At 56.8% G+C, this 49,499-nt stretch carries 42 protein-coding genes and 3 pseudogenes (1 of these 45 running past the window's edge); 23 read left to right on the top strand and 22 right to left on the bottom strand.

Going from position 1 to position 49,499, the window contains the following annotated elements:
• The first annotated feature begins 13 nt into the window (after window positions 1–13).
• From P353_RS30150 to P353_RS04840, 3 genes are all read left to right on the top strand, one after another.
• A complete protein-coding gene (locus tag P353_RS30150; RefSeq protein WP_269799947.1) occupies window positions 14–4,351 on the top strand; it encodes a type I secretion C-terminal target domain-containing protein in 4,338 nt (1,445 codons plus the stop codon).
• A gap of 301 nt (window positions 4,352–4,652) precedes the next feature.
• On the top strand, window positions 4,653–5,312 hold the full coding sequence (locus tag P353_RS04845) for a transglutaminase-like cysteine peptidase (protein ID WP_301446678.1): 660 nt from the start codon (window positions 4,653–4,655) through the stop codon (window positions 5,310–5,312).
• Window positions 5,313–5,377: 65 nt separating this feature from the next.
• Window positions 5,378–7,363: a LapD/MoxY N-terminal periplasmic domain-containing protein gene (locus tag P353_RS04840; protein WP_034366034.1), complete on the top strand. Its 1,986-nt coding sequence runs from the start codon at window positions 5,378–5,380 to the stop codon at window positions 7,361–7,363.
• Window positions 7,364–7,430: 67 nt separating this feature from the next.
• Here the strand turns inward: P353_RS04840 and P353_RS04835 are convergent, their stop codons facing one another.
• The gene (locus P353_RS04835) at window positions 7,431–8,420 is read right to left on the bottom strand and encodes a bile acid:sodium symporter family protein (protein WP_034366031.1); all 990 of its coding nucleotides are present in this window, start codon (window positions 8,418–8,420) and stop codon (window positions 7,431–7,433) included.
• Window positions 8,421–8,537: 117 nt separating this feature from the next.
• Here P353_RS04835 and P353_RS04830 point away from each other — a divergent pair, with 117 nt between their 5' ends.
• Window positions 8,538–9,470 (top strand): LysR family transcriptional regulator, encoded by a 933-nt coding sequence (locus tag P353_RS04830; RefSeq protein ID WP_034366028.1) that lies wholly within the window; start codon window positions 8,538–8,540, stop codon window positions 9,468–9,470.
• Window positions 9,471–9,474: 4 nt separating this feature from the next.
• Here the strand turns inward: P353_RS04830 and P353_RS04825 are convergent, their stop codons facing one another.
• Window positions 9,475–9,792, bottom strand: a complete 318-nt coding sequence (locus P353_RS04825) for a hypothetical protein (protein ID WP_034366026.1) — start codon at window positions 9,790–9,792, stop codon at window positions 9,475–9,477.
• A 982-nt stretch (window positions 9,793–10,774) separates the two neighbouring features.
• Between P353_RS04825 and P353_RS04820 the strand changes: the two genes are divergently transcribed.
• Window positions 10,775–12,343, top strand: coding sequence for a sensor domain-containing diguanylate cyclase (locus tag P353_RS04820; RefSeq protein ID WP_034366072.1), 1,569 nt, complete (start codon window positions 10,775–10,777; stop codon window positions 12,341–12,343).
• Window positions 12,344–13,305: 962 nt separating this feature from the next.
• On the opposite strand, the gene infA (P353_RS04805) is transcribed toward P353_RS04820, so the two are convergent.
• From infA (P353_RS04805) to P353_RS04780, 5 genes are all read right to left on the bottom strand, one after another.
• Window positions 13,306–13,569: a translation initiation factor IF-1 gene (gene infA / locus P353_RS04805; RefSeq protein ID WP_003061434.1), complete on the bottom strand. Its 264-nt coding sequence runs from the start codon at window positions 13,567–13,569 to the stop codon at window positions 13,306–13,308.
• A gap of 23 nt (window positions 13,570–13,592) precedes the next feature.
• On the bottom strand, window positions 13,593–13,811 hold the full coding sequence (locus P353_RS04800; protein WP_003073225.1) for a hypothetical protein: 219 nt from the start codon (window positions 13,809–13,811) through the stop codon (window positions 13,593–13,595).
• Window positions 13,812–15,108: 1,297 nt separating this feature from the next.
• A complete protein-coding gene (locus tag P353_RS28995) occupies window positions 15,109–15,285 on the bottom strand; it encodes a hypothetical protein (RefSeq protein ID WP_157839510.1) in 177 nt (58 codons plus the stop codon).
• A 507-nt stretch (window positions 15,286–15,792) separates the two neighbouring features.
• A complete protein-coding gene (locus P353_RS04785) occupies window positions 15,793–16,212 on the bottom strand; it encodes a hypothetical protein (protein WP_157839509.1) in 420 nt (139 codons plus the stop codon).
• Window positions 16,213–16,552: 340 nt separating this feature from the next.
• A complete protein-coding gene (locus tag P353_RS04780) occupies window positions 16,553–16,735 on the bottom strand; it encodes a hypothetical protein (RefSeq protein ID WP_034366010.1) in 183 nt (60 codons plus the stop codon).
• 654 nt (window positions 16,736–17,389) lie between these two features.
• Here P353_RS04780 and infA (P353_RS04775) point away from each other — a divergent pair.
• Together infA (P353_RS04775) and P353_RS04770 are read left to right on the top strand one after the other, a co-directional pair.
• A complete protein-coding gene (gene infA, locus P353_RS04775; RefSeq protein WP_034366007.1) occupies window positions 17,390–17,662 on the top strand; it encodes a translation initiation factor IF-1 in 273 nt (90 codons plus the stop codon).
• A 61-nt stretch (window positions 17,663–17,723) separates the two neighbouring features.
• The gene (locus P353_RS04770; RefSeq protein WP_034366004.1) at window positions 17,724–17,975 is read left to right on the top strand and encodes an RNA recognition motif domain-containing protein; all 252 of its coding nucleotides are present in this window, start codon (window positions 17,724–17,726) and stop codon (window positions 17,973–17,975) included.
• Between the two features lie 755 nt (window positions 17,976–18,730).
• Here the strand turns inward: P353_RS04770 and P353_RS27775 are convergent.
• From P353_RS27775 to P353_RS29430, 7 genes and pseudogenes are all read right to left on the bottom strand, one after another.
• Window positions 18,731–18,961 carry a hypothetical protein gene (locus P353_RS27775; protein ID WP_080750429.1) on the bottom strand — a complete coding sequence of 77 codons (231 nt, stop codon included), beginning with the start codon at window positions 18,959–18,961 and terminating at the stop codon, window positions 18,731–18,733.
• Between the two features lie 9 nt (window positions 18,962–18,970).
• A complete protein-coding gene (locus tag P353_RS28990) occupies window positions 18,971–19,201 on the bottom strand; it encodes a hypothetical protein (protein ID WP_157839508.1) in 231 nt (76 codons plus the stop codon).
• 586 nt (window positions 19,202–19,787) lie between these two features.
• Entirely contained in the window at window positions 19,788–19,913 is a 126-nt protein-coding gene (locus P353_RS30145; RefSeq protein ID WP_269799946.1) for a hypothetical protein, read from the bottom strand.
• Window positions 19,914–20,007: 94 nt separating this feature from the next.
• A pseudogene (locus tag P353_RS04755) lies at window positions 20,008–20,921 on the bottom strand (recombination-associated protein RdgC).
• A gap of 64 nt (window positions 20,922–20,985) precedes the next feature.
• A complete protein-coding gene (locus tag P353_RS04750; protein ID WP_232776248.1) occupies window positions 20,986–21,576 on the bottom strand; it encodes a phospholipase D family protein in 591 nt (196 codons plus the stop codon).
• A gap of 97 nt (window positions 21,577–21,673) precedes the next feature.
• Window positions 21,674–21,829 carry a hypothetical protein gene (locus P353_RS29435; protein WP_198529024.1) on the bottom strand — a complete coding sequence of 52 codons (156 nt, stop codon included), beginning with the start codon at window positions 21,827–21,829 and terminating at the stop codon, window positions 21,674–21,676.
• Window positions 21,830–21,877: 48 nt separating this feature from the next.
• Window positions 21,878–22,018: a hypothetical protein gene (locus P353_RS29430; RefSeq protein WP_198529023.1), complete on the bottom strand. Its 141-nt coding sequence runs from the start codon at window positions 22,016–22,018 to the stop codon at window positions 21,878–21,880.
• A gap of 164 nt (window positions 22,019–22,182) precedes the next feature.
• On the opposite strand from P353_RS29430, the gene P353_RS04740 reads away from it, so the two are divergent.
• Window positions 22,183–22,443, top strand: coding sequence for a hypothetical protein (locus P353_RS04740; protein ID WP_034365998.1), 261 nt, complete (start codon window positions 22,183–22,185; stop codon window positions 22,441–22,443).
• Window positions 22,444–22,963: 520 nt separating this feature from the next.
• Here the strand turns inward: P353_RS04740 and P353_RS27770 are convergent.
• The 3 genes from P353_RS27770 to P353_RS04730 all read right to left on the bottom strand — a co-directional run bounded on the left by P353_RS27770 (window position 22,964) and on the right by P353_RS04730 (window position 24,539).
• Complete coding sequence (locus P353_RS27770; protein WP_080750428.1) at window positions 22,964–23,143, bottom strand: hypothetical protein; 180 nt, start codon at window positions 23,141–23,143, stop codon at window positions 22,964–22,966.
• A 24-nt stretch (window positions 23,144–23,167) separates the two neighbouring features.
• Window positions 23,168–23,386 (bottom strand): hypothetical protein, encoded by a 219-nt coding sequence (locus P353_RS04735; protein ID WP_034365995.1) that lies wholly within the window; start codon window positions 23,384–23,386, stop codon window positions 23,168–23,170.
• Window positions 23,387–24,359: 973 nt separating this feature from the next.
• Entirely contained in the window at window positions 24,360–24,539 is a 180-nt protein-coding gene (locus P353_RS04730; protein ID WP_034358043.1) for a hypothetical protein, read from the bottom strand.
• 554 nt (window positions 24,540–25,093) lie between these two features.
• Between P353_RS04730 and P353_RS04725 the strand changes: the two genes are divergently transcribed.
• Entirely contained in the window at window positions 25,094–25,669 is a 576-nt protein-coding gene (locus P353_RS04725; protein ID WP_052084702.1) for a hypothetical protein, read from the top strand.
• Window positions 25,670–25,932: 263 nt separating this feature from the next.
• Here the strand turns inward: P353_RS04725 and ftrA are convergent, their stop codons facing one another.
• Window positions 25,933–26,955 carry a transcriptional regulator FtrA gene (gene ftrA, locus P353_RS04720; protein ID WP_052084699.1) on the bottom strand — a complete coding sequence of 341 codons (1,023 nt, stop codon included), beginning with the start codon at window positions 26,953–26,955 and terminating at the stop codon, window positions 25,933–25,935.
• Window positions 26,956–27,027: 72 nt separating this feature from the next.
• On the opposite strand from ftrA, the gene P353_RS04715 reads away from it, so the two are divergent.
• A complete protein-coding gene (locus P353_RS04715; protein ID WP_034365992.1) occupies window positions 27,028–27,450 on the top strand; it encodes a rhodanese-like domain-containing protein in 423 nt (140 codons plus the stop codon).
• Between the two features lie 97 nt (window positions 27,451–27,547).
• Here P353_RS04715 and P353_RS27755 read toward each other — a convergent pair whose 3' ends face one another.
• A complete protein-coding gene (locus tag P353_RS27755) occupies window positions 27,548–27,976 on the bottom strand; it encodes a helix-turn-helix domain-containing protein (RefSeq protein ID WP_080747005.1) in 429 nt (142 codons plus the stop codon).
• A gap of 79 nt (window positions 27,977–28,055) precedes the next feature.
• On the opposite strand from P353_RS27755, the gene P353_RS04710 reads away from it, so the two are divergent.
• Window positions 28,056–28,547 (top strand): DUF2938 domain-containing protein, encoded by a 492-nt coding sequence (locus tag P353_RS04710; RefSeq protein WP_034365988.1) that lies wholly within the window; start codon window positions 28,056–28,058, stop codon window positions 28,545–28,547.
• Window positions 28,548–28,643: 96 nt separating this feature from the next.
• Here the strand turns inward: P353_RS04710 and P353_RS29770 are convergent.
• Window positions 28,644–28,848 (bottom strand): annotated as a pseudogene (locus P353_RS29770) (YkvA family protein); the annotation flags it as partial.
• Window positions 28,849–29,134: 286 nt separating this feature from the next.
• Here P353_RS29770 and P353_RS04705 point away from each other — a divergent pair.
• Entirely contained in the window at window positions 29,135–29,731 is a 597-nt protein-coding gene (locus tag P353_RS04705) for a TetR/AcrR family transcriptional regulator (protein WP_198529022.1), read from the top strand.
• A gap of 288 nt (window positions 29,732–30,019) precedes the next feature.
• Here the strand turns inward: P353_RS04705 and P353_RS04700 are convergent, their stop codons facing one another.
• Window positions 30,020–30,676, bottom strand: a complete 657-nt coding sequence (locus P353_RS04700; protein ID WP_157839507.1) for a DUF1566 domain-containing protein — start codon at window positions 30,674–30,676, stop codon at window positions 30,020–30,022.
• Between the two features lie 509 nt (window positions 30,677–31,185).
• Here P353_RS04700 and P353_RS04695 point away from each other — a divergent pair.
• Together P353_RS04695 and P353_RS04690 are read left to right on the top strand one after the other, a co-directional pair.
• Window positions 31,186–32,499, top strand: coding sequence for an RNB domain-containing ribonuclease (locus P353_RS04695; RefSeq protein ID WP_232776246.1), 1,314 nt, complete (start codon window positions 31,186–31,188; stop codon window positions 32,497–32,499).
• 195 nt (window positions 32,500–32,694) lie between these two features.
• On the top strand, window positions 32,695–33,582 hold the full coding sequence (locus P353_RS04690) for a transglutaminase-like domain-containing protein (protein WP_420093361.1): 888 nt from the start codon (window positions 32,695–32,697) through the stop codon (window positions 33,580–33,582).
• Between the two features lie 179 nt (window positions 33,583–33,761).
• Here P353_RS04690 and P353_RS04685 read toward each other — a convergent pair.
• Window positions 33,762–34,670: pseudogene (locus tag P353_RS04685) on the bottom strand (IS5 family transposase).
• Between the two features lie 345 nt (window positions 34,671–35,015).
• Between P353_RS04685 and hsdR the strand changes: the two are divergent.
• From hsdR to zorC, 9 genes are all read left to right on the top strand, one after another.
• Window positions 35,016–38,489 (top strand): type I restriction-modification system endonuclease, encoded by a 3,474-nt coding sequence (hsdR, locus tag P353_RS04680; protein ID WP_080750423.1) that lies wholly within the window; start codon window positions 35,016–35,018, stop codon window positions 38,487–38,489.
• A 257-nt stretch (window positions 38,490–38,746) separates the two neighbouring features.
• Entirely contained in the window at window positions 38,747–40,204 is a 1,458-nt protein-coding gene (locus tag P353_RS04675) for an N-6 DNA methylase (protein ID WP_034365976.1), read from the top strand.
• Window positions 40,201–41,553, top strand: coding sequence for a restriction endonuclease subunit S (locus P353_RS27745; protein WP_080750422.1), 1,353 nt, complete (start codon window positions 40,201–40,203; stop codon window positions 41,551–41,553). The genes P353_RS04675 and P353_RS27745 overlap by 4 nt, the downstream gene beginning before the upstream one ends.
• 115 nt (window positions 41,554–41,668) lie before the next feature.
• On the top strand, window positions 41,669–42,433 hold the full coding sequence (locus P353_RS04665) for a DUF3944 domain-containing protein (protein WP_034365975.1): 765 nt from the start codon (window positions 41,669–41,671) through the stop codon (window positions 42,431–42,433).
• Window positions 42,430–43,392: a hypothetical protein gene (locus tag P353_RS04660; RefSeq protein WP_052084695.1), complete on the top strand. Its 963-nt coding sequence runs from the start codon at window positions 42,430–42,432 to the stop codon at window positions 43,390–43,392. The genes P353_RS04665 and P353_RS04660 overlap by 4 nt, the downstream gene beginning before the upstream one ends.
• Window positions 43,393–43,588: 196 nt before the next feature.
• Window positions 43,589–44,263: an SH3 domain-containing protein gene (locus P353_RS04655; protein WP_052084694.1), complete on the top strand. Its 675-nt coding sequence runs from the start codon at window positions 43,589–43,591 to the stop codon at window positions 44,261–44,263.
• Window positions 44,264–44,654: 391 nt separating this feature from the next.
• Entirely contained in the window at window positions 44,655–47,114 is a 2,460-nt protein-coding gene (gene zorA / locus P353_RS04650) for an anti-phage ZorAB system protein ZorA (RefSeq protein WP_034365973.1), read from the top strand.
• 10 nt (window positions 47,115–47,124) lie between these two features.
• Entirely contained in the window at window positions 47,125–47,871 is a 747-nt protein-coding gene (locus tag P353_RS04645; protein WP_034365970.1) for an OmpA family protein, read from the top strand.
• Window positions 47,871–49,499, top strand: the 5' portion of a protein-coding gene (zorC, locus tag P353_RS04640; RefSeq protein ID WP_052084693.1) for a type I Zorya anti-phage system protein ZorC. It continues 99 nt past the right edge of the window; only the first 1,629 of its 1,728 coding nucleotides appear in the window; its start codon is at window positions 47,871–47,873; its stop codon lies beyond the right edge, outside the window. Before P353_RS04645 ends, zorC begins: the two co-directional genes overlap by 1 nt.

Genomic DNA, 49,499 nt, shown 5'->3' with positions numbered 1-49,499 from the left:
GCCCAAGCTGGACGTGTCCAACCCCGGCGACGTCATCGAAGGCAACGCAGCGAACTTCAACGTCAGCCTGGACAAGGCAGTTGATGCCGAAACGACGCTGACCTTCAAGCTCGGCGGCGAGATCACCGCGGCTGACCATGGTGTTCCCACTGTCAGCATCGGCGGCCTGTCCGTCACCGTCACTGCCAACGGCGACGGCACCTACAGCTTCAAGGTGCCCGCGGGCACCACCGGCGGCATCGTGGTCACGGTTCCGACCACGCCCGACGGCATTTACGAAGGCCGTGAGAGCATGACCTTGACGGCGACGCTGACCGGCGCCACCGCCAGCGGCACCGCGCTGCCCCCGGGCATCACCGATAGCGGCAATGCCGCTATCGTCGACATCAACAAGCCGCCTGTCGTTGGAGGTGGAAACACGGCCGTCTCCGAAGAAGGCCTGGCTGGTGGCATCAAAGACAGCAACGGCACATCGGATACGACCGATTCGCCCCAGGCGAACGGCCAACTGTCGATCACCGACGACAACAACGCCACCTACAACATTACGCTGGTTGCGCCCGCCAATGGTGCCCTGACGTCCCATGGCACGCCCATAGTCTGGACGCTGTCCGACAATGGACACACGCTGACGGGCCGCGCGGGCGGCACGGACGCCATCGTCATCAAGATCGACGATAACGGCGCCTACAACGTGAAGCTGCTGGCTCCGGTCGACCACCCCGACACCTCGCGTGAAGACACGCTGGGCCTGTCGGTTGGCGTCAAGGTGTCGGATGGCGTCAATCCGGCGGTGTCCAGCAACATCAACATCACGATCGAGGACGACTCGCCGGTGGTGCAACCGAACGACCCCGTCTCGGTGCAAACCACCAACATCCCCGACGTCTACACGGGCAAGGTGAGCTTCGCTGGTTCCCAGACCAGCACCAACCAGATGAAGATGACCTTCGGCAATGGCGCGATTGAAGTCACGGCCAAGGGCTTTACGTCCAAATCCGACGTCACGCTGATCGATGCCATGGTCAACCAAAGCAAGTCTGGCCTGGGTGTCGCAAGCACGGACTCGCCGTACCACAACATCGCCAATGAAATCGACTATCGCAACACGACCGACGGCAAGGGTGCGTCCGAAGAGTTGACCATCCGCCTGACCGGCGGCAAGGTTGCCTACGGCGCCACCATCGACTTTGGTGCGATGTACGGCGGCGAACTCGAAAGCGGCGTCGCGAAGTTCTACCGCAATGGCGTGTTGATCGCCGAACGCACCTTCACCTCCGACCAGAGCGGCGGCGACTATGCGGCCAACTTCCGCGTCGAGGAAGGTGGTTTCGACACGATCGTGATTTCGGCCACGGACAACCACAAGAACTCGTCTAGCGACAACAGCGACTTCACCGTCACGGGCATCACTTTCCTGGGTAGCAATACCGTCCAGGCCATCGCCTATGGCGAAGGCACACTGAACTACGGTTACGGCGCCGACGGCGCAGGCCGTCTGGAGCTGACGGGCGCGGAAGGTGGCCTGAAGACGCGCGAAGGCGCGAACATCACGACGACGCTGAGCAACGGCAATCTGATCGAAGGCCGCGACCCCTCGGGCAATCTCATCTTCGAGATGCGCTTGACGCCGGCCACCGGCAAGTGGGAGTTCTATCAATACAAGCCGATGCAAGGCACCGCGGACGGCAAGCTCGACTTCACCTACAAGGTGACGGATGCCGACGGTGACTCCACCGCTGGCCACTTCGAAGTGGCGGGTGTGGAACCTCCTGCTCCCAGCGTCAACATCGAGGACTACAACCTCGCTGCGCCGGGCGCCATCAGCGTGTCGGAAGCTCTGGCCTCCGGTAGCGGCACGTTCACGATCACCGCGAGCGCAGGCCTGAAGTCGCTGACGCTCGACGGCCCGGGCAACGCCGACGCGTCCCTGACGCTGGACCGTCTGGCTGACCTGGTGAACAATCCGGTCACGCTGACGACCAGCAAAGGCACGCTGACGCTGACCGGATACGACGCCACGACCGGCAAGGTCAGCTACACCTACCAGACCAGCGGCCAGCAGGCGCACACCGGTGATGACACCAACGTGCAGGACCACTTCCAGATCACGGTGGAAGACAAGTTCGGCGGCAAGGCGACGGAGGACCTGGGCGTGTTGATCACCGACACGGCGCCCAGCCTCAAGCCGATCACGGAAAGCTCGGCGCTGTCCTCGCACGGCACCAACATCATGCTGACGCTGGATACGTCCGGCAGCATGAATTACAGCAGCGGCGTGTACAACGGTTCGACACAATTGTCCCGCCTGGCCGTGCTGAAGTCCTCGGTCAACAACCTGCTCGACAAGTACGGCGAGGCTGGCGATGTGCGTGTCTTGATCCTGGAGTTCAACAGCAGCGCCACGCAAAAGGGCAGCGGCTGGATGTCTCTGGCGGAAGCCAAGGCGTTCGTTAACGCCCTCGCGTATGGTGGCGGCACCAACTATCAAGACGCGTTGAACAAGGCCATGGCCGCCTGGAACAGCTCTGCCACTGGCAAGCTTGAAGGAAACAACGTCCAGAACATCTCCTACTTCTTTACCGACGGGGAACCTGACAGCAATCGCTCGGTTGGTTCGACCCAGCAAGCGGCCTGGGAGAAGTTCCTCACCGATAACCATATCAATTCCTATGGCATCGGCTTGGGCACTGGTGCGACTGGCGGCTACATTGATCCGATCTCCTACAATCCCGACCGTCCCGGCGACAGCAACACCATCCTGGTGACGAATCTGAACGGTCTGGACGCGGCGATCGACGGCACTATCGTGCCACCCATCAACGGCGACATCGCCGCGGGCGGCACGCTGGGCGCCGACCTGAACGGTGCGCGCATCACGCAGCTGGTCATCGAAGGCAAGACGTACAACTACGATGCAGCGACCAACAAGGTGACCGCCACCTCGGGGGCCACGTACAGCTTCGACTCTGCGACGTCCGAACTGACCGTGACCACCGCGCATGGCAAGTTCACACTTGACATGGCCGGCGACAACCTGGGCAATTACCGCTACGTGCCGAAGACGGCTGGCACCGACACCATCCAGTTCACGGTGCAGGACGGCGACGGCGACAAGGCAAGCTCCAGCATCACGGTCAACGTGACCCCGCCGGTGTACCAGACCCCAGACGCGGTGGACGACAAGATCATCACCAACATTCTGAGCACGCAGCTCACGGTGCAATCGGGATCGCTGCTGGCGAACGACGTGCGCGGTACGGGAGCGCTGACGATGGGCCCGCTCACCGTGAATACGGGCTGGGATCAAGGCAAGGACTTCACGCGTAGTTCGTTGAAGACTTATGAAATCACCAGCAAGAACACTAAGGAACTGTCAATCGCGCGCAGTGAATTTATGAAAACCGGCGCGGGTACGGACAAGGCCCAATTGGTGGTGAAGGGCTATCTGGACAAAGTTGGCGCGAATAATGGCAACGATCAAGACACTCTGTTCATTGCGCTGACCGCCGGTGAAGTGTTGACCTTGGATCACAGCTTCGCTAACCCCAACTGGATCAGGATGGAGTACCGCCTGGCCGGCTCGACTGGACCATACACCGTCGTTGCCGATGGCGGAACGATCCCGGTGACACAGTCAGGCAACTACGAGATCCACATCGTCAACATTCCCGACAATGGAAACGGCACTGGCTCCACTGCGGAAGAGAACTACACGCTCACAATGACGGTCGACTACAGCAAGGTCAACCTGGATGGTGCTACCGCGAATAGCACGTACACCATCCAGACCGCCGACGGTCACAGCGACAGCGCCAATGTCTCAGTAAGCTACCAGTCGGGTGACCACCTGGTGGGCACCAACGATAGCGAAATCCTGATGGCTGGCTCCGGCAATGACACGCTGAGTGGCGGCAAGGGCAATGACGTGCTGATCGGCGGCAAGGGCGATGACACACTGATTGGCGGCGAAGGAGATGATATTTTCCTGTGGCTCAAGGGCGATCAGGGAACCACTGCGGCTCCTGCCAAGGATGTGATCAACGACTTTGGCAAGGGCGGATCCGACGTCAACGGCAATGATGTGCTGGACCTGCATGATCTGCTGCAAGGAGAGGAGAGCAGCACGGATCTGTCCAAGTTCCTGAACTTCTCCAAGAGTGGTGCAGATACCGTACTCAAGGTCTCTACCGATGGAAATTTGGGTGCTACAGGCTCCAACTACGATCAACTGATCACGTTCAAGGGAGTGGATCTCACCGCTGGACACTCGTTGACCACCACGGCGGATCAGAACGCCTTGATCAAGGAGCTGATCGATCAAGGCAAGCTCAAGATCGACCACAGCTGATAAGCCGCCCCCGGCGAGGTCAGGCAGAAGTCTTGAAATATCAAGTCTTCTGCTGCCTTTCCCGGTGGCGATCGCCAGGTCGTTTCCAGAGCTTGCATGATTGGTTACATTTGTGAGTGATGAAGCTTGACGGGGTTTGCCTCGAACGATCAAGTTTCATAGCATTCATCACAATATTCACAGGCGCTTCAGGCAGATTCTGTTCTGGGCGCTTGCTCTTTCTGCAACTCGATTGAGCACTTCGCCTCGCCTTCCGTTTCCACATACCGTGGAAAAACCGCAGCGCCTGTCGCGCAGAGACATGCTTTTGTATGGCTCTGCGCTTGTCGGGGGCTGGGTGCTGCAGCGCGGGTTTGACGCGGCAGCGCTGGATTTCGATGCTGAGCGGCTGCACAGCAGCATGCAGTCCCGTTATGGCGGCGCAGGTGTCCAGAGGCTGAACCAGTGGCTGGCCATGCTGCAGGCCCAGAAAGACAGGCCGCTGCAGCAGCAGTTGTCGGCCGTCAATACCTTCTGGAATCGCGCCGTGCTGCAATCGGAGGACAGCATGCTCTGGTCCCAGCCCGACTATTGGGCCACGCCGCTGGAGACGCTGGGCAAGGGGGCGGGAGACTGCGAGGACTATGTGATCGGCAAGTATTTCTCGCTGCTGCGCCTGGGAGTGGCGGTTGAGAAGCTGCGCCTGATCTATGTGCGCGCGCGCCTGGGTGGTGCAGGCAGCACGCAGAGCATCGCGCACATGGTGCTGGGCTATTACGAGACCCCTGCGGCCGAGCCGCTGGTGCTGGACAGCCTGCTGGACAACATCATGCCGGCCAGCCAGCGCAAGGACTTGACTCCCGTGTTCAGCTTCAATGCCCAGGGGGTGTATGTCGCGGGTGCGCAGCCTGCTTCGGTGGACAGGATCACGCGCTGGCGCGATCTGCTGGCGCGCATGAAGCAGGAAGGTTTTTTGCCATGAATGCCATGTTTCGCGGTGCAGGCAGCGAAGCCCTATTGAATGATCGACACAGATAAGGCAGCAAGATGTCGTTGTTGAAACAACTTTTGATCAGCGTGACAGTGGCCATCGTGGCCATCTTGATTGGCACCCTGGCGTTCAGCATAGGTGCCGCGCGCCAGTATCTGGATGGGCAGTTGCAGTCCGAGAGTGAGAACGCGGCATCGTCGCTGGCCTTGTCACTGTCGCAGCCGGCCAATCAGGACCCGGTCACCCAGGAGCTGCTGATGATGGCCTTGTTCGATGGCGGACAGTTCAAGCTGATTCGCCTGGCCTCGCCCCAGGGCGAAACCTTGTTCGAGCGCCAGCGCGGCAACGACATTACCGATAGTTCTGCCCCTGCTGCCAAGCCCAAAGACAGTGCTGCTCCGTCGTGGTTTGTTGAGATGCTGCCGCTGCGCTCGCCAAAGGCGGAGCGTGTGATCAGCGATGGCTGGAAGCAGGTTGGGCAATTGACGCTGGTTGTGGACAACAGCTATGCGAGCCAGGCACTGTGGGGCAGCAGCGTGCGCTTGGCAGGTGTGGTGGTGCTGGCCGGGTTGGCCTGGGCTTTCTTTGTAGTCTTGCTGTTCAGATGGTTTCGCAAGGTCTTGCAGCAGGAAATCTCGGCACAGGTTCAGGCGATTGGACGTCAGGCCGGCAGTGAGGGCCCGGCAAAGCCCGCCAGGGCCGCAGTGGCCGAGCTGGTGCCCGTACTCAGCGCCATTGCAGACACCCGAGAACGGGTGCAGGCTACCGCGCAGGAGCAAATGGAGCGTATCGAATCACTGGAGCTGGAGGTCAATCGCGATCCGGTCACCCAGCTGCCCAATCGCAAGTACTTTGTCAATGAGTTGCGTCGCGCGCTGAGCGGAGCTGATGGCGCCGCGGCACATGGCCATGTGATGCTGTTCAGGCAGCGTGATCTGCTGGCTCTGAATGCGCAGATGTCCCGAGCCAGTGCCGATGCCTGGCTGGCTGCGATGGGTGAGCAGGTCAATCAGGTGTTGAAGAGTCATGCCGAGTGCAAGGCTCAGCTGGCACGCCTCAATGGCTCGGACTTTGTGGTGCTCATGCCGGCCCTGGCGGGACCTCAGGCCATGTCTCTGGTGCAGCAGATCCGGCAGGTGCTGCTGTCCATGCGTGTAACCCTGAGTAGTGGCCAGTGGTGCCGCTGGAGCTTTGCCTTGACCGATTACTCTGCATCGAGCTCGGTGACCGGTGTGCTTGCACGGCTGGACTACGGTTTGATGCGTGCCGAGAGTTCAGGCCAGGCCGAGGTGGAATATGTGGCCTACGGGGATGACGAGGTGGTCTCCGATCTGGCCGGAGAAACCTTGTGGCGTCAGATGCTGATTGCGGCACTGGAAGCGCAGGATGCACTTTCCCTGTCCGTTCAGCCGCTGCAATTCAAGGGCCGCAACGGGATGCAGGAGCGTGGCGAAGCGTCGCTCTCGCTGCGCACTGCTTCCGGCGAGACCTTGATGGGGTCGCTGTTCCTGCCGGTGGCCGTACGCCTGGGCCTGTCGGCAGAGTTTGATTTGCGAGCGGTGGCCCTCGGGGCTGCGTGCCTTGAACAGAACGACTGCGAGCTGGTCATTCGAATCTCCTTGCCCTCGTTGGCCCAGCCGGACTTCCTGGGCCGACTGCGTGAAGAGCTGAGTGCCCAGAAGTGGGGGCATCGCCTGTCCTTGCTCTGCCTGGAACTCGATGCCCATGGACTGACGGCCTACCCCGATGAGGTGGCCGAGTTCTGCCGGGCCATGGCATTGGCCGGTGTCGGCGTCGGACTGCGTCGTCTGGATCAGCAACCCATGGGCCTGACCAAGCTCCACACCTTGCCGCTGCGCTATGTGAAGCTGGGCAGCGAGTTCTCGGAGCAGGCTGCTCAGAGCCCGGGTGCCCTGCATCTGCTGCAAGCCATTGCGCAGACCGCGACAGGGCTGGGGATTCAGGTGATCGTGAACGATTCCGTCAATGCGGAAACCGCACAGCTGCTGCACAAGCACAATGCGCTGACGCCGGCTGCCTGAAACGGCGGGTCGTCCAGGTCATGAAAAAGGGGCGCACAAGGCGCCCCTTTTTATGGGTCAGCTGCTCTTAATGAGGCGTGCTCTCATCGGCAATCTGCACGCGCCTGGCATAGCGCTGTGCCAGCACGGCGCAGACCATGAGCTGGATCTGGTGGAACAGCATCAGCGGCAGCACGATGGCGCCTACGGATGCGGCGGGAAAGAGCACATTGGCCATGGGAATGCCGCTGACCATGCTTTTCTTGGAGCCGCAGAAGACCAGCGTGATCTCATCTTCCTTGCTGAAGCCCAGGCGACGTGCGCCCCAGGTGGTGATGAAGAGCACGACGGCCAGCAAAATGCAGCACACCACGATCAAGCCCAGCAGTGAGGGAATCGGCGTCTGCTTCCACAGGCCGCTGATGACCGCAGCGCTGAAGGCCGCGTAGACCACAAACAGGATGGAGCCCTGGTCCACCAGTTTGATGATGGAGGCGCGACGCTGCAGGAAGCCGCCGATCACGGGGCGCATCAGATGGCCGATGACAAAGGGCAGCAGCAGCGTCATGGCAATCTTGCCAATGGCATGCAATGCATCGCCGCCTTCCGCATTCTTGTGCAGGATCAGACTCACCAAAATCGGCGTGACCAGAATGCCCAGCAAGGTGGAAGCCGATGCGCTGCACACGGCAGCAGGCACATTGCCGCGCGCCATGGAGGTGAAGGCAATCGCCGATTGCACCGTGGCGGGCAGGGTGCAAAGAAACAGCACGCCGATATACATCTCGGTGGTGACCAGGGGCGAGAGCACCGGGCGCAGTGCCAGCCCCAGCACGGGAAATAGCACAAAGGTGGCGATGAAGATCCAGACATGCAGGCGCCAGTGACCTATGCCTGCCAGGATGGCCTGGCGCGAGAGTTTGGCACCGTGCAGAAAGAACAGCAGGCTGACGATTCCGGTGGTGACAAGTTCCACATATTCAGCCACCTGGCCCGAGGCGGGCACAAAGCTGGCGAGGACGACGGTGGCAATCAGTGCCAGCGTGAAGTTATCGGGGACAAAGCGGGGGCGAGACATATTCTTGAACTGAAGCCATCCATGCAAGGCACCGGGCCGGTGCGATGGCTGCGTATTGGACACGCAATCCATTTAAAAGAGAAATGGATTTATTCGATAGTCCTATAATTTTTTGATATGAATATCAGCCTTCGCCAACTGCGTGCCTTTGTGGCAGTGGCTCAAAGCAGCAGCTTCAGCCGCGCTGCCGATGCCCTGGCATTGACCCAGCCTGCCGTCAGCCGCAATGTGACGGACCTGGAGCAGGCCATGGGTTTGCTTTTGCTGCATCGAACCACGCGTGAGGTGGAACTGACCGAGGCAGGCCGTCTGCTGCTGGGCAATCTCTCGCGCGTGCTCGAGGATCTCGATGCCTGCCTGCTCGAAGTGCAAGGCCTGGCGACGCAGCGCAAGGGCCGCGTGAAGGTGGCCAGCAGCCCCACGCTTTCCGCCAACCTGCTGCCGCAGTGCATTGCGCGTGGCAGACAGCAGTCGCCGGGCGTCAATATCCAGCTGCTAGATCGCATCCAAAGCGATGTGCTGCTCAGCGTGCGCAGCGGGGAGGTGGATTTTGGTGTGGTGATCGACCCATCCGAGAAACAGGATCTGCATGCGCAGACCATCCTGACCGAGCCTTTTTGTCTGGTCTGCCTTTCCTCGCATGGCCTGGCGCGCAAGAAAGAGGTGCATTGGGCCCAGCTGGCGGGCGAATCCCTGGTGCTGCTCGATCATGCATCAGGCAGTCGCCGCCTGATCGATGCGGCGCTGCAGGCGCATGGAGCGGCTGCATCGGTGGTGCAGGAGGTGGGGCATACGGCCACCATCTACAGCATGGTGCAGCAAGGTCTGGGTTTGAGCGTGGTGCCGCGTCTGGCCATTCCCTCGGCCTGGGCAGCTCGGACTGCTACGACTGCCGCAGCTGGCAGTGCCGCTTTGGTCAGCCGTCCCCTGGTGCCCAAGGTGCAGCGCAGCATCATGCTGGTCAAGCGCCAGCAGCGTGAGCTATCGCCTGTCGCGCATCTGGTTTGGGATCTGATTGCAGAGGAGGCGGTCGGTCTGCTGGGCGAATAGAGGGTCAGGGCCTGAGCACGATGCGCGAATCGATCACCAGCCCTTGCGGTTGCGGCGCGACATAGACCGGCTGGGGCGGGGCTACATAAACCGGTTGTGGCGCATAGTAGGCATCTGGACGGTTTCTGCACTTGCGCTTTTCCTTGTACTCGCCATTGCTCTTCCACTTGCGCTCCACTTTGCAGTGGCCGTCCCAGTACTCTTCCTTGTGCTCGCGCTTGTGGTGATGGTGGTGATGGCGGTCATGTGCCTGGCTGCTAAGTGGCGTGGCAATCAGCACCACAGGCAGGCAGATGGAAACAAGAGCAAGGATTTTCTTCATTGTGAGTGGGGCAGTCCATGGCCCGAGCCATGGCCGCATCGGTTTCAAAACGCTGCGAGCATAAGCGCAATGCACCAAAGAGACTGTATCAATTCATGAGCGAGATTTGTGCTGCGGCTGTGCGCTGGAGGGCAATGAGGTGCTGGTTCTTATCAAAAAGAGAGCGGCTTGTGCTTGAAGCACAAAGAATTCGAAATGATTTCTATCTGAAAGTAAATGAATTAAAGCGAAACAAGCTATTGAAAATATAGCTTTTAACGGATGACTGCTTTGATCTGGGCCGTGGTAGATGCGGCCAATTGAATGCCATGGCTTCAAGGGGCTGACATTGATCTCGCAAACCGGCGCAGGAGTTGGCTGCGTCTCGTAAGACCGCTTTGGGCTGGGCCGGATCGCAGGTTTCCTCTCAAGGCATGTCTGCGCCTTAAGAGGCTTCGACTGCTGGACTGCAAGTCTGGGCCGTGGCGGCTGCTTTCTGGGCCGCCGCTTTCTGATGGCGTTGCCTTGCTTGCTGTGGCTGGCACGTGCTGGCAGGAGATGGCAAGAGATGGCTCCGCTCTGGTGCCGTCTATCGCCGGATCAATGGCTCCATAAGGGACTGATCCCGTGTCCTGCTCACTGGATGGATCACCCGTCTGCCTGCCGTTCCCATCGGCAAGCCGGGCAGGCAGAGCCTGAATGTCTTCTGCCGATGGGCACCAGGCACAGTCTGGCAGATGCAGCAGCGCCCTGGCAGCCCTGTCCGTCCTGGCAGGCCTGAGAGGACTGTGCCGGATAGTTTCTTTGGGCAGCAATGTTCGCTGCGGCTCCGTTGGCAGCGATTGAGCCGTAGCTTCAGGTTCGCCCTCGTCTGCTGCTCTGTCCCATGTCGTTTCACGAGATGGTGGAGAATTCGTCCCTACCCTGTCCAATCTAAGCAGGGAGGTTGCAGGCAATGCAAAAGTGCCGTTCCTGCCAGGTTGACGATGAGAGGAATGCTGAGGTGTGGTGTCGAAAGAAGAAGAGGGAGACCGGCGTCACCAGTCGTGATGGCGTGTGCAAAGTTCTGGCTGCCAAGCGCGATGCTCAGCTGGCGACCAGTCTGTTGTGGGTAATCTGGGTCTCTGTACTGGTGGCTACCAGCTGGCAAATCTGGTCGGCGCATCAGCGCACTCTGAGCGAGATTGATACCAACAACCGCAATCTTGCACAGACTCTGAACACCTATGCCGAGGGTGTCTTCACCCAGAGTTCCATGCTGCTGCTCGGCATGCTTGAGCGCCTGGAGGTGGAGGGAGCCACGCCTGAGCATCTGATCCGCATGCAACAGCTGGTCGGTCGCCAGGAGCATCTGCTTTCCCAGCTCAATGAACTGCTCGTCATCGATGCGAGCGGTAAATGGCTCATGTCATCGAGAGGGGAATTTCTCGAGGGAACCAACAGTGCTGACCGTCGCTTTTTTTCATATCACCGCGATAACCCGTCGCACGAGATCTTCATCGGTGCGCCCATACGAAGCCGTTCTACGGGTGAATGGGTGCTTACCATCAGCCGGCGATTCGAGAGCAAAGAGGGCGACTTTGCCGGGGTCATCGTTGTCGTGCTGGGGATAGAGAACTTTTTGCACTTGTTCGGCAAGATCGATGTCGGCGAGCAAGGGTCTATTGGACTGGCAACGACCAGCGGACAGTTGTTGGTGCGCTATCCATTTCGTGAGCGCGATCTTGGGCGCGACTTCTCTCGCTCCCCCAACTTTCTGCGCTACTACTCAAACCTGAAATCCGGCACCGCGTCCTTTGAGTCCGGCATAGATGGAACGGAAAGGCTATATGCCTTCAGGAGCAATGATCGTTATCCCATTTTCACGGTGGTGGCCCGGGGGCGGTATGAGGCACTGCAAGCCTGGCGAAGCCAGGCGCTGCTGACGGCAGGTGTGGTGCTAGGTCTGCTGGCAGTTGTCACACTGATAGGCTGGCGCCTGATTCTGGTCATCCGGCAGCGTGCGCAGGCAGAGACATCCCTGATGGCAGTGCGTGAGAAGTTACTGGATGCCAACCTCGAACTGGAGCGGCTGGCCACCCAGGATTCGTTGACAGGGCTGGCGAACCGGCGACGCTTCGACGAGGTACTGCAACTGGAAGTCCGCCGTGCCGCACGCGAGGGGACGGTACTCTCGCTTTTGCTCATCGATCTGGATCATTTCAAGGGCTTCAATGACCGCTATGGTCATGTCGCCGGCGACGAATGCCTGAAAGCGGTGTCGCAGCAGTTGGAGCTGTCGGCCAAGCGCTCAGGGGATCTGGCAGCACGTTATGGCGGGGAGGAACTTGCCATCATTCTTCCCAATACCGCGCTGGAGGGAGCCCTGCGGGTTGCCGAGGAGTTGTTGAGGTGCATACGAGAACTCGGCATTGCCCATGAGTCCAGCCAATTCGGCCATGTCACTGCGAGCATAGGAGCTGCAAGCGTGCAGGGCAGGCATGGACTGGCGAGTCCGCTGGATCTGGTTGAAGCGGCCGATCAAGCCCTGTATCGGGCCAAGGCCGCTGGGCGCAATCGTGCCGAGTGCTGAGCTGTCGGAGTTGGTCTCTCGGATCCTTTGACGACCTTCAAGCAAACTGAGGGCGCGAGCCGTCATTTCGAATCCGTAGTCTTGCCAGAGGGGAGCCTTGCCTGGAGGCGTCTGTCGAGCCATGCCAGGAGGTCGGGCATGTCCGCAACCACGCAGGACGCAGCAAAAGCACCGAAGCCGGCTAGCGTATTTCTGCGAATATCTGGCGTGCTCCGTCTTCGGAAAGCCTGCCAGATGGCGTCTCCAAGAGGCTCTTGGGCTCGGACTGGGCGGCATTGACCGTTGCTGATCTACTGGACGTCCGCCGCAGCAGCCAATCCCTGAGGCGCAATGCTTCGAGCAAGACCTATCAATGGGAAGCACGGCGCTGGCCAATGTCGGTGAACTCATTCAGCACGCAAGTGCTGCGTGTTCGCACGAACCTCGCGGAGGCAAACCATATCGTGTGATGGGGTCAGTGGCGCTTGAACACTGGTGCCCGGGAAGGCCGGCAGGTTGGCCTATCGCCTGATTCACGACAGGGCATCATGTAGATGCATTGTTGATGCTGGCTCTGAGGGCTATGAGCGGTATCGGCGCCAGCGCTATGTGCCGGAAGCTCGCAGATCTACAAGGAACTTCAACACTTGCCGCAAGGGGCTGGAGCCGGGATGAGGTCGGCGATAGCAACGCCACCCATGACTGGTGGCGGACTTTGTGCATGCCTGACGCCAGGCTGGTCAGGCTAGATGTGGGAATCTCAAGCAAATGGCATGAGAGAGTGCTTCAGCGATCCATGTCGACACGCGCTGAAAGCAGTGCGAGCATCGAAGAGCCAGAGCTGACCGCTGCGATCTGGAGCAGGCAGGGCATGCACTTGAGCTGCAGGCCGGGTGCTTGCGCGGTCCCGTGATCCTGCAGCTGGCACAGGCCCCATGTCAGGGCTGGTGGCCGTCGTAGCGCACCATATCAACCGCTGAGGTTTAGTGACGGCGCTGCTGCGGTGCAGGGTTGCTGTTGTTGGAGCGCTCGATATGACGGAAGGTCAGGCGACCCTTGTTCAGATCATAGGGAGACATCTCCAGCGTTACCTTGTCGCCTGCCAGCACGCGAATACGGTGCTTGCGCATCTTGCCGCCGGAATAGGCAATCAGCTGGTGGCCGTTGTCCAGCGTCACACGAAAGCGGGCGTCCGGCAAAACCTCGTCCACTCTGCCTTGCATTTCAATCAATTCTTCTTTGGCCAAAATATTTCCTTTCTACAAAGAGGTCAGTTCAACTGGTTGTCCAGCACCATGCTGCGCCCCTCGGCGAGGGCATATTTGCTGGCCATATCCGGGGTGTCGAACTGGCGGATAAACCTGAAAATCCGGTCATAGGTTCCGCGTCGGATGGAAACCGCTGCAGCAATCTTGCCGGAGTGAGTCATTTGGGTGAGGGCAGTCACAATGTAGTTGCCGACACGCTCTGTGATTTGTTCTGTGTGCATATCGAGTCAACGGGCGGCACAACCCCAGGGCAGGGCATGCCGACCAATGAAAAATGAAGGAATCCAGCTCTGACGAGCCAGGATCAAATAAGCCAGCCGCTTGCGGGTGGCTTAAGCTTCTTGCCATGGAGTGCTTTGGCTGTATGGAGCCAAGCGTGGGCAACGTGAGAACTGCCTGAGAGATACTGCGCAGGGCAAGTGCCACGCAGGAATCGGCAAATTATAAAGCATTGTTCTTTTATGCGCAAATCGTGATGAGACCGAGGCGCAGCAAAAGAAAAAGCCCCAGGCTCTTGCGAGCCTAGGGTTTTTGGCCTGGTGCCGGAGAGATGGATCGAGCGCCTGTGCGGCACGGTTCAACAGACGCATAAATGTGAATTAGATCAATAAGTTATTGGATTTGGGAAATTGGTGTGGTGCGGTGAATGCATGGTTTTGAACAGAATTTCTACCCATCTCTACCCATCTCTACCCACTTTTACCCGTTTTTTTGCCCATGTCTGCACCCCAAAAGACGCCTTCAGGAAGCTGGCGGAGACAGGTCTTCTAATAAAGGCGCGCGTGATGCCGCAACTTTCCCCACGCAGCGCCAGGTGCGGGCGCGGGCGCGGGGCGATGTGCGTAGAACCGAGTTACGGGCGGCCGCACAGGATGGAGCTGCGGCTGCCAAGATCAGGGGCGAATCCTTCAATTTGAACGATGCAATGCAGAAGTATGGGGAGGAAGCTTCTCCAGAAAGGCGCGGCGCACGATGGGAGCTGCTTAGCGTAGAAGCAATTACGACAAAGCACCCGCACTGGCTGGGCAAGAGGCGGATGGCAGAGCTGGGTGCCCAGGACCTTATTCCGTGGCGCGATGCTCGATTGTCCAGCCTGTGCGACAGCTGAGCTCGTGTGAGGCGCTAGCCTTGCTGTACGCACAGCATTTGGACGGCACTCGTCAAGATGGCCACTTGGCTTTTCAATGCGAGCAGGGCAGAGTTTTCAGTAGATGCGGTCATGGTGCGTGTGAATAGTGAGGCCTGCGGTTCGGGACTTTCTGCTTGGGATGGCTGAAAAGGCGCACGGCCTGGTTGTGTGCGTCCCAGAGTTGCAGGCCATCGGCGCAGCGCGCCTGCTTGCCGCCAGATAGACCGTCAGCGCAGCAGGTAGGACAGTTGAAGTGGTGGGCGATGTAGGCCTTGTCTTCTGGCAGGCCCACTGTGCTTGCGCTGGTTGCCGTGAGGCCTCCCAAAAAGCAGAACCCCGCTCAGTGGCGGGGTTCGGGGTAGTCGACGGATGAAAAGGAGAATGAATATCTATTGGCTATTCGATTTCTCTTCAGTAGCCTGCTTTTCCAGCGCGGCAATCGCTGGGGCCAGCAGTCCTTCGGCGGCGCTCTTTGCTTGCTCTGCCGTGGACACACCACCATTGACCATGTTTTTGTACAGATGGCGCAGCTTTGCCAAGGCTTCTGTTTGCTGGGTTGAGTTCATGGAGTGATTTTCATCGGTTTTTGGCTCATCCCTGCTGCGCTCCTTCCTTGGCGGCTGCCTGAGCGGCGATGGCTGCGCGCTGAGCGTCCCGGCTGCGCGGCATGTATTGGCAATGGACTGTCGGTCGGCGCAACTTATCCAACTCCGAGCAAAGCCAAGGCAGATCCGTTTCGCGGCAATTGTGCTGCTTCATTGCGGATCCCAAGGTGAAGTGCTCTGCATCGTCCAAGCTCGTCGTGTAGCCCCACCGCATCGCCAGAAGCTCGGGCAGTTCCCAACCATTGCGGCCCAGCGAGCGTTCTGCAGGTAGTACATGCCGTCTGCATCCCGCGCGTCTGCCTGCGCTTGGGGTGCGATGCTTTCGCCGCGCGCCAGCAGAAATGCGCAGAAGTTCGCCACATCCACGGGATCACCTTTGTCCACGCACTGGCGTAGCAGCTCGGATAGGCGCTGATGGGTGCAGTCGCCGTTCCAGCCGCCATAGCCCTTTGCGCGCTGGTCCGCCAGCTAGGCTTTCATGTTCATTGCCAGCACTTCGACAGCAGCGTTATCGACGCGCTCGCGGCAACCTTCCTGGCCTTCCTGGCCTTCCTGGCCTTCCTGGCGCTCTGGCACAAAGGGCTTGTCGCGCATCCACCAGCATGCAGGCCCATTTTCAGTGTTGAAGACTGCAACGAGGCTCCAGCCTTCTGCCTCAGGGCGCATGGGGGTCCACGCGTTGTAGTTGTCGCAGGCGTCGGTCAGGCCGTTTTCAGTCATGGCCTCATATGCGTCCGAGTCCATTTCGTTTTCGGCCATGCCGCCTTTCAGTTCAGTACCGAGGGCAGCAAAGAAGTCGGCGCATTTCGTGCTTTCGTCAAAGTCAGGTAGTGCCGGATGAAACCCGATGCCGTCTTTGTCACGGACCAGGGGTTGGCCATTGAGCAAGGGCTGCCGCAGCAAAGGGCTCGGCCTCTGCGAGCCATGCAGCTTTCCAACCAAAGGGCGCGAACGCAATGCTGGCGGCCTCGATGCCGCTGCGAACGGAACCGAAAAGCCTAGGGCTCCAGAAAGCAAAAAGCCCGCTCAGTGGCGGGCCGGAGAGTTGTGAAGGTTGAGGCTGTTAATGCCCGCAAGGAAGTGGCTGACCTTGTTCCTCTTTGAAGTCTTGAGGCAGCGGCGCGCCGCAGCTTCCGCAGCGCTTGCCGGTATTGGTATTTGTCATGTCGATGCTCTTCATAAAAAAGCCCGCACGAGGGCGGGCAATGGCAATTGGGTGGAGAGACCTCTAGGTCTTGTTGCGACCGCGATAGTCGAGGTCGGTGGCACAGTAGTTCTCGCGCTTGCGCCAGTCCATCTGTACGGGACCGGCATGTTCGGGAGGATAGGTGATGCGCTCTTTCTCTCGACTGAGCTCCCATCGCTTGGCCTCCACGACATGGTGGACGGTCGATTTTTTAGTTGTGCTCATTACACGGATCTCGCTAAATTTCCAAACAGTTGCCCCACGGTACAGGCTTACTGCAGACAGGTCTATTGATTTCTTTTTCGAGGGGCATCGGTCGGCCGCCCCCTAAAGGACCGCGTCCTTCAGCGAGGCTGAATGTTGCAATCCCAAGGTCTTTCAATTCACCTATACTGGTTTTACTCGCTGTTCAGGCCGTTCGCCCCAACAGCGCCTGTCTGACACCTATGCCGCCCCTTGGCCGCAGGTAGCCGCTCTTTCTTGCAAAGCACGCGGTGGTCACTCCCCTCTAGGCGAACTCCCCCAGATCCTGAACACCCTTATGGGTCTGCGTTGCCCCCTGCATTCAGAGCGGGCCTTCCCTATCTCATTTGACGGTCTGCGCAATCGTGCGTGCGGCCGTCCGTTTCATGCTGCATAAAAACACTACAGAGCAGATTGGCCACTATGCGGTCACACCTCTGACTCAGCCGAGCTCCAACGGCCAATATCTGGCTGCCGTTTCCATTCGCCGCGGTGCTTATGACCGTGTCATTCGATTTGTTCCCCAGTTTTCTAACGAGTCGCTTGCCTCTAGCTATGCCCTGACTGAAGGGCGAAACATGGTGTTGAACCACAGGCTGAATTGAGCGGCTGAATCCTTCACTCACAGGAGAGACTTTGGCTAAAGAAGAACTAATCGAGATGTTGGGCCGAGTTGACGAAGTACTGCCAGATGCGCGATTTCGCGTAACTCTGGAAAACGGCCATCAGCTCATTGCTTACAGCGGCGGAAAGATGCGCAAGCACCGTATTCGTGTGCTGGCTGGCGACAAAGTGACCGTCGAAATGTCGCCCTATGACCTGAACAAAGGGCGAGTGACTTTTCGCCATCTTCCTCCTCGTACGGGCGCTGCTACTGGAGCCAAGCCGGCCTTCAAGCGCCGCCACTGACCCTTATCAATCTTGTAACCGCTCATCGCTGAAATGCGTGGGCAATCTTTGAAAGAACACAATGCAATCCAATCTCTATATTACGAATCTCGGCTACTCCATCGACAGCGAAGCCCTGCGCGCACATTTCGGCAGCTGCGGTGATGTGGTTGCTGCAGACGTCATCATTGATCGTGACACTGGCCGTTCGCGCGGCTTCGGCTTTGTCGAAATGGGCACTCAAGAGCAGGCCCAGAAAGCGATCGAAACGCTGAATGACCAGCCGCTTGGTGGTCGCGCACTGGGAGTGGCCTTGGCCCGTCCACGCAAGTAATGTTCTTCGATCTGTAAGAAGGGCTCACGCTCAAAGCGTGAGCTTTTTTCTTTTGCAGCCTCTCTTCCCGCAAGAGCAACTCAAGAGACCACCTTCTTGATTTCCTGAAGCTGAACCTCCAGCCAGCTCGCCTTGATGGCCAGCTCTTTGCATTGCGGGGCAGCTGCTTGAAGGATGTCGGTGTATCCCTCTGAGACTTTTCGTTGAGGCATTTGTGGCCACCTCGCCTGGTCCATTGAGCGGTCCTGTGCCGCGCGGCTATTGGCAGACATCGACTCGTTTACGAGCCTCCTGCACGCATATGCGCCTGCTTAGGCTGGACGCATGGAGCGGCCCATCTTCCAATCAACACACGCCTGCGGCCACTGTGCTGGCCGGCAATGGCACATTGGGCGTTCTGCAAACTGACCGCCCATCCACAAACAGCTCGCTCGGATACATCACCAGTCTGGCGCCGGACCCCGAAGGCCAAGTTTATGTATACGAGGCCTCCGTTGAAGGGCACGTAGCCAGGCTTGATCGACGCAGGCGGGCAGCTCAAACGGGATATGCATATGGTGGAGGCCTTCTTCTGCACAGCATCCTTCAGCACCTGCAGATCTCCTGCCAGGTTTCGGCGATGCGGCAAATGTTCATGCTCTTGAACATCACGGCTCCAGAAAGTAAAAAGCCCGCTCAGTGGCGGGCCGCTCTATATTTGAGACGTTGCTATATTGTTTATAGCGAATTCCCCTGGAGCTAAAAAGAAGGCTTTTTCAGAAAGCCCCGTACCTATAAGCAAAGTAGCCTGCAGCAACTATGCCCACGATAGCAAGTGTCAGCATGATTCCTGCAATAGTGTTTCCTGGTTCATGGCCGGCTAGCTTATTGCGTTCCGTTTTTTGGGATGCGCTGGTCTTCGGCGCTTCTACTTTTGACCACGGGAAAAACATGCACTTCAGGTTTGCCCAGAAGGCGTGAACTTTGCTTTGAGAAAGTTCATGCATAAAAGCTCCTTACGTCATCCGATCTGGATATACATCCCAACCATGCTCTGCCTCCAACTCCATAGCGTTGGAGGGTTGCGCTGACCTTGCGTCCGGATTTTCGATGTCCACATCGCTATTTTGCATAGGCGCATTCGGCGACCGTGCATGATCATCGTGAGAAATCGAGTGACTGATGATTTCTGGTTGCAGCGCCTGTGGCGCTGGAGCAATAGTGATTGCTAGATCTTCACGTTGCATTAAATCTCCGGTCTTGTCAGTTGAGCAATCCTCAAGGATTCGCCTTGCTTCAGTGGAAAAGAAAGCAGTTCCGAAAGGGGACTAGGCTTGAGCAAGCACAAGAGGCAGAAGCTCACTTAGATGGTCAATTGACTGCGCCACGTCTTGCCCATCTTTGATTTAGCTCGATTTCGGGCATGCTTGAAATCTGGAGAGTTCGAGCCGCTCAATCGATTTGAAAGCTGTAGGTTTCGGATCTATACAGGCAGGTTATTTGACCAATTGCCTTGTCCCTACGGTACGCCCATTTCATGGAGGAAACCGTTTTAACGCAAACACTTACATAGGAATTGTGAGCATTGATACGTTGGCTACTATGGCATGTAGAGCTAGCAATAGGCAGGATCATCCGTACGCTCAAGCGACTACCTTCTTTATTTCTTGGGGCTGTACCTCAAGCCAGCCGGCCTTGATGGCCAGCTCTTTGCATTGCTGCGCTGCCTCCTGAAGGATGTAGGGCTGGCTGCGTACAGCGGTGAGCTTGGCGGTGGGAAGCCATGCTGGTTCATCAAAGGGCTCCGGCGGTTTGCCTCCAGCCCTCGTGCACTTACACGGGATCAGCTTTGGCCGCCAGGCGACGCTGGCGCTCGAGCACCGCTCCTTGTGCTCGCATGGCCGCCATCCGGGGTTCAGAGATTGGGGCGCCGTTGTGGTTCACAAAAGTCAGGCTCATGGAAGCCTCCAGTGAAAAAGCCAGCTCATTGGCGGGCAGTCGATTCATCGATGTGGGCTTGTAGCCCGGTTTGTTCAAATGTACGAATAGGTGATCAGTTGCTGGCGCTGCCAGCCAGCGCGGCGGGCAGGTCACCCAGAGTGGTACGGCCTTCGCCGCTCAGGGCTTCGATCAGACCGGGGATCAGGCGCGACAGCTCGCCGGTGGCAATGGCCACATCGGTATCAAAGCCATCGTCATCCTGGCTGTTGCCGTCAATGACCGCATCGAGCAGCGCGATGTTCTTGATCTGCAGGCCTGCGGTGAGCGCAAAGCTCACGCTGTCGTCCCAGGTCATGGTCAGCTTGGTGGGCAGCTTGCCGTGCTCGATGTGCTGGCGCACCTCATCAATATCCAGGGGGGCGGGCGTAGCGCACCACGGCCTTGGAATCGTCGCATGCTTTCAGCGCTGTCTCGCGGTCGGCGCTGAAACCGGCAGGCGGCTCCTGGGTCATCAACCAATGCTCCATGGCGGCCTGCGGGCTGGTCTGCGTGTCCAGCAGTGCCAGGGCGAAGTCGGGCTGCAGTGTCACAACCTCGTCGGTGCGGCCCTGGGCGCTCGTATCCAGCACCAGAGTGCTGGCCTGTGGATCGATCCAGACCCATATGCTGCCCTGCTTGGCGAAGGCCATGGGCAGCAGATCCAGCTTGGCCTCGTCCTTGAGCTCGTGGCGCTCTTTCTTGCCGGGCTTGCGCGCTTCGGTCTTCCCGATGTGCTCAGCCTTTTCATCGACCTTGCGATTGAGCACGCAGGCCGGCACCACGTTGGCCTCGGTCATGAAGCGCATGACCCATTGACCGGCCACGGATTCAACCAGCGGGTCATGCACATCGCCTTGCGGTGGAACCCAGCCCACGGAGCGCGGCTCCGCACTCCTCAAAGACTGTCTTTTGCAGGGCATCTTCCAGCGACTGCAGATCGCCTTGCCAACTCCTGGCAATGCGGTAGATGATCATGCTCCTGAACATTAAGACTTCAGAAATAGAAAAAGCCCGCAGGTGCGGGCTTGAGGTAAAGGTCGTTAGGCGGCAACTAGTCAAGGGGCGGATAGGGCTTTCCGAGATCCCAGCGCGACTGCCAGTGAGCGACGTACTGCTTCGCAACTTCAGGCATGTCACGAATGACAACGACGTTCTCTGAGTTGGCTGTTTCAGCAGACGGCGCAAAGTTGAATGAGCCTGTTTCTACGGTAGTGCCGTCAACGATGATCACTTTGTCGTGATGAATGTGAAAATGGTCGTTGGTCCTTAACTCGACGCCGTTGCTGGTGACAAAGTCCATCGCCGTTTTGCTTGTCTTGCCTTTGTTGCGCTTCTTGTCGACCACAACTCTCACCTTGACGCCGCGGTTCTTGGCCGCCACTAGTGCCTGCATGATGTCAGGGGCCTGAAATGCGTAGGCCAGTATCTGAATGTCGTGCTTGGCACCAGCGATGGTCTCCAGTACCAACTGCTGAGCGGATCCTTCGGGTGAAAAACCAACCTGAATGTTGGGCTCGGCTTGCACCAAGACAGGAGTAGTGAGCAGGGCCGCTAGCGCAAGCTTGCGAAAAGTGGTGTAAGCCTTCCGGGCTCCAACGGCAATCAGGGCGTAAATGATCAATCGAAACAAGGTGGCTTCCACTCATATTTGAATGGAGGGCATCCTAGCCCATGTGACCATGGATCTCACTTCATTGTCAGGGGCGCTCTTTCACGCACTGCACGGTCTTATCGTTCAGCTACTCGGCATGCATGCCTGGGCAGGCGAACTCGTCGCGCAAGCTTTTGGTGATGCTCTGCGGCCCGTTGGCTTGGGCATCTGGCGCGGCTAGCCAGGCCAGCAGAAGTAGGGTGCCGATGAGCACCAGCAGGGCCTCAATAATCGTCTTCATCATGAGGATTTCCTTTTCAATAAAGCGCTTGCAGCTATCCAAACTGAATGCTTAGATGGGCCATGCTTCGGGCGTGAGTGCCATCACCATGGCCGCGCCGACCAGGCAGAACAGACTGAGGCCTGTAAGAGCCCATTGCGCAGCGATCAGCAGCTTTGTCGTGTGGGCGGCGGTGGTGGGAGCCGAATGCATGGAATCTCCTGAGGGCAAAGAAAAAGCCAGCGAGCGATTGCTGCGGGCTTGAATAAAGAGCCGGTGACCTTTCGGGCCAGGCCTGGGGAAGAAGGTGAGAGAGAGGAGGGAGGCTCCCAGGCCCGGCTGGAAATTACAATGGAGTAACAGACTGGAGGTGCTTCATGACCCAGGAGGAATCTGGCGCATTCGCTGCGCTGTCGATGGTCTTGACGGCAGTCGTCAAGGTGCTTCCACCCGAGACTGCGCATCAGGTGGCGAAAGAGCTGCGCGCTGCGCAGCTGGATGCCAAGCATCAGGACGGACCTGATAGAACTGACCCCGAATTCAGGCTTGGCCGCGATCACCTGATGAATGCGTATCGCGAGCTGCTCAACAACGTGGCTGAGGGCAAGGTCCACCCTGTCGACGGTGGGAAGAAGTAAATCTGACTTGCCACCTGGGGTGACCACTGGCGCTCACGACGTAGAGGCGGTGCCGTGCTCCCAAATGATGGCGGCCCAGGCGAACTCCTGGGATGCCATACCTGCTCGAGCAGTCACGCCGGATGGCCCCGCTATGGCCCTGTGGGGAAAGGCACATGCATGCCGCATGTTGGCTAAACGCTCACATCTCAAGAACTCTGGGTACAAAAAAGCCACCTTAGAAGGTGGCTGTTGAAAATGAAGCCCGTAATCGTGGGGGCTGTCGAGCACTCTTGCTACCAGTATCGATAGCTATGGCGCATGCGCGATTGCCTCTCCTCTTGCCTCCTCTTGTCTTTTTCAGGAGGTCCGCACTGCTCGATGTTGGGTGGAGTGGGTAAATCCTCGCCCCTGGCGAATACTCGTTTGACTGTTCTCCAAACCTTCAGGAACGACGATGGGATGCGGCTTACTAACATATAGACCTCCGGTCTATCACTGCGAGCTATGGGCGCTCGCCAGATCTCCGAGTACTCTTTTGTCAGGCCGTGTCGTTGGTGGCAGGCACCTGGGGACCGGGCTGCTGAGCTTTGGATTGTGGTGAAGGGGCTTGATCGAGATCGGATGGGATAGGTTGAATCTTTGAGGTTGGCTCAATAAGCATCAACCACATATCGCGCCAGAACTCGGTCTGTCGTTTGTAGCCAAGTAGTGAAAACATATAAGCCTCCGATCAGATGCTTGCTTAAGTGGCGGAGATTTTGTTGAGGACCGCTTGCAGCAAGAGGCGGTTCGTTTTTCTTCGCAGCATCTGTTCAGGAGTGTCTTCCTGCAGTTGTGCATCAGTTTGAAATGGCGTGTGAAAAACACGGTCGTCATCTGCGACGATCCTGCGATCGACTTCCTGTTTTGCTGCGGGAAGTCTTGCGCGGATATTGAAGATGGTTTTGTCGATGAAAGACATATAGACCTCCGGTCTACGGTGGCGGACCAAGATAGGCTACCTAACCCCACAGTACTCCTTTTAATGACCTTAAACGGCTGTCTCAAAGTCCATGTCAGCAACGATCGATTAGGTCTTAAACCGCAGCAGTTTCCTCAAAGAAAAGCCACCTGAAAAGGTGGCTGAAGATCCAGATTTCCTGCTCAGCAGGCGTTGTGAACCTGTGAGTCATGGCCTGTCATTGACGGAGTCAGTTTGAGGCTCGGACGGTTGGGTGTCTGGCTTTGCTGATGGCTCTTGATCGAAGCTTGAAGGGCTTGGGGGCAGCTCAGAGATGGGCTCAAGGATGATTGACCACATGTCATGCCAGAACGCGACATATCTTTGGTACATAAGGAGTGGAAACATATAGACCTCCGGTCCGGGGTGGTAAGTCCATGGAACTTGCCGGTACCCACCTGCGCTTCGAGATTGCATGAACCCGAGCTGGCGTTAACGTATCTCGAAGGTAGTCTGGGATTTGTCTGCGATCCATCTAGACAACGTTATGGAATCGCGAAGAGCGGAAATCCATCGAATGCTGTTCCTCTTGTTCTTCCTCTTGCTCATGTTCTGGTTCTGATTCCGCTTGACTGGGCTCGCTAGGTTCTTGAAGAGAGGGGGACTCGCCGCTAAGTGAGAGCATGTCCTTCAGCGTGGCCCAAAAGGACGGGCGCGAGTACGTGAGGAAGCTGTCTGACATATAGACCTCCGGTCCATGTTGGCCAATCAAGATCGATCGCCGGAAACCACAGTACTCTTTTAAATAACCTTAAACAGCACCTCATAAGAAGAATGTCAGTCTTGGTTGCGCGAGCCCTCAAACCGCAGCGCAGCATGCAAGACTCTAGTTCGGCCCGACTAAATTCCTGCACGGGAAGGTGCATGCAGGTCGTCGACTCACATCTCAAAATCTCCCTGCGCAAATAAACCACCCCCGCAGAGCGGGTCATGGCTAATCGATAAATCCGAGATCGCGCAGGGCTTCCGTCTCCTGGGTGTACTCGGCGTCCTCGATCAGCAGCACGCCATCGGGTCCATACACATTGCGTTGGGGCGCGCCCATGGCTTGCTCAATGCGTTCGACCTTGTAGCCGTGCCGCTCCCATATCTCGGTGGTGTTAATGCGTGTCATCAACCCACTGTACCCATACCGCAGCCATCTGTCACATGGCTCTGGTGTGAGGCCAGGGCGGCACTTTCGCGCTGGACGTTTTTTGCTCTTGGCCTCCCTGAATGCCTCACCGCCGTATAGAACCCAGCGGATGGATTTCGCGTGGCCTTTCGATGTTCCTGTTGCCGATCCCATCCGGAGGCAGAGCAGTACTGACTAGAGCGACCGACGACCTTTTGTATCCCGCTGCCGCACGCGGTGCCCTGTGTTTACCCAGCCGTGCGGCTGCATGAACCGGAGCCGACCCTTTGATCCGAAACCCTGAGCGTTTCATGGTGAAGCCATTAGAAGGCAGAAGCATTCAGGGGCTGCGCATATTTCTCAAGCATGGTTGGAGGGCGCGCTGATAAGCACTTTGATGCGCCGAGTCCCTCTCAAGACCGGCAAGGGCTTCAAGTCTCGCGGCGGCTGGGCTCCGTGATGAACAGGACGAGGGCCACCACAGCGAGCCAGGTCAGGCTGAATGCCAGAGCAGCGCCTTGCCGAGCGCGGGGCCCGACAGATAGAGAGCGCCCTTGCAACGGCCAGCCTGGTGCCCGAGAACGTCACCATGGTGCCTGGGGCTGGTCTACAAGGCTCTCCTGCAGGCCGAGCAGACCAAAGCCGAGATCAACCAGTCACTGGTGGCGCGCTACAAGGCCGAGATTGACGAGCGCATGGCGGCCGTGGAGATTCACAAGACTCGGGTGCAGGCCGCCCAGACCCTGGTGAGCCTGGAGCAGACCCGCATTCGGGCCGGTGGCGAGGCGATTCGTGCCTTTGTGGCGACCCTCAACGCCGAGACCTCCAAGATGGAACTGAACAAGGCCCGCGCCCAGGGCGAGGCCATCAAGCAGGATGCCTACAAATCCCAGGTGCAGGCGTACAGTGCCTTTGCCAGCGCCCAGGCCGAACGCGCCCGGGTGGCAATTGCCCGGGCCCAGGCAAAGATTGCGGCCAAGGGCCTGGAGTGGGATGGCTGGAAGGCACGCCTGTCGGCCGAGGTGGCCAAGATGGATGCCGCAGCCAAGCAGTCGGCCACTCTGGTGGACGGCTACCGCGTGAGCTCCACCTCCATCGAAGCCAAGGCCGCGAGCTTCATGCGCCGTTAGGAGGCCGACATCAAGCAGTACGAGGCCCTGGCAGCAACATCAGTCTGCAGACGCCCAAGCTCAATGCCGATGTGGCGATCCAGAGCAATGCCGTGCGACTGGAAGCGCCCAAGATTGGCCTCGCGACTTCAGCGCAGCGCGTGGCCTGCGCCTGGAGCATGGTGTCGGCTTCGGCAGGTATCACTGGCGGCGTTGGCTGAAGCTATAGCGGATCGCTGGATTAGTGAGGAGTGGGCTGGATACGACCCAAAGCAGAAGTTTGATCAAGTTTGCACTGTAGGCAGTTCACTGATCCGTAGAGTGCCGAACATGGCTCGATAGTCCCTGGGGGCCAAGCCTAGTTTTGCGCGAAAGTGATGCCTCAGGACCTGGACACTGCCGAATCCAACCCGTGCAGCAATGTCCTCGACCGGCATTGCACTGCCCTCGAGAAGGCGTTGAGCCTCTGTCACCCGCTCAGCGATCAGCCATTGCCCTGGGGGTACACCTGTCGCCCTGATGAAATGGCGCAGGAAAGACCTGGGACTCATCAGCACGCTCTGCGCCATCCGATCAACTGTCCAGTCGCCTTGAAGATCCGCACGCATCTGTTCCAGCACGTCAGAGAGCCGATTGAGCCGGTCCGGCTGCACGGGGCGTTCGATGAACTGAGCTTGCCCACCGCTGCGATGGGGAGGCATCACCAAGCGCCGGGCGACGCTGTTGGCGGCTTCCACGCCGAAGTCTCCTCGCACGATATGCAGCATCAAATCTATGCCCGCGGCGCTTCCCGCCGAAGTCAGAATACGGTCTTCTTCGACATAGAGCACGCTGGCATCGACTTCGATTGCGGGGTGCCGCTGGCTCAGCGTCTCGGCATAGCGCCAGTGCGTTGCTGCCCTTCGCCCGTCCAACAGGCCCGTTGCGGCCAGCACGAAGGCTCCAGAGCATATTGATGCCAACCGGGCGCCGCGCTCCCAGGCCAAGCGCAAGCGTCGCGCAAACTCCTGTGGTACCGGTACATGTGGACCTTTCCAGCCGGGCATCACGATCAGATCCGCACGCTCTAACAAATCGGCTTGACCATCAGACATGACGTGCAGGCCGCCATGAGCCCGCAGTAAGCCAGGCTCAACTGCCGCACTGGCAAAGCGGTACCAGTCAGGGCCCATCTCCGGACGCGCCAGACCGAAAACCTCTGCCACGATGGAGAACTCGAAGGTGCATAGGCCATCGTAGACCGGGGCCACAACCAGCGGGCCGCTGGTGGCCTCGGTGATTGGCGTAATCTTGTCGGTAGATGTCATATACGCCAATTGTGACTCGACTGGACTCTCGGCACGATAAGCATCACTGCCACAAACACAGTCTTCTTTGTTATGACCTTCTCCAGCACCCATGTAACCGCAATTCCCGCTGCGAAGCCGTCCATTGCCACAGCTCATTTCGCTGCCGAATTCAGTTTCGAGACCGATTGTTGGGATGTGCATGACGGGCTTCTAAAGGGCCCCGATTTCGTGCTCCTCGACGTACGCTCGCCGGCACTGTTCGCCCTGGGCCATGTGCCAGGGGCAATCAATTTGCCTCATGGGAAGATCGTCGAAAGCAAGTTGGCGGCTTGGCCAGAAGAGACCCTATTCGTCACCTACTGCGCAGGGCCTCATTGCAACGGCGCGGCACGCGGTGCTTTGCGTCTGGCGAGACTGGGGCGGCCCGTGAAAATAATGGCTGGCGGTATTACTGGTTGGCTCGATGAAGGGTTTGAACTGAATAGGACAATGCTCCAAGACCCCTCCGCCTGAAGCGTTCGCCTCCTTCTTCACAAGACAGCCCTGGAGAAATTCGGACCAACCGCCAGTGGCCGGTTGCAGCTGTCGTTGTTCGGCCCAAAGTAGGTATTCAAGTTGACTTGGCTTTACTGGCTGCAACTGTCAGCGGCTGAATTTTCCCTGCCAAGGCCGCATGCATTAGCCGTTGAAACGTTGGGCAATCGAGATGGTTTTTCTCGGGGCAGTTGGCCGCATGTCGTAAGCCGTCACGCACTGCCTTTAATTGCTTGATGGATCTCTCTACTAGATCGGCCTTGGCGAGCAACATCTCTCGATGTACCTGAATTTCTCCATCAGGAGGCAACATTGCTCTAATTTCGTCGAGTGAGAACCCAGCTGCCCGTCCGAGAGCAATGACTGATAAGTGCTCTAGAACTTGAGCATCAAACAGTCGCCGCTGCCCATGTCTTCCGATAGAGCGGATCAACCCCTTCTCTTCATAGAAGCGAAGTGTGGGTGCAGATAGTCCTGTTCGTTTTGCTACTTCTGTGATGTCCATGTTCAGGCCTTGCGCTCAAGTGCACTTGAGCTTTTACAGTGGTTCACATCACTGTAAATCACCAGAAGCAATACGAAAAATGACTAAGCTTACAAACAGTTGGACGCTGATTTTTGGTCTTGGCGTTGGCGCAACATTACTGATGGACTTGTGGTCTGCCGTGCTCCGTCGTATGGGAATAACCACCTTGAACTACGCAATGCTTGGGCGCTGGTGCCTTCACTGGCGCAACGGTTTCTGGTTCCACAAGTCAATCAAAGAGGCTCAACCAGTGGGGGGTGAAAATGTCGTTGGCTGGACACTGCACTATCTGACAGGAATTGCTTTCGCGCAGATGTTTGTGCTCGTCACTGGGCGCCAGTGGCTAGAAGTGCCTGCCTTGGCTCCAGCGCTGATTTTTGGCGCGGCGACAGTGCTTTTCCCGTGGACCGTATTGCAGCCAGCGCTAGGGGCTGGATTCGCAAGTGCGAAAACACCTCGTCCATGGCTCAGTCGCGTAGTGAGTCTGGCGACGCATCTGTTTTTTGGAGCCAGCCTATACCTTTGCGCCAGAGCCTTCACGGCACTTTAACGACTGCTTCTGGCCGATTGCGGCTGTCGCTGATCGACCCAGAGCGGGCTTAGCACCCGCTACAAGCGAACGACCGAGGTTGGCCGAAGTCTGAACCGGAAGCAGCAGGATGTCGTCAACATAGCCTAGAACAGGGACGAAATCAGGAATCAGATCGATCGGGCTGAGCGCATAAGCCACCACAAAAAGGCCAGAGCTTTCGCGTACCAAGGCGTGCCTGGATGTTCCCTGCAAACCAGAGTGTTATGCCATCGCGTTTGATCCGCTTCGCCCAGATTTTCAGGTTGTCACTGATTTTCATGGCTTCACTTTAGGCCAGACAAGCGACCAAGTTTGCCCTGAAGTCACCTATTTTTCAGGTGATCTCGATCACTGAAAAGACAAGGAATACACCCCCTAGAAAGAGGGCGAGCAGGATTGGGGCGCCAATGTAACTTTCCCACCACCTGGGTGCACCATAGGGTTTGACGTTGTGTTTCATCAGTGATCCTTAGTCAATAATCGAACCAGTAAGTTCTGTTATTAGTGTATCACTGGATGATGCAAAATAGGACTCACTGGTTCGATTAAGGATGTCCGTGGCACGAGTGAAGACTGAAAACAAACGGCTTGAGTTGTTGCTAGCAGCGACAGAGGTGTTCTTGGAGCAGGGATTTGACCAAACGCTGATGTCACATATCAGTGACAGAGCAAAGTGCTCTAAAGGGACGCTCTATAGCTACTTTGCTTCTAAACAAGAGCTCTTCTGTGAAGCCATTTTTGAGGCTACCGCTCAAGAGGCTAGCGTCGTTGTCATTGAGCCTGTCTCAACGGATGAGGCAGTCGACGACACGCTGACAAGGTTCGGCGTGAGCTATCTCAAGATGGCATACAACCCGAGATTCCAAGCGCTAAGACGACTAGTTTTTGCCGCGACTTCCGACATTGAGGTCGGGCGGACGGTTTACCAAAAAGCAGTCAAGCCCCATGTTTTGAGGACAGCGGACTTCCTTGCCTCGGCAATGAAGCGAGGCCGACTACGAGACGCTGACCCAGAGCTCGCGGCTTGGCACTTTATCGGACTGCTTGAGTCTGAGTCGCTCCTCAAGTTTCTAATGCATTCTTTGGAAGGTAGTGCTCTGGAAAATGTTGATGCCGTTGTGGGTCGTACAGTGAAGGTTTTCTGTGACTCTTACAAGGTCTGAATGAACGGGCAACCTTTCGAGGTCTAAATTTAGAGAATGACATAGGCATTGACCCCTTGCATCTCTATGACCGTTGTTGGCGCGATCCGCGACTGTCGCTGACCGACCCTTGCGGACCTCAGATAGCATGGCGGCCGTCCCTCTGGACCGACACACTGGGAGTAGGTCACGCGTGCAACTTCAATTTGTCGAACCAGCTGCAGCATTTCTCGTCCTGAACTCATCGGATCCTGTCTTCGGGATTGGACTCCAGAGTCAGACGCTACTCAAATCCGGGGAGACGTCGAGTCAATGGTGCAAATTGATGGACTGTGTGTCTATGGTCGTAGTTGTCAGGGTTTGGACGGGAACTTGGGTCAAGCGCACAAACCTAGCAAGGCCGACCGCTGACACAGAGTGATAGTGACTTTGATAGCCATCTTCGAAATGCTGGCAGAACGCCACCCCTCCGGAGTGCAGACTACTAGACCAGTACCAGGCAAGATCGAATGACTCAGATCCTCCGTCAAGGAAATCTGATGCGATGGTTTGAGCTGGGTAAGATTCAGAGTAGTGCTTCCCCTCGGGAAGACTGTTGCGATTCACACCATCGAACCAGTTCGCATAGTTCTGATTTTTCGATGGCTTTAGCATGCGATAGCCTAGCTCCAATACGTCACGTGCCGGTATCAGCCAATCGTTATAGCCATTGATGTTTGCGGCAAGTGCAGCTTTAGCAAGCGGGCTTCCCGCATCTGCTAAAGCGATAGTATTGCTGTAGCTGTCAGCAGGATCAAATGCATCCGCTTTGTCAACGTCAATTTCCGCTTTGATCTGAGTGGATTTTGGTGCCCATACGATCGCATAGATATTTGAATTAATGTTTATCACTCCACCATAAAATCCACCTTCAAATGGTTTCCCATAGTCAGTATCTATGGTGGATAAGAATGAAGGGATACGCATGATTTCTCTCGGTTGAAGTAAATTCCTTTTTTAAATATTTCGCTTTCTATTTTGAATTTTTTCTTATGATATTATTCCATTATTCTTGTTTAAATGAAAATAATACGAAATATTACTTTTATTTGTTTTTTGGCGCCAAAAATACATTTTGACAATATGGTCATTTAGTTTATTAAGTATTTATTTGCTTGATCTATATGATTTAAAGTTTGAAGGATTCTAGGATTTTTTTTTGAGTGAAGTTTTATTGCTGATAAAAACTTCAACAGTATCATATATATAAAAATAATTTTGACAAAGAGATAATTAGGTTCAAAATAATTGGATGAATAATGGAAGGTCATCGGTTTATGCGAGACGTTCTATCAAATCACAGAGAAAATATCTCAGCCCTAGCGGTTTGGGCCATGTACAGCCGTGGCTTGGAGGCAGAGTTCTCGCACAGCGCTCTCGAGCAGTTGTCTCTCTTATCTGGTCCTGCGAAAGAGTCGGGTCATGGCATTCATGAAATGACTCAATTGCTGTGGTGTTCAATCGATAACGATGACTCACGCGACCTCGACCAAATAACCTCAATTGAACCCCTGGAGCAGGGGGGTGTTCGGGTTTTCGTTGCCGTGTCTGATGTTGACAGTGTGGTCAAGAAAGGCTCTCCGATTGATGAACATGCAAGGTTAAATACAACTTCCGTCTATAGCTCGGCTCGAGTGTTTCCCATGCTGCCGGAGCAGCTATGTACAGATCTCACCTCGTTGAATCAAGATCAAGATCGCTTGGCTCTGATCACAGAGATGACCTTTGGCGTCGATGGTCTTCTCATTGAATCGAACATATATCGGGCTTTAGTGCGGAACAAGGCAAAACTCGCATACGACGCAGTGTCGCAATGGTTCGAGGGGGTCGGGGAGTTGCCAGGGCCTGCGCAAAAAGTCGTGGGGATGGACACCCAACTGAGCATGCAAGATGAGCTTGCTCAGAAGCTGCGAGCGCAAAGGCGTTCGCAAGGATCGCTGGAGTTTGAAACTTTTCAGCCTCATGCGGTGTTTGAGGGCGACATCATCATCGACATTCGTCAACAACCACACAATCGGGCTCGTCAACTGATAGAGGAGCTGATGATTGCAACTAACGGCTGTACGGCGCGCTTCCTGGCCGAGCAAGGCACTGCTTCGTTGCGAAGGGTCGTCCGCTCACCAGAGCGGTGGCAGAGAATTGTCGAAGTCGCTGAAAGCTACGGATCAAGCTTGCCGGATGAGCCCGATGGAGAGGCTTTGCAGGCATTTCTTGCAAAGCAGCATCAAGCAGATCCCTTGAGATTTCCGGATTTGTCGTTGGTGATCATAAAGTTGATGGGGCGAGGTGAGTACGTGGTGGAGCATCCGCGCGGGCAATCTATTGGCCATTTCGGATTGGCCGTGCAAGACTATATGCATTCGACAGCCCCTAACCGACGTTACCCGGACCTGATTACCTTGCGGCTACTAAAAGCCGCGCTTGCTGGGGAAAAGTCACCCTATACCGATGAGGAGTTGGAGACTCTCGCCACGCATTGCACCGCTCAAGAGGATGCAGCACAAAAAGTAGAAAGACAGGTGCGCAAGTCGGAGGCGGCTCTGCTATTGCACCATCGCATAGGTGAAGTATTTGCTGGACTCATCATTGGCGCCGGGGAGCGCGGCACTTGGGTGCGTATTTTTACACCTCCCGCAGAAGGTCGCCTGAAGGGAGATCTCCCTACTCTCAATGTTGGTCAAAAAGTGAAGGTGAAGCTTGTCTCGACTTCAGTTGAGCGTGGATTTATTGATTTCACTATTGTGCATTGAGATTCAATGCACGAAAGATACTGGTATTGGCAGAGGTGAAGAATCTATGAGAATACTCTTTTGCCGAAAGAAGTTTGTTACACATCCGAGTATGCGGTAAGCATTACCGGAGATACTGCTTGAAGCGCATATTCAATGGCAATCCAGAATGCGCGGCGCAGATGGATACTTGATCAGCGACAGGAATTTTCCTTGATGTTCTGGTTGCCCGGGATTGCAATGATCAGACTTAATTTTCAACTGAAGTTGAACTACCAGGTTTTAGAGCACGGTGCAGATTTTTTCTTCTACATACATGCTGCTAATACTTCTCATCAACAAGTGTCATCTGAGCATTTGACAGTAAGTGAGGCAAGTGCAGACTGGGAGATTCAACAATGTCAGGACGTCACGCAGCGTTGTCTAAGGGTCAGTGCCAGGCCTGGCACACTGACTGTGCATTACGAGGCCATCGTAGAGATTTCCCACCACAAAGCTGAGCCAGGATACGTTTCAGAGGTGCCTGTCCGGCGGTTGCCGTTAGAGGTGCTGCAGTATGTCTATCCCAGCCGCTACTGTCAGTCGGATCGATTGTCGAAGTTTGCGGTCGACCGGTTTGGTCATCTGCCGCAAGGCTACGCCCGAGCTCAAGCGATCTGTGATTGGGTGCGGCAAAACGTGACATTTAGGTCGAATACGTCTATTGGTACAACTTCAGCGGTCGACACGCTGATCGAGCGGGTCGGCGTGTGTCGTGATTTTGCTCATTTAATGATAGCGCTTTGCAGAGCAATCAACTTACCTGCGCGATTTGTGACAGGTACGGACTATGGTGCTGACCCGGCTCTAGGGCCAAGCGATTTCCACGCCTATGTGGAAGTTTATCTTGGATATCGCTGGTTTATTTTTGACCCATCAGGAACGTCGATTCCCATGGGGCTGATGCGAATCGCAACGGGGCGAGATGCCGCAGATGTGGCTTTCGCCACCATATTTGGCAGTGTGATCAGTGAGCCTCCACACATTCATGTTCAGGTTGAACATTCGGAGAAAAAAAATTGGGAGTGGCCTGTTTACACGTCGCTTGCTCTGTCAACGGAATAGTTCCATGCGATGCATAGGCCTTGAGGTAAAAGCTGCTGCGTTACTTTGGAGTAGCGTGCGCGCCCAGACCCTGGTAAGCCCGGGCTACTCTCAGGTGGTCAGCCAGGGTGTTGCTATCTGAGATGGGCGCTGTTACATAAATCAGTGCCGGGCCAAACTTCCCCTGACCCCAGACGTGGCTATGCCACAGCCACCGTTTGCGGACAGCCCAGTTCAGTGAACCGATTGAGAATGGCGGCTCGGATGTGCAGTTCGTTGGCTTGGCGCTCGAAGGTTCTAGACATGACCCGCCCGCCCAGGCGTTTAATGCAGTGCATCTTGGTCTTTACCAGGCTGCGCTGGTGCTAGCCGCTCCAACTCTTCCATAACTTGCGTCCAAAGCGCCCGCATGCGGCAATCACCGCACTGAGCATCCGGGCAGTCTTTCGCGGAGGGATGATGGGCATGGCATTGCGCTCCATCATTGCGGTATACACAGTCTGTGTGCCATTGGCGCCATCACCGGTAATGCTCAGCAATGACTCCTCTGCTCGCAGTTGTGCCAACAAGTGCGGCACCACCACCGCATCGCTGACGTTGTTGGAGGTGACGCAGATGGCTCGCACCTGCAGCGTCTGGGCATCAATGCCGATGTGCAGCTTGCACCATTGACGTCGACGTTCTGCGCTATGCTTTTTGCACTTCCATTTGCCCTCACCCAGGAATTTGGTCCCTGTGGAGTCAAGCAGCAATTCCACCCCGCCCGAGCTGGGTCGACACGCCACTTGCACATCCAGACTGCGTTGTCTGCGGCACAGCGTGCTGAAGTCTGGAACAGGCCGCGGCAGCTCAGACAACGCTAGCAGCGATTGCACAAAGCAGGGGGTCTGTCGCAAGGCCAAGCCAAACAGGTTTTTGATGGTCAGGCAAAACTGGATAGCTGCATCCGAGAACTGCGGGCTACGCCCGCGTTTGCTGCTGATAGCGGCGAACCATGACATGCCCTTGTCCAACCAGAAAGTCAGGGAGCCTCGCGCTTTGAGCGCAGCGTTGTACTGCTTGCAGTTGTTTGTGCGATAGCGGGACTTGGAATGCAGAGACTGACTCATCGCTCGAGGCTACCCGACAGTAGAGCGCGATTTATGCAACAACGCCAGTGAAAGGCAAAGCATGTGCCATGTCTATTGGGGCGCTGCGCCGCAATGTCTTAGACATGCGCGGGGTATGTAGTCCATGGGCCTGCACTGTCGATGGAGCCAATTTCGAACTGTCAATTTGGTGGCGCGTAAGGGGGCAGGCCTTCGTCTGCCCCGCTATTTCCTTGATCCAAAAATATCGTTGACCAGCTGCCTAGGACGTTCCAATTTAATTCCTGTCCCGGCTGGGATTAATTTTTGATATTGCAACGCATGGTTACATAATATGCGCTATACCAATATCAATTGAGGCAGCGGGTGAGTAATTTCTATTTCCTGGGCGCTTATTCCAAATCATTGGCAGCATTGGGCTTAGCCGCAGAGAAAATTTTTCCCCACGACCCGCCCAGCTGTGTTGCCAAACTCCGACTGCTGGCCGAAGCCATTGCCAAAGAGGTCGCCGGCCGCATTGGCTTGCAGCCGCAGTTACCGCAATCCACACAGTCGGACCTCATTCGCAGCATTGATTCCAAGCTGGGGCTGGACCCGCAGTTGCGCCAGATGTTCCATTTGCTACGCATGCGAGGCAATGAAGCGGTGCATGAGGTTGGAGCTGCGATTGGCTATCGGGAGGCGCTTGAATCCCTCAAGATCGCCCGTGAAGTAGCGCTCTGGTTTCACCGCACTTTTGGCAGCAATGCTGATTACAAGCCCGCCCCGTTTCAGCTGCCGGATGACCCCAGTCAGAAGCTCTATGACCTGCAAAAGCAGATGGAGGCGCTGCATGCACGCCTCAGTAGTGCGCAGGCCCTGAGTTCAGATCAGGAAGCCATGCGGCAGTTGCTGCAGCAACAAGCCGACCAGGAAAAGGCGCTGGCAGCGCAAGCCCTGCAAGAGCGCGATATTTATGAGCAGCTGGCCATGGAGGCCAGCGCCACTATCGAGCAGCTCAAGGCCGAACTGGCCAAGAGCGATGCCGTTGAGCAGACACCCAGCCCCGAAGCTGTGCGCAGCTGGAGCAGCCGCTCCCGCAAGGCGGCCAGTCTGGTGCAAATGGATGAGCCGGCCACTCGGCTCATCATCGACCAGATGCTGCGCGATGCCGGCTGGAAGGCTGACACCGTGGCGCTGACCCATTCCAAGGGCGCGCGCCCGGCGCGAGGCCAGAACATGGCGATTGCCGAGTGGCCGATGAAGGGGCAGCAAAGCGCGGACTACGTCCTGTTCGCCGGCCTCACGCCTGTGGCTGTGGTGGAGGCCAAGCGCCTCAATCAGAACGTGGCCGGCAAGATCGGTCAGGCCGAGCGCTATGCGCGCAGTTTTTTGCCCTCCGATGACTGTGAGGCGGCCTGGAAGCATGAGCAGCCGCCCCAGCCCTGGCAAGACGGGCAGGGCGCTCTGTTCCAGATACCGTTTGCCTATTCCTGCAATGGCCGACCATTTGTCCGGCAGCATGAGCAATCCAGTGGCACCTGGTTTCGTGACCTTCGTCGCACTGCTAACCTGGCCAGGCCCTTGCCTAACTTTCATTCGCCAGAAGGTTTGCTTGATGTGCTCCGGCGCGATATTGCCAAAGCGCAAGAGAAGCTGGAGACCGAAGCCGTCGCTTATCTGGGCCTGCGCAGCTACCAGCTCAACGCCATCAGCGCGGTGGAGCAAAGTCTGGCCAAGGGCCAGCGCAGCAGCTTGCTGGCCATGGCCACCGGCACGGGCAAAACCCGCACCATCATTGGCCTGATCTACCGCCTGCTCAAGGCCGAGCGTTTCAAGCGCATTCTGTTTCTGGTGGACCGCACTGCGCTGGGCGATCAGGCGCTGGAGGCCTTTGACGACATGCTGCTCGAGCAGAACATGCCCCTGTCCAAGCTCTACAACATTGCAGACTTGGGCGACATGGCGGCCGAGTCTGAAGACCGCGTGCAGGTCGCTACCGTGCAGGCCATGGTCAAGCGTATCTTTGACAGTGACAGCCCGCCGCCCGTGGACAGGTTCGATTGCGTCATCGTCGATGAGGCCCACCGCGGCTACACGCTAGACCAGGAAATGACCGAAGGCGAGCAGGAACTGCGCGACGCCAGCCAGTACCTCTCCACCTACCGCCGTGTGCTCGATTACTTTGATGCCTTCAAGGTAGGCCTCACCGCCACGCCCGCCAAGCACACCAGCGACATCTTTGGCCACCCCATCTACACCTACAGCTACCGCGAAGCTGTGGCCGATGACTGGCTGATCGACCACGAGCCGCCCATTCGCTACACCACGCTGCTCACGCAAAACGGCATTCACTTTGAAAAAGGCGATGCCGTTGAAAGCATCCACCTGCAAACCGGCGAAATCGACACGGCCGAGCTGGAGGACGAGCTGCACTTTGATGTGGCCAGCTTCAACAAAACCGTGCTCAACGACAACTTCAACCGCGTCATCTGCAACCAGCTGGCGCAGGAGCTGGACCCGTTCAGCGACGATAAGACCATGATCTTCTGCGCCACCGACACCCATGCCGACACCGTGGTGCGCATGTTGGGCGAGGCCTTCAAGGAGCTACATGGCGATGCCTACAACCAGGCCACCGTTGCCAAAATCACCGGCAAGACCGACAAGGTCAGCCAGATGATTCGCAACTATAAAAACGAGGCATACCCCAAAGTGGCGGTCACGGTGGACTTGCTCACCACCGGCATTGACGTGCCGCGCATCTGCAACCTCGTCTTCATGCGCCGCGTGCGCTCGCGCATCTTGTACGAGCAGATGATTGGCCGCGCCACCCGCCGCTGCGATGACATTGGAAAAACCGTGTTTCGCATCTACGACCCGGTGGATTTGTACGCCACGCTGCAGGGCGTCAACACCATGCAGCCGCTGGTCAAAGACCCCAAGGTCACCATCGATCAGTTGATCGACGAGCTGCACAACCCGGCCTCTTACACAGCCCCCGGCAGCACGGCTGAGCGCAAACATGCCGATGATGTGCTCGACCAGCTCAACCAAAAGCTCATGCGCGTGCTGCGCAAGGCCACGCACAAGGCCGAGAAAAAGCCGACCCTCAAGGAACGCCTGCTAGAGCTGGAGCAAAGCTGGGGCGTGCCCCCGGCCCAGCTGCACAAGCACCTGCACGACATGGCCAAAAAGCAGGGCACCCAGGCCGCCGCCCACTTTTTGCGCGACAACACGCGTTTGCTGCAGCAACTGGGTGAGGTGCAAGAACTCATGGGCACGGCTTACCGCCCCGTGCTGTCTGACCACCATGACGAGCTTGTCGCCCGCGAGCAAAGCTGGGGCAGCTACGCCATGCCCGAGGACTATCTGGACGGCTTTGCCCAATTCATCAAAGAGCAGCTCAACCAGTCGGTGGCGTTGTCGGTAGTGGTCAACCGCCCCAAAGACCTCACGCGTGAGCTGCTGCGCGAAGTGCGCCTGCTGCTCGACGGTGCAGGTTTTTCAGAAGCGGCTCTCAAAGCTGCATGGCGCAACCAGAGCAACCAGGACATTGCCGCCGGCATCGTGGCCCACATTCGCAAAGCCGCACTGGGCGAGGCCTTGCTGCCTTTTGAAGACCGCGTCAACCGCGCCATGCAGCGCATCTACAGCCTGCGCAGCTGGAGCACCGCACAGCGCAGCTGGCTGGACCGGATTGCCAAACAGCTCAAGCACGAGACCGTGGTGGACAGCCGCTTCTTGAACGAAGCCTTCCGCCAGCAAGGCGGCACCAAGCAGGTGGACAAGGTGCTGGGCGGTGAGCTCGATACCGTTGTCACCCAACTGGCCGAAGCGCTATGGCAAAAAGTGGCCTGAACGACCCATGCCCACCGCCACCACCAGCGGCTTGCGCGGCCAGACTTACGGCGCAAGCCCTCTGGCAGCGACTATGCTCACGCCCCATCGCATGCAATGCATCCATCTCATTTCATCACCGCTGCCAGCTGCAGCGCAGCTATCTAAAACAATAGCTTGCTGTGCTTGTATTCATTAGATTTAATGCATAAAACATGCTGAAACGCATGAATAGCAAGCGCAAGAAGCTATCAAAATAACGGAACCTTTATTTCGGTATGACCACCTCTGACATCGTCCAGAAACTCTGGAACCTTTGCGACGTCCTGCGCGACGATGGCATCAACTACAGCGACTACGTCACCGAGCTGGTGCTGCTGCTCTTTATCAAGATGGAGCACGAAAACCTCGAATCCGGCGTCCTCCAGCAGCCGCTGCTGCCTGATTACGCCCGCTGGAACCAGCTGCGCGACCTCTCGGGCATCAACCTGCTCAACACCTATCGCCGCACGCTGCAACAGCTGTCCGAATCCACCAACCCCCGCATTGCCGCCATCTACGCCAATGCGCAAACCAGCCTGAGCGAGCCGCGCCACCTGGAGCAGCTCATCAACGATCTGGACCGCATCGACTGGTTTGATACCGACAAAGACGGCTTGGGCGACCTGTATGAAGGCCTGCTGGAGAAGAATGCCAGCGAGACCAAAAGCGGCGCCGGCCAGTACTTCACCCCGCGCCCGCTGATCGACGCCATGATTGCTGTCATGCGCCCGCAAGTGGGTGAAACGGTTCAAGACCCCGCCGCAGGCACCGCCGGCTTTTTGATTGCCGCCGACCGCGCCATTCGCGCCAAGACCGATGATTTGCTGGACCTGACCGAAGCCCAGCGCGCCTTCCAGATTCGCAAAGCCTATGCCGGCATGGAGCTGGTTCCCAACACCCGCCGCCTGGCGCTGATGAACTGCCTGCTGCACGGCATTGAGGGCGACCAGGAAGGCGCCATTCATCTGGGCAACACTCTGGGCACCGCAGGTCAGCGCCTGCCCAAGAGCGACATCATCCTCAGCAACCCGCCCTTTGGCACGGCCAAAGGCGGCGGCGGCCCCACGCGCGATGACCTGACCTTTGTCACCAGCAACAAGCAACTGGCCTTTGTGCAGCACATCGTCAAACACTTGCGTGACGGTGGCCGCGCTGCCGTGGTCTTGCCCGACAACGTGCTGTTTGAAGCCGGCGTAGGCGCAGACATTCGCCGCGCCTTGATGGACAAATGCCGCCTGCACACCATCCTCAGGTTGCCCACCGGCATCTTCTACGCCCAGGGCGTCAAGACCAATGTGCTGTTCTTTGAAAAGGTGGGCGAAGCCGCCACCCGCAGCACCCAAGAGGTGTGGGTGTACGACATGCGCGCCAACGCCCCCAAGTTTGGCAAACGCACCCCGCTGACCGATGCGCACTTTGCAGACTTCATCAAGGCCTATGGCGATGATGCCAATGGCAAAAGCGAGCGCGCCGATGGCGGCGAACAAAGCCGCTGGCGCAGCTTTTCGCGTGAGTGGATTCGCGATGAGAAGCAAGACAGCTTGGACATTGCTTGGATCAAAGACGACAGCGTGGAAGACGCTGCCGATTTACCCGAGCCTGCCGTGCTAGCGCGTGAGATTACGGATGAGCTGAATGCGGCGCTGGAGGAGCTGGAGGGGATTTTGGCGGAGTTGGGGGAGGGTACGGAATGAGTGCTTTGCTACCTAGCTCTTGGGCATTTTCTGAGATTGGCTCGCTTTGTGATTTAAAAAATGGACGAGCGTTCAAGCCGACTGAATGGAGCTTAGAAGGCTTGAAGATTGTTCGAATTCAAAATTTAAACAATCAAAATGCTTTATTTAATCGTTACTCAGGTGAATACGAGGAGAAATATTTTTTAAAAGGCGGTGAATTGCTTTTCGCTTGGTCGGGGACTCCGGGTACTTCCTTTGGAGCTCATGTATGGCGTGGCGGTGAGGCGCTACTAAATCAACACATTTTTCGTGTTGATTTTGACGATTCGTTTTTGGATCGCAGGTTATTCCGACATGCGATCAATCAAAAGCTAAATGATTTAATTGGGAAAGCGCACGGTGGCGCAGGCTTGCAGCACGTCACCAAAGGAAAGTTTGAAGCGACACAGATTGTTGTTCCTCCACGCAATGAACAACGCCGCATCGCCGACAAGCTCGACACTATCCTGACCCGTGTCGATGCCCTGAATGACCGCCTCGCCCGCATCACCCCCTTGCTCAAACGCTTCCGCCAATCCGTCTTGGCCGCAGCCAATTCGGGGCGGTTGACGGAGGATTGGCGCTCTACTGCCGGGAAAATTGCCTTGTGGAATGCTACGAAGTTTGGTGCGGTGATGCTTGATCTCCGGTATGGCACTTCTAAGAAGTGCGAGGTAGGATCGAACGGAACTGCAGTCCTGAGGATTCCTAACGTGGGTGATGCAGGCATTCCTGATTTGACGGATTTGAAGTTCGCGGAATTCGAACACGCTGAGCTAAATAAACTGGCCTTGCGCAAAGGCGACATTCTTGTAATTCGCTCCAATGGGAGCGTTGATCTTGTTGGTAAAGCTTGTGTGGTCGATGAACGATCAGAGGGATTACTTTTCGCTGGCTATCTAATGCGAATGCGTTTGGATATTGGAAAAGCTATTCCGAAGTTTGCTTATTACGTGCTGAGTAGTCCTGCATTGCGTGCACAAATAGAGCTAACGGCCAAATCAACAAGTGGCGTAAATAACATTAACTCGGAAGAGCTGCGGTCTTTGCCGCTGCCATTACCGTCGGTTGAAGAACAAACCGAAATCGTCCGCCGCGTAGAAATCCTGTTTGCCTATGCTGAGCGGCTGGAAGCCCGTCTGCAAACCGCCCGCACCGCCGCCGACCGCCTGACGCCCGCGCTGCTGGCCAAGGCCTTTCGCGGCGAGCTGGTGCCGCAAGACCCGAATGACGAACCGGCCACCGAGCTGCTGCGCCGCCTGCGCGAGGCGCGTGCGGCCGAAGTCCCCGCTAAAAAGCCGCGTGGCCGCAAGGCGGCGACAGCCTGACGTTTGCCAAGCAATACCTGCCGCTAGCACCTGGTGCACCGGATCCCGCACCGGAAAAGCACTCAGTGCGGGCGGCCATGAATGAAAAATTTTTAAGAGAGAGAGGCGAGCCGTTATGGCAATTAAGTACCGTGAAGACCCGGGCCTGAAGTTTTTGTCCATGTGTGACAACGACGATGTGTCCAACTTGGCGCAGATTCTGATTTACGACACTGATGGCGAGAAGCGCCGCACCAGCAGCATCTTGACGGACCCGGGCTTTACCGCGCATCTGGATCTGCCCCAGAAATGGCTCAAGAGCTGGCAGGTGGTGGCGGGCGAGTTGCAGCTGTATGGCGGTGACTCGGTGGTCAATCTGTTCCGGGGTACGGGCGTGCTGTACGAGGAAATTTTGTCCGATGTGTGCGAGCGCGTCGGCGTGAAGCTGGGGGCAGAGGACAAGGAGATTGTTCAGAAAGAGGCCAAGCTGATCGAGTTTCTGGCGGACAAGGCCTGGGAGAAGATGGACGAGGCGCAGCGCACAGACTTCTTGCAGAAGATCAACCTGCTGGATCGCTTCAAGGATGCAGCGGGTCTGTCGCCCGTGCGCCTGGCGCTGGCGACGGGTGGTGCGGCAGCCATGCTTCTCTATGAATATGTGGCGGGTGCCATGCTGGCTTCGCTGGGGGCCGGGCTGGCTGCGCGTTTTGCAGGCCCCATGGCTGCGCAGTTCATTGGTACGCGTTTGGGTGCTGCGGCTTTTGCAGGGCCATTTGCCGTGGTGCTGGGTGTGGCGCTGACTGTGCCCATGCTCTCTGGCACGGCCTACCGCGTGACCATGCCGGCGGTGATTCAGATTGCTTATATGCGCAAGAAGTACTTAGAGAGGGACGTGTTTTGATCAATACCTTCGGTGATTTGGCCAGCAAGATTTGGGTGCTTGACGAGAGCGAGATTCGCCCTGTGCTGCTGGAGGCTCTGCAAAAAGGCCAGGCGGTCGTGGTCGATGGCGTTGCTTACTGGGCAAAAGGTAGCGGTAAAACGGGCATCATCCAGCACCTGAAGTTCACGGAGCGCTCGGTAGAGTCTGTCAAGGAATTGGTCGAGCAACTGCAGTCGGTCGCTTCTGCGACCCAGAATGTGGCGCAAGCCGTGCAAAGCATGCAAAACGTGCTGATGGCGACGCAGGTGTTCAGCAGTGTGGTGATTGTGGGGGCCATCGTGGTGCAAACGCAGTATCTGGGTCGCAAGCTCGATGCGATTCAAGACACGGTCGATGAAATTGCGCTGACTCAGCATGAGCAAAATCTGATCTTTTATATGGACAAGATCAGCGACTACATGGGCGGCGTGGAGTACGCCCGCGACTTGCTGCGAGAGCGCGCCTTGGCTGCCGAGATTCACGATGTTGCCGCGCCTTTGCTGGCGCAACTGGGCAGCAAGCGCAATCACATCACATCGTTGGTGGACAACATCGCTGGTTATGTCAAGGCCAGCGCTGCAGAGCGAAGCGAGAGCAAGCACTTCAAGCTGATGCTGGACTTTATCCATCTATTGGTGGATATCTTGCCGGGTGCATTGCATGCTGAGCATTTGCTGGCAGCGCGTATTGGCAAGCCTTCACTGGCGCAGTCCATTTTGTGGAGCGGCTCGCAGAAGTATGAGCAGGTGCTGGGCAGTTATCGGGGGCTGATGAACCAACTCAACCGCGAAGTGGTGGCTGGCAAACTGGGTCAGCAAGGTGAGCGCGTGTTTGCCGAGTACAAGCCCAAGCTGCTGGAGCTGATGCAGTCTCCCATCAATCAGCTGCTGCTGTTCAGGCAGCCTGCCAATATCGCGATTGAGCGACTGGCGGCCTGAGTTTTTGGCGGTTGATTCATTGCGAGCCTGATAGGGGCGCGTGGCTGCGCTGAGTCGGCTGATGCCCCAAATCAAGGCCTGGTTTGACTTCGGTTCAATGAGACGGTCTGGTATGTCGACAGTAGTTTGGGCACTCATTCGCTTGCGATGCATTGATTGCGTGAATTGGTTAACCAATAAGGAAGGAGAGGATGTGATGGAAAAAAAGAATTGGAAGCTGGGCGCTCTGGTGTTGTTGGGTTTGGCCGCATCGCAGGTGCAGGCCTATGAGACTTATCTGAAAACCAAGTTTGGAACTTTGTCGGTGGATGAGAACCGGCTGCTGCATTTCAATGGCAAGCCCGTCATTCCGGGGGTGATGGGTAATAGCAGTCTGTCTATCGGGAAAGCCTACGATGTCGGCGGTAAGGTTCTGGTGCTCACCACCAATATCGGTGGCACAGCTTGCCCGGAGCTGTTCAACGTCATCACGCTGGACGCAGGCAGGGCGGTTTCATCGCCCACATTTGGTACCTGTGATGAGCCTCACAAGATCCAGCTGTTGAATAAGTCGCTGGTGGTTGAGATGGAGGGTCGGCAAGGTCAGCACAAATATGTGTTTGCCGATGGCGTGCTGACAGACAACGGCAAGGTCGTGGCGGATGTGTATTCCAGTAAGCCATTCTCAGTGACGGCTGTGATCAACGACCCTGATGGCTACACCAACCTGCGCAAGGCTCCCGATGGCAAGAGCGCGATCATTGCTCGCGTCGATAAAGAAGAGTCTTTCTACACCCACCCACAGGCGGGCGACTGGTGGCAGGTACGGGTGAATGCCAACACACAGGGCTATATGCACAAGAGCCGTATTTTGATGGTGCGCGAGTATTGATATTCCCGCTTACAAGAGGCGTTAGCTTCAGTGTTGCATGTGCAGTCGCGGCTGACGCTGATTTGAGTTGCTAATGCCACCTTTGCGAGTTCGGAGAGGCTCGAAAATTTCAGGGCCTAGTCGCTCCAAGGTACGGCAAACACGCCTCGACTGAACCGTAAATCTGCGGTTTCTACAGGGGCGGATTTAAACCTGAGTTGCAACACCCTTGGAATTAATGGATAAGGGTGGAGTGCTGTGGCCTGTAAGGCGAAGCCCAAGCAGGGACGCAAAGTGGCAAATACCAATGGGGTGTAAGACGCACCACAAATGGTAGTTACCTAATAAAAAGCCTTTGCGATGCGTGATGCATGGCGAAAAGGTGATTCATAAAATTTGAGGGAGTGTGGTTATGGTTGGTTTGATCCAGAACCCGCAAATATGGGCGCCGGTGGTGGTGGTGTCGCTGGTATTGGCATTTTCTGTGTGGTTTGCCATCAGCTACTGGTGGCCTGCGGGCAAGCTGGTCAAGGCGCTCAAGCACATCAACCGGCAACTGGCGAAGGTTCGGCAAATGGACCGTAGCCAACGCAAAAAACAGGCGGGCAAAGTGTTCGAAAGCTCGCCACTGAAACAGTTGTGGGCAGAGTATGAGGACACGCTTCATGACCAGTACAAGCTGGTCGATGGCGAGCGCCAGCTGACCAAGTCCCGCGCCACCGCCGGGGCAGAGAGCTTTTTCACCTCCCATGCGGTGGTGGATGCGCGCATTGGCACGGAGTTTTTCAAGCACCTGCCCGGCATCTTGACGGGCATCGGCATTATCGGCACGTTCTTTGGTCTGATTTTGGGCTTGCAGGGGTTTGACTTGTCGGCCTTGGAAAAGGTGGGGGGCGATGTCGCCGATGCTTCAGCGCAAGCGGCGCAGCAGATCACCGAGAGCGTGGGCAAGCTGCTGACGGATGTGAAGTATGCCTTTTACGGCTCCATCGTTTCCATCATCGCGTCGATTGTGGTGACGGCGCTGGAGAAGCAGCGCCTGAACGCCTGTTACCAGCAGTTGGGTGAGCTGGTGGAAAACATTGATGGGCTGTTTGACAGTGGGGTGACTGAGGAGTACCTGGCCGAGCTGGTGCAGGCCGGGGTAGAGAGCGCGACCCAAACTCGCCAGCTCAAAGATAGCCTAGTGACGGACTTGCGCGAAATGCTGCAAAACCTGGTGGACACGCAGGTGCGCGAGAGCTTGAAGCTGGCCGATACCTTGAGTGTGGCGTATCGCGATTCTGGTCAGCAACTGGCCGAGCAAGTGAGCGGCGCCATTGTGGGGTCGCTGGCTGAGCCGCTGAAGTCCATTGCTGGCGCTGTTCAGCAGGCCAGTGGTGACCAGAGCAGTCAGGTGCAAGGTTTGCTGCAGGAAGTGCTGATGGCCTTTATGAGCAAGCTGGAAAATACATTTGGCCAGCAGTTCAGTGGTTTGAGCCAGATGATGGGGCAGTCGGTGGGGGCCATGCAGTCCATGCAGCAAGGCTTTAACGAACTGTTGATGAAGCTGGAATCTGCTGGTCAGGCCAGCACCGATCACAACGCCAAGGCTACGGCGCAAATGCTCAGTGATATGCAGGCCGGGCAAAACGCCATGCAGGCTAGTATGAATGAAATGCTGGGCTCGTTGCAGCAGGCCGTGGTGGAAATTGGCAATGCAGGGCAGGGTGGTGCAGAGCGCATGGCCAAGCAGTTGGAAGCATTGTTTGCCCAAAGCGAGCAGCGTCAGCAGGTCATGGCAGAGAGTTTGCAGGCGTTTGTAGCCTCGGTGCAGAGTTCTGTGGGCCAGGGTCAGCAGGAAATTCTGGACCGCTTGGGTTCTGCGGTGGACCGCCTGAGCGAGCAGCTAGAGAGCATGTTTGCCCAAACGGGCGCGCTGCAAAAGCAGGCGCAAGAGGATTCTAAGCAAAGCACGCGTGCCGTGCATGCCAGCACACAGGCAGCGATGGCAGGGATTAGTGAGCAATTGCAGCAAATTTTCTTACAGTCCGGCACTTTGCAAAAGCAGGCACATGCGGATGCAGAGCAGAGCGCTCAGGCTGTACAGGCCAGTGCGCAGGCCGCTATAGGTGGTTTGAGCAGTCAGTTGCAAGGTGTCTTTGAGCAGACTGAGGCCCTGCGCAAGCAAGCGCAGACTGATGCCCGGGAAACTGCTCTGGCGATGCAGAGCAGTAGCCAGCAAGCCGTGGCTGGGCTGGAGTTGCAGGTGCAGACTTTGCTAAAGGCGGTCGCGACGCAACACGATGCTGTGCATGAGCGTGCTGTTCAGCTGAGTACCCAGACGGCTCAGAATATTCAACAAATGCAGCAGGGTGCGGACAAGATGCGTCTGGCTGCTGAGCGCTTTGATACTGCGGGGGAGGGAGTGACCAAAGCCGGCCAGGCCACCGTTAGTGCGATGGGGGCCTTTCAGGGAACCAGCAATGCACTGGTAACGGCGGGACAAGAGTTGAGCAGCGTGGTCAGTGATTACCGAAACCACCGTGATGCAGTAGGCAAGACATTGGCAGTGCTGCAGACCGTGATGGCTAGCACAGAAGGGGAAAGTGCTGGGCGCCAGCAGTATTTGCGTGATTTGCAAACCCATGCGGAGCGGCTGCAGGTGATCAATCGCGATGCTTCGAACTATCTGGATCAGGTCAATGAGGTTTTGGGGCGTGGTTTTGGGGAATTCTCAGACAACATGAACAGAACCCTGACCAAGACCATGGGAAGCCTGGACGCCGAGCTGGGCAAGGCCATTACCCAGTTGGGTGGTGGTGTAGAGGTCGTTCGCGACAGCCTTGAACAGTTGAGCGAGGCGCTTGATACGGTGCGTCGCGGTGGATGAGGGGTGAGCCATGTTGCGTCATGCAGTGGCCCGCCGGGCCAAAGAGGAAGGTGAGAAACCGTTCTGGATTTCCTATGCCGACTTGATGAGCGCCATGATGGTGCTGTTTCTTGTGGTGATGGTGGTGTCTATTGTGATGTTAGTCATAGCAGTTAAGCCAAAACCTGCTGATGGTCCCACCCCCGCGCAATTGCGTTACCTCGCCATTCAGGATATGTGCAAAGACTTACAGCAGAAAGCGAATGCGCTAAACCAGACCATTAAAGTGGAATGTAGTGATCACCGCATTGAATTCGGAGAAGCAGGCCGTTTTCCGCACAACAGCTATTCGCTGAATCCGGAAGGCCGCAAGGCTTTGCAGGAGGTGGTTCCGCTGATTTTGCAGGCTGCTGACAGTCAAAATGGGAAAGACTGGTTCAAGCAGGTCGTGATTGAAGGGTTTACCGATACCGAGGGCTCATATTTATACAACTTGCACTTGTCTTTGCAGCGCTCGGAATGGGTGATGTGCAGCTTGCTGGATGCCAGAAGCCCTTTGCAGCACGGTTTGTCCGAAGCGCACCAGCAGCAGATTCGCAAGCTTTTCTTGGCGGGCGGGGTCTCTTTCAATAATCAGAAAAAGGACGCAGCCGCCAGCCGGCGCGTAGAGCTGAGCATGCAGTTCTATGGTCTCGATGAGAAAGAGAAAAATGCCAGGAGCATTTCTGCGCATTTTGATACCTCAGTGCTTGAAAAATGTCAGCTGGAGATGCGTTGATGGCTGGTGTTGACCACCTGCGTGCTCTGCTGAAGAACGTGTTGCTGCGCCAAGGCGGGGACAATGCAGTGAATGACACGGAGCCTCACTTTGCGCAAGTGCGCATGGCAGGGCTTGAGTTAAAGGCAAAGTTTGATGGCTTGGAGGCCGTCGTTCCTCCACCCGAGGAAAAGCGGCGAAGGGCTTTGCAGAAGTTTTCTCGTGCGCTGGATTTGAGCCCTGTTGAGTGGCGCTATGTCTTTGCGGGCCTGTCGGATGACGATACAGCCGGCGGCACGCTGCTGCAAAACGATGACGGCTTTCGCCGTGTGCATGCGGAGGTGGATAGACGGATTTCGCAGCAGTGCCTAGTTCGGCGTGACTGGCTGGCGCTGTGCTTCAGCTATTTTTCCTGTGCTGAAGAAAAGCCCGAGCTGAACCAGAACTGGCAGACATTACGGGCGGATATTGACCGTGGTTTTGATGCGGTATGTGCGAGGGAGGGCAGAGAGAAGACCTGGATGCAGGTGGTGCGGGAGCACCGTGATCTGTTTGGTCAGAAGCCGGGTGAGCGGCTGGCAGACGAGATGCTGGGGGGGCGTGCCAATGATTTGAGCAAGCTGGAGTCGATTGCACAGGTGTCTGGAACCAGCTGGTTATGGCGCAGCATTTTTGCCGTGGTGCTATCCCGTATCTTCATGCTGGACGAGGCGCAGTTTTTATTGCGTTTGCCTCAGCTGATCAAACTCACAGAAATTAATCCTTTGCATGAGAGCTCGGTTCTCGGAGCTTGCCTGACACGCTATGCCCAAACGAAGCTGCGTGCAGAACCTCATGCGGATTTGCTGGATATTGCGCTGGAACGGTGGGGAAATCCTCAGGTTCGTACGCGTCAGAACTTGTGGCTTCACCATGTCGATGAGCCTGTATGCACCATGGCGGTAGCTTGGTTGGCCAAACAGGATTTGAACCATTTCTTTACCTTGCTTAAAGGTGAAGCGGGAGTGGACCAGTCGCGTCTGTTTTACTGGTTGCGCTACGCCGAGCAAATGACTTTTACGCGGATTGTGCTGGGGCGTGATGCGCTGTATGACCGCTCTACCGATTTTGTGGAGTTCCGGGCGAAAAATCGGATGAGATTGAGTAATTTGGGAAATGCTACGGCTGCTAATAATGCAGTTATTATGCAAATTGGGTCTTACTATTTCGTGGAATTTTCAGCAACAGGTAACGCTTGCTATGTGTATGAGGTTGATAAGGCGCCGTTCGATCCCACGCAGCGTGAGCTGTCATTAACGCTGGATTTGAAGAGGGGCACCTTGCGCTGGAAGCATGCTCCTGCTCCATATAAGCAAGGTGTTGTGGATGGTTGGCTGAATACCTTTGATGGAAATATGCGTGCTCTTGGCCTTTCTATCAATGCTCGTGGAGGGCTGGCAAGCTTGCCAGTAGCGCAAGGGCGTGAGCGTTTTAATGTGCCTGCCAATGGTGGTTCTGAAATAGTTGCTAGTCCTGTTGCTCAAAACTCAGGTCTAGCCAATAAAGGGGACACCCAAAGAGCTCTGGCCATAAAAGAGTTGCTGCGAGCGCGTCTGGGGGCGCTGCAGGTCGAGGTGCTCGACCAAAGTCATCGTGGTGGAACTTTACAA

This window comes from Comamonas testosteroni, assembly GCF_000761245.1.
GTDB classification, from domain to species: Bacteria; Pseudomonadota; Gammaproteobacteria; order Burkholderiales; family Burkholderiaceae_C; genus Comamonas; species Comamonas testosteroni_C.
The sequence above is the reverse complement of the archived record's forward strand: the minus strand, read 5'-3'. Positions and strand labels throughout refer to the sequence as shown.

Coding starts and splice junctions, on each gene's coding strand:
- P353_RS29435 (WP_198529024.1), bottom strand. CDS start 21,829: ATGATGAAGACGATTATTGAGGCCCTGCTGGTGCTCATCGGCACCCTA.
- P353_RS04840 (WP_034366034.1), top strand. CDS start 5,378: ATGTCGTTGTTGAAACAACTTTTGATCAGCGTGACAGTGGCCATCGTG.
- P353_RS04835 (WP_034366031.1), bottom strand. CDS start 8,420: ATGTCTCGCCCCCGCTTTGTCCCCGATAACTTCACGCTGGCACTGATT.
- P353_RS04675 (WP_034365976.1), top strand. CDS start 38,747: ATGACCACCTCTGACATCGTCCAGAAACTCTGGAACCTTTGCGACGTC.
- P353_RS04690 (WP_420093361.1), top strand. CDS start 32,695: ATGTTCTGGTTGCCCGGGATTGCAATGATCAGACTTAATTTTCAACTG.
- P353_RS04845 (WP_301446678.1), top strand. CDS start 4,653: ATGCTTTTGTATGGCTCTGCGCTTGTCGGGGGCTGGGTGCTGCAGCGC.
- P353_RS04740 (WP_034365998.1), top strand. CDS start 22,183: ATGACCCAGGAGGAATCTGGCGCATTCGCTGCGCTGTCGATGGTCTTG.
- P353_RS04715 (WP_034365992.1), top strand. CDS start 27,028: ATGACCTTCTCCAGCACCCATGTAACCGCAATTCCCGCTGCGAAGCCG.
- P353_RS27745 (WP_080750422.1), top strand. CDS start 40,201: ATGAGTGCTTTGCTACCTAGCTCTTGGGCATTTTCTGAGATTGGCTCG.
- P353_RS04700 (WP_157839507.1), bottom strand. CDS start 30,676: ATGCGTATCCCTTCATTCTTATCCACCATAGATACTGACTATGGGAAA.
- P353_RS04710 (WP_034365988.1), top strand. CDS start 28,056: ATGACTAAGCTTACAAACAGTTGGACGCTGATTTTTGGTCTTGGCGTT.
- P353_RS30145 (WP_269799946.1), bottom strand. CDS start 19,913: ATGAGCCTGACTTTTGTGAACCACAACGGCGCCCCAATCTCTGAACCC.
- zorA (WP_034365973.1), top strand. CDS start 44,655: ATGGTTGGTTTGATCCAGAACCCGCAAATATGGGCGCCGGTGGTGGTG.
- P353_RS04780 (WP_034366010.1), bottom strand. CDS start 16,735: ATGAGCACAACTAAAAAATCGACCGTCCACCATGTCGTGGAGGCCAAG.
- P353_RS29430 (WP_198529023.1), bottom strand. CDS start 22,018: ATGCATTCGGCTCCCACCACCGCCGCCCACACGACAAAGCTGCTGATC.
- P353_RS04730 (WP_034358043.1), bottom strand. CDS start 24,539: ATGACACGCATTAACACCACCGAGATATGGGAGCGGCACGGCTACAAG.
- P353_RS27770 (WP_080750428.1), bottom strand. CDS start 23,143: ATGTTTTCACTACTTGGCTACAAACGACAGACCGAGTTCTGGCGCGAT.
- P353_RS04645 (WP_034365970.1), top strand. CDS start 47,125: ATGTTGCGTCATGCAGTGGCCCGCCGGGCCAAAGAGGAAGGTGAGAAA.
- P353_RS04800 (WP_003073225.1), bottom strand. CDS start 13,811: ATGCACACAGAACAAATCACAGAGCGTGTCGGCAACTACATTGTGACT.
- P353_RS28995 (WP_157839510.1), bottom strand. CDS start 15,285: ATGAACTCAACCCAGCAAACAGAAGCCTTGGCAAAGCTGCGCCATCTG.
- P353_RS04665 (WP_034365975.1), top strand. CDS start 41,669: ATGGCAATTAAGTACCGTGAAGACCCGGGCCTGAAGTTTTTGTCCATG.
- P353_RS27775 (WP_080750429.1), bottom strand. CDS start 18,961: ATGCATGAACTTTCTCAAAGCAAAGTTCACGCCTTCTGGGCAAACCTG.
- P353_RS04735 (WP_034365995.1), bottom strand. CDS start 23,386: ATGTCTTTCATCGACAAAACCATCTTCAATATCCGCGCAAGACTTCCC.
- ftrA (WP_052084699.1), bottom strand. CDS start 26,955: ATGACATCTACCGACAAGATTACGCCAATCACCGAGGCCACCAGCGGC.
- P353_RS27755 (WP_080747005.1), bottom strand. CDS start 27,976: ATGGACATCACAGAAGTAGCAAAACGAACAGGACTATCTGCACCCACA.
- P353_RS04695 (WP_232776246.1), top strand. CDS start 31,186: ATGACTCAATTGCTGTGGTGTTCAATCGATAACGATGACTCACGCGAC.
- P353_RS04770 (WP_034366004.1), top strand. CDS start 17,724: ATGCAATCCAATCTCTATATTACGAATCTCGGCTACTCCATCGACAGC.
- P353_RS04830 (WP_034366028.1), top strand. CDS start 8,538: ATGAATATCAGCCTTCGCCAACTGCGTGCCTTTGTGGCAGTGGCTCAA.
- P353_RS28990 (WP_157839508.1), bottom strand. CDS start 19,201: ATGCAACGTGAAGATCTAGCAATCACTATTGCTCCAGCGCCACAGGCG.
- P353_RS04655 (WP_052084694.1), top strand. CDS start 43,589: ATGGAAAAAAAGAATTGGAAGCTGGGCGCTCTGGTGTTGTTGGGTTTG.
- P353_RS04825 (WP_034366026.1), bottom strand. CDS start 9,792: ATGAAGAAAATCCTTGCTCTTGTTTCCATCTGCCTGCCTGTGGTGCTG.